Source organism: Chitinophaga sp. 10T418 (assembly GCF_056394125.1).
Genome location: NZ_JBFTHG010000006.1, coordinates 230,687 through 288,357, shown reverse-complemented (window position 1 = coordinate 288,357; position 57,671 = coordinate 230,687). Strand labels below are relative to the sequence as shown.

Annotated in this window: 51 protein-coding genes (2 of these 51 running past the window's edge); 24 read left to right on the top strand and 27 right to left on the bottom strand. The window is 45.7% G+C overall.

Features of this window, described 5'->3' with window-relative positions:
* From AC1DCV_RS19395 to AC1DCV_RS19385, 3 genes are all read right to left on the bottom strand, one after another.
* Positions 1-402, bottom strand: partial view of a c-type cytochrome gene (locus tag AC1DCV_RS19395; RefSeq protein WP_477024700.1) — the 5' end (the start) only. It extends 2,289 nt beyond the left edge of the window; the window shows 402 of its 2,691 coding nt (coding positions 1-402); its start codon is at positions 400-402; the stop codon falls past the left edge of the window.
* A gap of 101 nt (positions 403-503) precedes the next feature.
* Positions 504-1,985, bottom strand: a complete 1,482-nt coding sequence (locus tag AC1DCV_RS19390) for a RagB/SusD family nutrient uptake outer membrane protein (RefSeq protein ID WP_477024699.1) — start codon at positions 1,983-1,985, stop codon at positions 504-506.
* Positions 1,986-2,009: 24 nt separating this feature from the next.
* Positions 2,010-5,126 (bottom strand): SusC/RagA family TonB-linked outer membrane protein, encoded by a 3,117-nt coding sequence (locus tag AC1DCV_RS19385; protein WP_477024698.1) that lies wholly within the window; start codon positions 5,124-5,126, stop codon positions 2,010-2,012.
* Positions 5,127-5,378: 252 nt separating this feature from the next.
* Between AC1DCV_RS19385 and AC1DCV_RS19380 the strand changes: the two genes are divergently transcribed.
* Together AC1DCV_RS19380 and AC1DCV_RS19375 are read left to right on the top strand one after the other, a co-directional pair.
* Positions 5,379-6,122, top strand: a complete 744-nt coding sequence (locus tag AC1DCV_RS19380; RefSeq protein WP_477024697.1) for an SGNH/GDSL hydrolase family protein — start codon at positions 5,379-5,381, stop codon at positions 6,120-6,122.
* The gene (locus AC1DCV_RS19375; RefSeq protein ID WP_477024696.1) at positions 6,123-7,142 is read left to right on the top strand and encodes a serine hydrolase domain-containing protein; all 1,020 of its coding nucleotides are present in this window, start codon (positions 6,123-6,125) and stop codon (positions 7,140-7,142) included. It begins immediately after the preceding gene.
* A gap of 235 nt (positions 7,143-7,377) precedes the next feature.
* Here the strand turns inward: AC1DCV_RS19375 and AC1DCV_RS19370 are convergent, their stop codons facing one another.
* Positions 7,378-7,893, bottom strand: a complete 516-nt coding sequence (locus AC1DCV_RS19370) for a hypothetical protein (protein ID WP_477024695.1) — start codon at positions 7,891-7,893, stop codon at positions 7,378-7,380.
* A gap of 140 nt (positions 7,894-8,033) precedes the next feature.
* Here AC1DCV_RS19370 and AC1DCV_RS19365 point away from each other — a divergent pair, with 140 nt between their 5' ends.
* Complete coding sequence (locus AC1DCV_RS19365; protein WP_477024694.1) at positions 8,034-8,552, top strand: 3'-5' exoribonuclease domain-containing protein; 519 nt, start codon at positions 8,034-8,036, stop codon at positions 8,550-8,552.
* Between the two features lie 38 nt (positions 8,553-8,590).
* Here AC1DCV_RS19365 and AC1DCV_RS19360 read toward each other — a convergent pair whose 3' ends face one another.
* The 3 genes from AC1DCV_RS19360 to AC1DCV_RS19350 form a co-directional block, all read right to left on the bottom strand.
* Positions 8,591-10,945, bottom strand: coding sequence for an ABC transporter permease (locus tag AC1DCV_RS19360; protein WP_477024693.1), 2,355 nt, complete (start codon positions 10,943-10,945; stop codon positions 8,591-8,593).
* A 167-nt stretch (positions 10,946-11,112) separates the two neighbouring features.
* Positions 11,113-11,349, bottom strand: coding sequence for a VF530 family protein (locus tag AC1DCV_RS19355; RefSeq protein WP_331960378.1), 237 nt, complete (start codon positions 11,347-11,349; stop codon positions 11,113-11,115).
* A gap of 48 nt (positions 11,350-11,397) precedes the next feature.
* Positions 11,398-12,429, bottom strand: coding sequence for a winged helix-turn-helix domain-containing protein (locus tag AC1DCV_RS19350; protein WP_477024692.1), 1,032 nt, complete (start codon positions 12,427-12,429; stop codon positions 11,398-11,400).
* A gap of 182 nt (positions 12,430-12,611) precedes the next feature.
* On the opposite strand from AC1DCV_RS19350, the gene rhaT reads away from it, so the two are divergent.
* The 7 genes from rhaT (at position 12,612) to AC1DCV_RS19315 (ending at position 24,668) form a co-directional block, all read left to right on the top strand.
* The gene (gene rhaT / locus AC1DCV_RS19345) at positions 12,612-13,667 is read left to right on the top strand and encodes an L-rhamnose/proton symporter RhaT (protein ID WP_477024691.1); all 1,056 of its coding nucleotides are present in this window, start codon (positions 12,612-12,614) and stop codon (positions 13,665-13,667) included.
* Positions 13,668-13,710: 43 nt separating this feature from the next.
* Entirely contained in the window at positions 13,711-15,837 is a 2,127-nt protein-coding gene (locus AC1DCV_RS19340; RefSeq protein WP_477024690.1) for a bifunctional aldolase/short-chain dehydrogenase, read from the top strand.
* 36 nt (positions 15,838-15,873) lie between these two features.
* Positions 15,874-17,148, top strand: coding sequence for a sugar isomerase (locus tag AC1DCV_RS19335; protein ID WP_477024689.1), 1,275 nt, complete (start codon positions 15,874-15,876; stop codon positions 17,146-17,148).
* Positions 17,149-17,162: 14 nt separating this feature from the next.
* Positions 17,163-18,560, top strand: a complete 1,398-nt coding sequence (locus AC1DCV_RS19330; RefSeq protein ID WP_477024688.1) for an FGGY-family carbohydrate kinase — start codon at positions 17,163-17,165, stop codon at positions 18,558-18,560.
* 35 nt (positions 18,561-18,595) lie between these two features.
* Entirely contained in the window at positions 18,596-19,531 is a 936-nt protein-coding gene (locus tag AC1DCV_RS19325) for an alpha/beta hydrolase (RefSeq protein WP_477024687.1), read from the top strand.
* Positions 19,532-19,646: 115 nt separating this feature from the next.
* Positions 19,647-22,871 carry a glycosyl hydrolase gene (locus AC1DCV_RS19320; RefSeq protein WP_477024686.1) on the top strand — a complete coding sequence of 1,075 codons (3,225 nt, stop codon included), beginning with the start codon at positions 19,647-19,649 and terminating at the stop codon, positions 22,869-22,871.
* Between the two features lie 24 nt (positions 22,872-22,895).
* The gene (locus tag AC1DCV_RS19315; RefSeq protein WP_477024685.1) at positions 22,896-24,668 is read left to right on the top strand and encodes an alpha-L-rhamnosidase-related protein; all 1,773 of its coding nucleotides are present in this window, start codon (positions 22,896-22,898) and stop codon (positions 24,666-24,668) included.
* 95 nt (positions 24,669-24,763) lie between these two features.
* On the opposite strand, the gene AC1DCV_RS19310 is transcribed toward AC1DCV_RS19315, so the two are convergent.
* From AC1DCV_RS19310 to AC1DCV_RS19290, 5 genes are all read right to left on the bottom strand, one after another.
* A complete protein-coding gene (locus AC1DCV_RS19310; protein WP_477024684.1) occupies positions 24,764-25,438 on the bottom strand; it encodes a hypothetical protein in 675 nt (224 codons plus the stop codon).
* A gap of 59 nt (positions 25,439-25,497) precedes the next feature.
* A complete protein-coding gene (locus AC1DCV_RS19305; protein ID WP_477024683.1) occupies positions 25,498-25,950 on the bottom strand; it encodes a MarR family winged helix-turn-helix transcriptional regulator in 453 nt (150 codons plus the stop codon).
* A 22-nt stretch (positions 25,951-25,972) separates the two neighbouring features.
* Positions 25,973-26,392 carry an SRPBCC family protein gene (locus tag AC1DCV_RS19300; protein WP_477024682.1) on the bottom strand — a complete coding sequence of 140 codons (420 nt, stop codon included), beginning with the start codon at positions 26,390-26,392 and terminating at the stop codon, positions 25,973-25,975.
* 186 nt (positions 26,393-26,578) lie between these two features.
* Positions 26,579-27,937, bottom strand: a complete 1,359-nt coding sequence (locus AC1DCV_RS19295; RefSeq protein ID WP_477024681.1) for a Gfo/Idh/MocA family oxidoreductase — start codon at positions 27,935-27,937, stop codon at positions 26,579-26,581.
* A 77-nt stretch (positions 27,938-28,014) separates the two neighbouring features.
* Positions 28,015-28,620 carry an RNA polymerase sigma-70 factor gene (locus AC1DCV_RS19290; RefSeq protein ID WP_477024680.1) on the bottom strand — a complete coding sequence of 202 codons (606 nt, stop codon included), beginning with the start codon at positions 28,618-28,620 and terminating at the stop codon, positions 28,015-28,017.
* Positions 28,621-28,772: 152 nt separating this feature from the next.
* On the opposite strand from AC1DCV_RS19290, the gene AC1DCV_RS19285 reads away from it, so the two are divergent.
* The 3 genes from AC1DCV_RS19285 to AC1DCV_RS19275 all read left to right on the top strand — a co-directional run bounded on the left by AC1DCV_RS19285 (position 28,773) and on the right by AC1DCV_RS19275 (position 34,682).
* On the top strand, positions 28,773-29,738 hold the full coding sequence (locus tag AC1DCV_RS19285) for a FecR family protein (protein ID WP_477024679.1): 966 nt from the start codon (positions 28,773-28,775) through the stop codon (positions 29,736-29,738).
* Positions 29,739-29,960: 222 nt separating this feature from the next.
* Positions 29,961-33,221, top strand: coding sequence for a SusC/RagA family TonB-linked outer membrane protein (locus AC1DCV_RS19280; RefSeq protein WP_477024678.1), 3,261 nt, complete (start codon positions 29,961-29,963; stop codon positions 33,219-33,221).
* Between the two features lie 18 nt (positions 33,222-33,239).
* On the top strand, positions 33,240-34,682 hold the full coding sequence (locus tag AC1DCV_RS19275) for a RagB/SusD family nutrient uptake outer membrane protein (RefSeq protein WP_477024677.1): 1,443 nt from the start codon (positions 33,240-33,242) through the stop codon (positions 34,680-34,682).
* 129 nt (positions 34,683-34,811) lie between these two features.
* Here AC1DCV_RS19275 and AC1DCV_RS19270 read toward each other — a convergent pair whose 3' ends face one another.
* The 3 genes from AC1DCV_RS19270 to AC1DCV_RS19260 are packed head-to-tail and all read right to left on the bottom strand — an operon-like array spanning position 34,812 to position 36,379.
* Complete coding sequence (locus AC1DCV_RS19270) at positions 34,812-35,240, bottom strand: MarR family winged helix-turn-helix transcriptional regulator (RefSeq protein ID WP_477024676.1); 429 nt, start codon at positions 35,238-35,240, stop codon at positions 34,812-34,814.
* A 24-nt stretch (positions 35,241-35,264) separates the two neighbouring features.
* Positions 35,265-35,942 (bottom strand): type 1 glutamine amidotransferase domain-containing protein, encoded by a 678-nt coding sequence (locus AC1DCV_RS19265; protein ID WP_477024675.1) that lies wholly within the window; start codon positions 35,940-35,942, stop codon positions 35,265-35,267.
* 11 nt (positions 35,943-35,953) lie between these two features.
* Positions 35,954-36,379 carry an organic hydroperoxide resistance protein gene (locus tag AC1DCV_RS19260; protein WP_477024674.1) on the bottom strand — a complete coding sequence of 142 codons (426 nt, stop codon included), beginning with the start codon at positions 36,377-36,379 and terminating at the stop codon, positions 35,954-35,956.
* A 684-nt stretch (positions 36,380-37,063) separates the two neighbouring features.
* On the opposite strand from AC1DCV_RS19260, the gene AC1DCV_RS19255 reads away from it, so the two are divergent.
* From AC1DCV_RS19255 to map, 5 genes are all read left to right on the top strand, one after another.
* On the top strand, positions 37,064-37,927 hold the full coding sequence (locus AC1DCV_RS19255) for a TIGR02452 family protein (protein WP_477024673.1): 864 nt from the start codon (positions 37,064-37,066) through the stop codon (positions 37,925-37,927).
* Positions 37,917-38,462 carry an NADAR family protein gene (locus AC1DCV_RS19250; protein ID WP_477024672.1) on the top strand — a complete coding sequence of 182 codons (546 nt, stop codon included), beginning with the start codon at positions 37,917-37,919 and terminating at the stop codon, positions 38,460-38,462. Before AC1DCV_RS19255 ends, AC1DCV_RS19250 begins: the two co-directional genes overlap by 11 nt.
* A gap of 1 nt (position 38,463) precedes the next feature.
* On the top strand, positions 38,464-38,994 hold the full coding sequence (locus AC1DCV_RS19245) for an RNA 2'-phosphotransferase (RefSeq protein WP_477024671.1): 531 nt from the start codon (positions 38,464-38,466) through the stop codon (positions 38,992-38,994).
* 81 nt (positions 38,995-39,075) lie between these two features.
* Positions 39,076-39,507: a preQ(1) synthase gene (locus AC1DCV_RS19240; RefSeq protein WP_441574972.1), complete on the top strand. Its 432-nt coding sequence runs from the start codon at positions 39,076-39,078 to the stop codon at positions 39,505-39,507.
* A gap of 366 nt (positions 39,508-39,873) precedes the next feature.
* A complete protein-coding gene (gene map / locus AC1DCV_RS19235; RefSeq protein ID WP_477024670.1) occupies positions 39,874-40,638 on the top strand; it encodes a type I methionyl aminopeptidase in 765 nt (254 codons plus the stop codon).
* Positions 40,639-40,641: 3 nt separating this feature from the next.
* On the opposite strand, the gene AC1DCV_RS19230 is transcribed toward map, so the two are convergent.
* Positions 40,642-41,673, bottom strand: coding sequence for a sialidase family protein (locus AC1DCV_RS19230; protein ID WP_477024669.1), 1,032 nt, complete (start codon positions 41,671-41,673; stop codon positions 40,642-40,644).
* A 79-nt stretch (positions 41,674-41,752) separates the two neighbouring features.
* Here AC1DCV_RS19230 and AC1DCV_RS19225 point away from each other — a divergent pair, with 79 nt between their 5' ends.
* Entirely contained in the window at positions 41,753-42,934 is a 1,182-nt protein-coding gene (locus AC1DCV_RS19225; RefSeq protein WP_441574975.1) for a THUMP domain-containing class I SAM-dependent RNA methyltransferase, read from the top strand.
* A gap of 114 nt (positions 42,935-43,048) precedes the next feature.
* Here the strand turns inward: AC1DCV_RS19225 and AC1DCV_RS19220 are convergent, their stop codons facing one another.
* Complete coding sequence (locus tag AC1DCV_RS19220; protein ID WP_477024668.1) at positions 43,049-44,161, bottom strand: alpha/beta hydrolase family protein; 1,113 nt, start codon at positions 44,159-44,161, stop codon at positions 43,049-43,051.
* A gap of 159 nt (positions 44,162-44,320) precedes the next feature.
* On the bottom strand, positions 44,321-44,794 hold the full coding sequence (locus AC1DCV_RS19215) for an Lrp/AsnC ligand binding domain-containing protein (RefSeq protein ID WP_133809612.1): 474 nt from the start codon (positions 44,792-44,794) through the stop codon (positions 44,321-44,323).
* Positions 44,795-45,004: 210 nt separating this feature from the next.
* Between AC1DCV_RS19215 and AC1DCV_RS19210 the strand changes: the two genes are divergently transcribed.
* A complete protein-coding gene (locus AC1DCV_RS19210) occupies positions 45,005-45,886 on the top strand; it encodes a class I SAM-dependent methyltransferase (RefSeq protein ID WP_477024667.1) in 882 nt (293 codons plus the stop codon).
* Here the strand turns inward: AC1DCV_RS19210 and AC1DCV_RS19205 are convergent.
* On the bottom strand, positions 45,873-46,202 hold the full coding sequence (locus tag AC1DCV_RS19205) for a hypothetical protein (protein WP_477024666.1): 330 nt from the start codon (positions 46,200-46,202) through the stop codon (positions 45,873-45,875). The two genes, AC1DCV_RS19210 and AC1DCV_RS19205, sit on opposite strands and share 14 nt — an antisense overlap.
* A gap of 113 nt (positions 46,203-46,315) precedes the next feature.
* Positions 46,316-46,729, bottom strand: coding sequence for a response regulator (locus AC1DCV_RS19200; RefSeq protein WP_477024665.1), 414 nt, complete (start codon positions 46,727-46,729; stop codon positions 46,316-46,318).
* A gap of 140 nt (positions 46,730-46,869) precedes the next feature.
* Here AC1DCV_RS19200 and AC1DCV_RS19195 point away from each other — a divergent pair, with 140 nt between their 5' ends.
* Positions 46,870-47,514: a DUF4136 domain-containing protein gene (locus AC1DCV_RS19195; RefSeq protein WP_477024664.1), complete on the top strand. Its 645-nt coding sequence runs from the start codon at positions 46,870-46,872 to the stop codon at positions 47,512-47,514.
* Between the two features lie 4 nt (positions 47,515-47,518).
* On the opposite strand, the gene AC1DCV_RS19190 is transcribed toward AC1DCV_RS19195, so the two are convergent.
* Complete coding sequence (locus tag AC1DCV_RS19190; protein WP_477024663.1) at positions 47,519-47,956, bottom strand: nuclear transport factor 2 family protein; 438 nt, start codon at positions 47,954-47,956, stop codon at positions 47,519-47,521.
* A gap of 97 nt (positions 47,957-48,053) precedes the next feature.
* On the opposite strand from AC1DCV_RS19190, the gene AC1DCV_RS19185 reads away from it, so the two are divergent.
* Positions 48,054-48,287: a DUF3820 family protein gene (locus AC1DCV_RS19185; RefSeq protein WP_133809618.1), complete on the top strand. Its 234-nt coding sequence runs from the start codon at positions 48,054-48,056 to the stop codon at positions 48,285-48,287.
* A gap of 111 nt (positions 48,288-48,398) precedes the next feature.
* Here the strand turns inward: AC1DCV_RS19185 and AC1DCV_RS19180 are convergent, their stop codons facing one another.
* Both AC1DCV_RS19180 and AC1DCV_RS19175 read right to left on the bottom strand, forming a co-directional pair.
* Positions 48,399-48,863, bottom strand: coding sequence for a bactofilin family protein (locus AC1DCV_RS19180; protein WP_477024662.1), 465 nt, complete (start codon positions 48,861-48,863; stop codon positions 48,399-48,401).
* Between the two features lie 9 nt (positions 48,864-48,872).
* Positions 48,873-49,964 (bottom strand): ParM/StbA family protein, encoded by a 1,092-nt coding sequence (locus AC1DCV_RS19175; RefSeq protein WP_477024661.1) that lies wholly within the window; start codon positions 49,962-49,964, stop codon positions 48,873-48,875.
* Between the two features lie 166 nt (positions 49,965-50,130).
* Between AC1DCV_RS19175 and AC1DCV_RS19170 the strand changes: the two genes are divergently transcribed.
* Positions 50,131-50,565 (top strand): hypothetical protein, encoded by a 435-nt coding sequence (locus tag AC1DCV_RS19170; RefSeq protein ID WP_477024660.1) that lies wholly within the window; start codon positions 50,131-50,133, stop codon positions 50,563-50,565.
* Between the two features lie 81 nt (positions 50,566-50,646).
* A complete protein-coding gene (locus AC1DCV_RS19165; protein ID WP_477024659.1) occupies positions 50,647-52,506 on the top strand; it encodes a M1 family metallopeptidase in 1,860 nt (619 codons plus the stop codon).
* 89 nt (positions 52,507-52,595) lie between these two features.
* On the opposite strand, the gene AC1DCV_RS19160 is transcribed toward AC1DCV_RS19165, so the two are convergent.
* The 4 genes from AC1DCV_RS19160 to AC1DCV_RS19145 form a co-directional block, all read right to left on the bottom strand.
* A complete protein-coding gene (locus AC1DCV_RS19160; RefSeq protein WP_477024658.1) occupies positions 52,596-53,624 on the bottom strand; it encodes a DUF4249 family protein in 1,029 nt (342 codons plus the stop codon).
* Positions 53,625-53,626: 2 nt separating this feature from the next.
* Entirely contained in the window at positions 53,627-56,014 is a 2,388-nt protein-coding gene (locus AC1DCV_RS19155; protein WP_477024657.1) for a TonB-dependent receptor, read from the bottom strand.
* Between the two features lie 250 nt (positions 56,015-56,264).
* Positions 56,265-57,242, bottom strand: a complete 978-nt coding sequence (locus AC1DCV_RS19150; protein WP_477024656.1) for a FecR family protein — start codon at positions 57,240-57,242, stop codon at positions 56,265-56,267.
* A gap of 51 nt (positions 57,243-57,293) precedes the next feature.
* Positions 57,294-57,671, bottom strand: partial view of an RNA polymerase sigma-70 factor gene (locus AC1DCV_RS19145; protein ID WP_477024655.1) — the 3' portion only. 183 nt of this gene lie beyond the right edge of the window; 378 of the gene's 561 nt are visible here — the last part of the coding sequence; the start codon falls outside the window, past its right edge — the gene reads right to left on this strand; it ends in the stop codon at positions 57,294-57,296.

Genomic DNA, 57,671 nt, shown 5'->3' with positions numbered 1-57,671 from the left:
CAGGCTGTTGAATGCATAAAGCAATCCCTGCGCATAACCCATGGACACTTTTTGGGTAGACGTATCGTTGCCGATATTCAGCTTTTCAATTTTCAGGTTAGACGAATCTTCGCCTACAGCAGGCAATTGAAGCCGGTAAAGGAAGCCATACTGATCAGACACAATCATGCGGCCCTTGTTATCAAAGGTCATGGACACCCAGGACCCCTGCTTGTTGTCACCAGGACTGTACAACCGTTCTGCCTTAAAATTATCGGGTAATTTTAAAGCGTCAATTTTCGAATTTCCTGTTCCCTTGTCTTTTGACGTTGAGTCGTTTCCGTTATTGCAGGCCACCCCCGTTATCAAAACGGTGGAAATAAGCACTAGTAGCCTGAATGGTCTTTTTCTTAACGAGGTCATAATATAGTCTTGAATAAGTTCCTGAGATGATACTATTGATGTGGGTTGTTCAGTATAGCTGTAGTAATATAGTGAACGTTTCCCCTTTTTTTCTATTTTTTTTACCAGCCGGTATTTTGTTCAAATCCATTCAATCTTATTTCTCTTTCAGGAATCGGATATAATAACTGGTACGCCTGTATGTTATAAGAAGCAGGGCTGAGCCTGGTCAAACGCTTTTTCTCTTCAATACCATGCGCAGTCATTACAGACAAGGCTTTTCCGGTGCGAAGCAGCTGGTACCAGCGTTGATCTTCAAACGCCAGCTCTACACGCTGTTCGTGGAATACGGTATCACGGAAAGCTGATTGACCTAATGCAGGCACCGGATCTAATCCGGCGCGTTTACGTACGGGATTTATATACTGCAGCGGGTCGCCATTACCGGTTTCATTGATGGCTTCTGCCAGCATCAGCAGCACCTGTGAATAACGGTATACCGGCCAGTTCTCATTGGCGCGACCATCCAGTGCATAAGGCGGATGATAGAATTTACGAATGAGCGGTAGTTTACCCCCAAAGGCGATGGATTCTGCAAAAGCAGCATTGGTAGGACTATCATACATAAAGATAGACGCATCMTTTCTTTTATCCTTTGGTTCATACGCATTTACAATGCTGGGCGTAGGCATATTACAACCACCGAGATTGCCGTTGAAGCCGGTCAGGTCTTTTTTGCCGTTACGCGGACCAAAAACGAAAATGTAATTGCTGCTTTCTGTTTCCAGACCGGAGTTATACTGCACCGAGAAAATAGATTCCGTATTATTCTTTTTTGCGGGATCAAAATTATCCGCATAATTATCTACCAGCGAATAATTCAGTGCCACTACCTGTTGCAGGGTGGTCACTGCTTTCGGGTAATCTTTCATGGTCATATACACATCGCCAAGCAGTGTTAAAGCTGCTCCTTTTGTAGCTCTGCCGGTTTGGCTGCTGCTATAGCTGGCAGGTAAACCAGCGGCGGCATCAGTGGCATCTGCAATGATCTGTGCATATACTTCTGCTACGCTTGCTTTTTTAGGCGTGGAAGCCTGCTCCGGGCTGGCTACTTCTTTCACCAGCAGTGGCACACCGCCGAAAAGACGCACCAGGTGAAAGTAGTACAGGGCCCGGAGAAATTTAGCTTCACCGGTATATTGTTTTTTAGTTGCCTCGTTTGCAAATGGTACCGCATCGATGCGGGAAATAATGACATTGGATTGCTGTATGTTATAATACAATTGCGCCCAGGTATTATTCACATAGTTATTGCTGTTGGTGATCAGGAACTCATCAATTTCTTCCCGCTGTTGTGCACCGCGATCACTTTCATCATATTGGTAATTGGTATTGTCCGCTCTCATTTCGGACATGGCCCAGTAGTCACTGGTGTAAAAACCCTGTAATTGTCCATAACAGCCATTTACGGCGCGAAGTATCTGTGCTTCTGTTGTATAATAATTGGATCCGCTGGAAAAAGAGTTTGGTTTTACATCCAGCATACTGTTACATCCATTCAGTGCGATCGCTAAAAGTGCGATAAAAGGTATTTTCGTTTTCATGTTGCTATTCTTTTAGGAACTGAATTAAAAGGAGAGATTAGCGCCCAGTGAATAAATTCTTGGAACCGGATAACTGGAATAATCGATGCCCGGTACCAATGCGCCACTACCGCCTTTCCCCAGGTAATTGGTGACTTCCGGATTGCCACTGTATTTAGTGAACAGGATGGCATTTTGTACACTCAGATATACCCTGGCACTTTGTACAAATCCAAATTTCGGAAGACTGTAGCCCAGCGTAATATTTTTCACCCAGGCATAGTTGTTTTTTTCTACGGTCAGTGAGCTTACATCTCTGTACATCACCCTGCCACGGCCGGAACCATTGGTAGTAGGCACTTTGCCGTTACCAGGATTGGATTCAGATCTCCACCTGTTAGCTACATCTTTTCTTACGTTGAATACACCATCTATATTACCGTTGTAATCATTGGTAGCATGTAAACGGTCAGCTCCCATAGAACCCACCACTAATACACGGAGGTCAAATTTTTTGTAGTTCAGGATGTTGGTTAAACCCCAGTTGAAGTCCGGGTAAGGATTGCCGATGATGGCAAAGTCTTCCCGCGGATTAATCACGCCATTACCATTGATATCCTTGAAACGGATATTTCCGGGTATCGCGCCAGGAAATGCCGGTCCTTTATCTACTTCTGCCTGGTTCTGATAAATGCCGTCAAATACATATCCGTACAGCATCGCCAGTGGCTTGCCAACCACGCTTACGTTAGTAGGATTACCTTCACTGGAGTTACCTGAGTAAATAGGTGCATTATCTTTTCCTAACTGCAATACTTTGTTGCGATTGAAGGAAATGTTGAAGTTAGTAGTCCAGGTAAATGATTTGCTTTCCATGTTGCGGGAAGAGATACCAATTTCAAGTCCCTTGTTTTCCATGTCCCCCTTGTTCTGTGTTACGGTGGAGAAACCACTGGACTGAGGTACTTCCACGTTTAACAGCAGATCCTGGGTGTTTCTTTTATACGCGTCAATGGTCAGGTAAACGCGGTCTTTCCACAGTCCAACGTCAACGCCTATATTTAATTCACGCATTTTTTCCCAGCCCAATGCAGGATTGCCCAGGGAATTCATGACACGGCCACCTGCCAGTGCACCACCCAGTACATAATCACTGGTACCGATGTTGCTCATGTAAGAGTAGTTGCCAATATTGAAGTTACCGGAGAAACCATAAGATGCTCTTAATTTCAGGTCACTGAAAAGACGGGAGGTTTTCATGAAGTCTTCCTGTGAAATACGCCATCCCAGCGCTACAGAAGGGAAGGTACCCCAGCGGTTTTCTGGTCCGAACCGGGAAGAACCATCGCTTCTCACAGTAGCGGTAACCAGGTATTTATCTTTATAAGCGTAGTTGATCCTGGCGAGATAAGATAACAAGGCCCATTCTGTTTTGTCGGTACCACCGGTGATGGTGGCGGCTCCGTTTAATGTTTTAATGTCATCATCGGGATAGTTGGCGCCATTGAAACCGGCATATTGTTCTTTTTGTGATTGCACGCTATAGCCGAGTAACCCGGTGAAAGCATGACCATTGCTGGTATTATACTGATAGGTAAGTGTATTTTCGTTTAGCCAGTTCAGGTAGTTGCCACTGTTGTAGCCACCGGAAGGAATACTGGGCGGTGCCGTGTTGGTGCTGCCAATGGTAGAAGGAATGAAATATTCCCCGGAGCCTTCCTGGTAGTCTACGTTAAAAGTGGATTTGAATTTCAGGTTCTTTATAATTTCGTATTCTCCATAAGTATTAAAAAGGATACGGGTGCTTTTGGACTTATTAGTGACGTCATTGAGGAACATCACCGGGTTGGGAAGTCCAAAGGTACCTGGACTCTGGATATAAGCATTGTAGCTGCCATCTGGTTTGTAGATAGGTTCAATAGGGCTGGCAATACCGAAGTATCCGCCACGGCCTTCTCCGTTGGTGTTGCCTTTGCGGGTAGTATAAGAAGGAGCTATGTTAAAACCTACTTTTAACCTGTCTGAGAGATTGGCATCTACGTTAGCTCTTACAGAAAATCTTTTGTAACCGGAGTTGATCACCACACCATCCTGGTTATAATAGCCGGCAGAGATATAAGTCCTGATTTTTTCGGTACCACCACTTACGCTCAGGTTGATGTCTTGCATAGGCGCCACGCGGGTGATCGCATCAAACCAGTTGGTGCCTTCACCGATCAGTTCCGGATGACGATATATTTCCGGAATGTCTGCATCGGTAGGTTCGCGGTGTTCAGTAAACCGGATATTATCTTCTATCGCTTCTTTTCTGAACTGCGCGAATTCCTGTCCGTTCATCAGGTCAGGGCGTCCTTTCTTTGGAATCTGCTGCAGACCGTAGTTAGCGGAGAGTTGCACGGTTGGAATACCCGAGCTGCCTCTTTTGGTAGTGATGAGTACTACGCCGTTGGCGCCTCTGGATCCATAGATGGCCGTAGCGGATGCATCTTTCAAAACCGCCATAGACTCTATATCCTGTGGATTGATGGCATTCATCGGATCAGATACCTGGTCGGAAGAAGAAGCCAAAGGATAGCCATCCACTACATACAGGGGCTGGCTGCCGGCGCCTACTGCACCAATACCACGCACCTGTACCTGCGGGCCGCCCCCTGGGATACCATTGGAGGTACTTACCTGTATACCGGCAATCTGCCCGGCCAATGCCTGGTCAGGACCCGCTACCGGCATGTCTTTTACATTTTTCATAGATACAATACCCACGGATCCCGTTACATCCTTTTTTTGCTGGGTACCATAACCTACCACCACCACCTGGTTCAGCAATTTATTGCTGGACTCCAATTGTACACTGATTTTGGTACGGTTACCTACATGAATCGTTTTAGTAACATAGCCGATAAAACTAAAAACAAGTGAATCAGTGCTGCCGGCAGCAATCGTATATCTGCCATTGGCATCACTAAAAGCGCCCTGACTGCTTCCTTTTACGCCGATGGTAACACTGGGAAGGGCAGAACCGGCAGCTGCATCTGTTATTTGACCGGTGATAGTATTCTTTTGTGCGTAGCCAAGTGAACAAATGAACAGGAGTAAAAAAGTGGCCCCATAACGTGCTAGACGGGCATATCCTTTACGACAAAGGATGTAAACTTTAATCATAACGAGTGGAATTAGATTGGTGATGAAACGGCGATTCTTAACGGAAATAAATTTAGGTGAAGAATAATACATTCCTGTCCTGTTGCGTCCTGTACTGTCCTGCACTGTCCTGTTTGAAGACCGCTGATCCTTATCTGTTCATCTTTACTAATCTGCTATTAGTAATGGCAGGAAAAAAATGTTATTTTCCCACTGCATTTATCATTGGCACTCCGTCAATGCCTAAACGCTTTTAAAATCTGATCCATGAAAATGAAAAAATTAAGTTGGCCGTTAATGGCATTTTTTATGATGTTGGGCACTGCTGCTTTTGCACAGGATACTGCGGAAGCTGAGGCAAAACAGAAACAAAAAAATGAAGAGCTGATGAAACAGGACTGGGCCTGTCTGAAATGTTTCCAGGAAGAAAATGCTAAAGTAGCAGCACCTAAAACCGGTGAAAAAAGGGTAGTGTTCATGGGTAACTCTATTACGATCGGCTGGGGAAGTCTGAACCCGGAGTTCTTTACGGGCAAACCGTATATCAACAGGGGCATCAGCGGACAAACCACGCCCCAGATGCTGATCCGCTTTCGTCCTGATGTAATTGATCTGCATCCGAAAGTGGTAGTGATCCTGGCCGGCACCAATGACATAGCTTGTAATACAGGCTATACACCGATTGCCACCATTTTTGGGAACATTGTATCCATGGCGGAACTGGCCAAAGCCAATGGCATCAAAGTAGTACTCTCTTCGGTACTGCCTGTATATGACTACCCATGGCGCAAAGGACTGGACCCTGTCTCCAAAATTGCAGACCTGAACCAGCGGATTAAAGCATATGCCGCTAAAAATGGCTGTGTATATCTCGACTACTATACCGCTATGGCAGATGAACAAAAAGGATTACAAAAAGCGTTGACCTACGATGGTGTACATCCTAACAAGGAAGGCTATCTCGTAATGGGTCCACTGGCCGAAAAAGCAATCGCCACCGCCTTAAAAAAGAAATAATTGAAAACCTGTCAATTACTCCTCACCGGATTACTGGTGTTGGCAACCACCTGTGTGGCTGCACAGCAAAGCCTTTCCGCTCGCCTGGATTCATTATTGTCCACTAAAAATATACGCGAATTCAGCGGTGTCGTACTGATCACGCAAAATGGTAAACCCATTTACGCTAAAAGTAAAGGGTATGCCAACAGAGAAACGAAACTGCCCATCTCCCAGGATAGCCGCTTCACTGTGATGTCTATCAGCAAACAGATCACCGCTGTAATGGTATTACAGGAGGTCGAAAAAGGACATATACAGTTGCAGCAAACGCTGCATACTTATTTGCCTGCATTGAAAGAGAAATGGGCCGATAGCATTACCATTCATCAGCTGTTAAATCATACTGCCGGTGTAGTATGGTATGATCAGCCGCTGGCATTTACGCCGGGATCAAAGCTGGCGTATTCCAATTTCGGATACGTATTGCTGCAATCATTGCTGGAACATGTTACTGGTAAGGCTTATACTATATTGACAAAGGAGCTGTTTAAAAAGACAGGCATGCTGCATTCCGGCGTACCGCCACGGGTGCAGGCCATACAAGGCTATGCAGAAAATAAAGATGGAAACCCGGAGGCAAAGAAAGGCCCGCTGCCGGAATTATTGCTGGGCGCGGCAGGCGTGGTATCCACGGCTCCTGATCTGGCGCGCTGGAATGAACAATTGCATAGTGGTAAATTACTGCATGACAGTGCCTATCAGGCGATGATCACCGTATGGGCGCCAAGGGAACATCCCGTGGTAGGACAAACGGGTGGTGGTTATGGCCTGATGGTTAACGATAGCAAAGATGAAATAGGACATACCGGTTACTTACCGGATCTGGGATTCATCGGTATTAACTTTTACTATCCAGCCACACGTAGCAGCATTGTGGTGCTGGAGAATGTGGCGGGCAGTGCAACAGATATTGGAAGAGCTTATTATTTTGAGAAAGCGATCCGGGAACTGGCGTTACCAGTAGTGAAAAGAAAGTAGTACAGTTCATTACATAATTCCACTGCGACAATATGTTATTTTTTTGCTGTAGTGTTTTCTAATTTGAATATTTTCCCTTAATTTCATTACTCACCAAAGAAAAGGAGGTATTCATGCTATCTACAGAATATTCATGGACACCTAAGGTTAATTTAGTTTAACCCGGGCGGCTCCATAAAAGAATCTGTTAACGCTTTGGCGTTAAAGGCATCCTGGCATAGCCGGGATGCCTTTTTCATGGTAGTATTCGCCGACATTCAGCCGCTTCTTTCTGTAATATTTCAGTGGCATTCAGTGCATCATCTTCAAACCGGTTATGACCAGTAGACTCTTCATACACCCATGCTCCCTGCCGGAAGTAATACCAGCCCTGGAAATTGTTTTCATAGGTATGAGGCACCTTTTGGCCTGTTGAGTCGAAGTGAGGACCTGAAAATTCATTATACACACAGATGAGTGTATTGTTTTTATAGTAGTAAACAAACAACTCTTTGCCCTCTTCATCCTGCCCCTGCAGGGTCATTTTTATCAGGGAGCTATCCCGGTAAAATCCTGTCAGTTGCCTGTTGGAGCCATGTATGTATAAATGGGAAATATCCGCTTTCGCCGCTACTTTTTTCAGCGACTTGTCAGCATCTATCTGCCTGCATATTTTATTGATAGCAGCCGTTTTTTTATTTTCCGGCTGACAGCGGGCATCATGGGGGTTAAGCAGCCACAGAGAAAGCAGGAAGAAAAAGCAATATTTCATATCAGACTTTTGGAAAAGATAGGATTAATTTTTCGTAGCAGGAAAGCCGTTGCTGTGCTGTTTTTGCTGATATAGTAATTTTTTATATTTTTGTGAGACGAAAAACAAATTGATTAACCCAAAAAATCAGACTACCTCTCATGGCTTTTATTATGGTGGACGTGGAAAGTGACGGACCTATACCGGGCGATTTTTCTATGATCTCATTCGGCGCTGTACTCGTAAATGAACAGCTTAACCAAACTTTTTACGGTCAGCTGAAACCCGTTTCCGATAAGTATATTCCGGAAGCATTGGCAGTTTCGAATCACACCCGCGAAGAAACATTGACCTTTGATAATCCGGCAACGGTGATGTTGAATTTTAAGAACTGGATAACGGCGGTATCCAAAGACCGGCCTATTTTTATCAGCGATAACAACGGTTTCGACTGGATGTTTATCTGCTGGTACTTTCATCATTTTTTGGGTGAAAACCCTTTTGGATTCAGTTCTCAGAACCTGGGCAGTTTATACAAAGGAATGATGAAAGATACGTTTACAACGTTCAAGCATCTCCGGAAAACGAAGCATACCCATCATCCTGTTGATGATGCAAAAGGTAACGCAGAAGCGTTGCTGACGATGAAAAGAGAACTTGGACTAAAGATGAAGTTTTAGTGACCTGCAGCGACGTCATCGCTGCAGGTCTGTTATTGCTATCGCAAACTCCTGATAGGGTTCACCAGGCCGGCTTTTATGGCCTGGTAAGCAATGGTGATACCAGCAATAGCCACTGATACACTGATCGCAATCAGGAAGGTGCCACCGCCAATACTGGTCTGGTACGCGAAATTATCCAGCCATTTATGCATCACGAACCATGCAACAGGAGCGGCTACGCAGAAAGATAGCATGATCAGTATAATAAATTCTTTGGCAAAAAGTCCTACAATATCAAACAGAGAAGCTCCCAGTACCTTGCGGATACCTACTTCACGCGTACGTTGTACCGCTGCAAATGCTACCAGGCCATATAACCCCAGGCAACCAATCAGTATAGCGAGAGACGAAAACAGTTTGAAGGCGGTATATAGTTTTTGCTCCTGTTTGTATAAACCGGCAATACGATCGTCCAGGAATTCATACGAAAACTGATCCTCGGAAAAGAGCGCCGACCAGGTTTTGTCGATACCAGAAACGGTATTACGCATATTGCCCGGTTGTATCCTGATACAGGCGGTTCTAAAACCATTGGAGTTGTATTCCATTACACAAGGTCTTCTTTTCTTATAACGTGACTCACTCTGGAAGTCTTGTACCACACCGGTAATCAGCGCCGTGCGGCCATTGACAAGAAAGCTTCTGCCAATAGCTTTTTCGGGTATTTGTATGCCAATTTTATGGAGCAGCGTTTCGTTGACCAGTACCCTGCGTACGGTATCTGCATCTGTCAGTTTACGGAGATTTTCGCCTGCGAGCAGCCTGATGGAAAACATATCGAGGTATTGTTCATCAATAGCTTTCATCTCCGTTACATCGTCCTTGATAACACCTGCTTCGGGGCAGCTGAAGGGCGCGAATCCACTACCGCCTACCGGAGGTCCGGAGGCAAAGCTCAGTTGCTTTACGCCGGGATTGGATAATAATTGTTCCCGTAAAATATCACGTTTTTTGCTATCTGGTACCCGGAAAGACACAACAGCTTCTTTATTAAAGCCGAGGTCCTGGTTTTGCAGAAAATCCATCTGGTAGCCGACAATGAGGGTACCGGCAATCAGTAGTTGCGAAATCCCGAATTGGGTAGATACTAATATTTTACGTAAGCCTAATCCTTTAATGGTGATACCTGTATTGCTTTTGAGCGAGGTGGCAGGTTGAAAGGCCGATTGCACAAAGGCAGGATAAAGACCAGCTAAAAGTATAACCGTTACTGTTAGTCCTGCCAATGTCAGCAGTATTTGCGGCTGTAATAATTGTGCCCCGCCGATCTTAATACTCATCCAGGAGGCCATTACCGGCAAAAAGAGGGCGGCGGCAATGGTGCCCAGCACAACAGCGGTTAGCACCAGCAGGGTGGTTTCTGCAAGAAATTGCCGGATCAGTTGTCCGCGGTAGGCACCCAGTACTTTGCGTACACCTACCTCTTTGGCACGGCGTATAGCCTGCGCCGTAGCCATATTGATGAAGTTAATGCAGGCGGTGATAATGATGAAAAATGCTACCATTCCCAGCCCCCAGTAAGTTTCTTTGCTTACAGTAGGACTGGCAGGATTTTCCAGGTAGCGCTGATCAAAATGAATTTCTTTTAACGGCTGCAATAGTAATGTTGCTTCACGCCCGATATCTGCCCCCCAGTTTTTGGTGATAAACCCCGGTATCCTGCGTTGCAACTGTTGCGCATCATAATTTTCCGGGAGCACAATATACGTGCTGCCGCCACTGATCGAATAAAATTCTGATCGCTTCAGCACATCGGCTTTAATCGTTTCATAGGAAACAAGGAATATAAAAGGCACACTGCTATTAGTGGGAGGATCTTTCACGATACCGGTTACTTTCAGATTTTCTTCGTTGTCCAGGTTGATCACCTGACCCATTGGGTCCTTATTGCCAAAGTATTTTTTGGCAATTGTTTCTGTCAGCACTACTTCGTTCGGCTCTGATAAGGCGGTGCGTGGATCTCCTGCCACCCAGGTGTAATCAAAAATCTTCAGGAAGGCCGCATCCGCGAACGCATATCCTTTTTCATTATACCGCTCATTGCCGGTTTTTACAAGCCCATCTCCCTGGTACCAGTACTGGGAAACCTGCTCCAGTTCCGGGAAGTCGTTACGCAAAGCTGGCACCACTACCAGCGATACACTGGAATTATAATCCAGCGCATGCAGGGTAACGCGGTAGGTACGATCCGTTTTTTTGGAAAAGCTGTCATAGCTTAACTCATTCCGCACAATTAAAAATATAACCAGGCAGGCGGCAATACTTAACGTTAATCCGAATACATTCAGAAATGTATAGCTGAGATTCCGCCGGATCGTTCTGAAGGCTGTTTTTAAATAACTGGTGAACATGGAATGTGTTTTATGGGCCGGAGAGCAGGGCGCCAATGAAATGCCATTTTGTTAAATAGCTGATTTTCAGTAGATAGGAAAGGGGGAAGTTAACTAAAATGTCCGCTTTTGGAGGCCGGGTGTTCAATACTGAACAACCGGCAGCAGATTAATATGGGTAGCAATTATTATTTGAGCTTATTCTTTCTGAGAGAGTATTTATAAAAGTCTTCCACTTTTTTCCTTGCCCATGGCGTTTTCCGCAGGAACTTTAAACTACTTTGTACAGAAGGGTTACTGGTGAAGCAGTTAATTCTGATTTCTTCTCCCAGCACTTCCCAGCCATAACTCTCATAGAGATGTGTTACTATTTTCTCAAGTGTAAGCCCGTGCAGCGGATCATTGGATTTTTCTGGTGTTTGCATTTTTTTCCGTTTAATGCTCCAAAGGTACAGAACCTTGACCGAAATAAATTACAGGGAAGCCCGCATGGTTACATAAAACGGTACTTCAATCTGTGCCCTCGAATGGTCCAGGATCAGCTGTGCTGCCATTTCTCCCATACACTTGAAATCAGTGGAAATAGTAGTAATGCCATTCAGGATGAATTTCTTCAAGGGCGTTTCGTTATAGGAAATCACGCCTACATCTTTTCCTATCTGTAAATTCAATGATATGATTCTTTCTATCAGCAGCACCAGGTCATTTTCCCGCAGGTTAATATATACATCTCCCGGTTGTATATCTTCTTCTTCAATCTCATTTACTTTCTTACTGTTGAATGCGTAGTTCTGGCAAAACTGTGCAAAGCCTTCATATATTTCTTCCGGGTAATAAGTGTTTTCCGGGTAGATGATTTTGAGGGTATGATACTGCTGTAGCTTATCCCTGGCCTGTTCCAGCGCACCATAAATATCTTCCTGGAAGTTTTCATACACTGCTCCGTATTCACCGGTGACCCCTTTCAGTTTTTTATCCAGCAGGATTAATTTCTCTTTGGGAATAGCATTGATCACTTCATCCACATGTTCCCAGCGCTCCCTGAAGTGGGGGAGGATCACTATATGTGTATATTCATTGATGTTTTGCGACAGCAGTTTCTTAAACAAACTGAAGTCGCTGTTGTAAATATAAAAGTCGATGTTCGCCTGTTCGCCTAATTTATCAGCAAAAGAATCATAAATGATTTTTTTGTGTTCGCTCAGTTTGTTGAACAGGAGTAGTATCTTAAACTGCTGATCAAGGTTGGTATGCTGTACATAATAACCTTTGCCCGGAACGGAACCCAGTATCCCCAGGCCTTTCAGGTATTTATAGGCTTTTTCGGCGGTGTCTCTCGATATTTCAAATGCATAGCTGACTTCATTGATAGAAGGCAGGATATCGTCCTGCTGAACTTTCTGGTCTACTATTGCTTTAATAATAGAGTTGGCCAGCTGAAAATATTTAGGCGTGGCAGAGAAGTCATCTATAAACAGGTATTTGAAAATCGGATGTTGTTTCATGGCGCGGTTGATTATTAGTCACGTGGAATTAGCTGTCAGCAACTTTTCCCGACAATGATAGTAATTTAAATTTACAATTGGCGCAGGATATTGGAAGCATGACAGTCCATGACAGTTTAAAATTATACATGCTTTATTTTTATGAAACATTAGTTTTCCACGTTACAAATTTCAACGTCATTATGCAGGCTTTACTGGGAGTTTTATTCCACTTCATTGGAGGGTTTGCCTCCGGCAGTTTTTATATCCCTTACAAAAAAGTGAAGGGGTGGAGCTGGGAAAGTTACTGGATTGTAGGAGGCGTGTTTTCCTGGCTGGTTGTCCCTTTAGTGGCTGCCTGGCTCACTGTTCCCGGTTTTATCGACATCATTGCAAGCACCGGGGGGCACGTACTTTTCTGGACTTATTTCCTGGGCGTGTTATGGGGTATTGGTGGTTTAACCTTTGGATTGTCTATGCGTTACCTGGGCATGTCGCTGGGGATGGCGGTGGCTTTGGGCTTCTGTTCTGCTTTTGGCGCCCTTATACCACCCGTTTACCGTGGTCTGTTTACCGATGATCCCAATACACTGGGCACCATGTTACATACCAGTAAAGGGATGTTTGTGCTGCTGGGGGTAGTGGCATGCCTTGCAGGCATTGCGATATGCGGGAGAGCGGGCATGTTGAAGGAAAAGGAACTCTCGGAAGCACAGAAGACGGAAAGCATACAGGAATTTAATCTTCGCAAAGGATTAGTGGTAGCCATTGTTTCCGGCATCCTGAGTGCCTGCATGAGCTTCGCTATCACTGCGGGCAACAGCATGGGCAAAGCGGCCGTGGCTAACAATGCCAACCCGCTGTTCAAGAACAATGTTATTTTTGTAATTATCATGTTAGGCGGATTGACCACCAACTTTATCTGGTGCATGATCCTGAATAAGCGGAATCAGTCTTTCAACGATTATACGAACAAAGAAACGCCGTTGGTAAAGAATTACCTGTTTGCGGCGATTGCCGGCACCACCTGGTTCCTGCAGTTCTTTTTCTATGGCATGGGAGAAAGTAAGCTGGGCAATGATGCCAGCTCCTGGATCCTGCATATGGCTTTTATTATCCTGATTTCCGGCATGTGGGGCTTTGTGTTGAAGGAGTGGAAAAATGCCAGTAAAAAAACATTCGCTACCATTTCCCTGGGTATATTCACCATTATTCTTTCTGTAGTCCTGGTGGGATATGGTAATTCATTAGACAATTAACCCGCAGCATTATCGCAATTAAAAAACGTTAAAATTATATCGTATGTCTTTAGATGGAACTACCACGCAATTCAGGCATGTCAGTTATTTATGGGATGAAACAACAGCGGCCGGGATGGCTGGTGATGAAGTAGCCTTGCTGATTTATCGTTCCAATTTACTGGGCGCCGACCTGCGGCTGACCAATTATGGTGGAGGAAATACCTCCTGCAAGGCCATGGCTAAAGATCCGTTAACAGGTGAACAGGTAGAAGTGATGTGGGTAAAAGGTTCCGGTGGGGACCTGGGTACACTTAAAAAAAGTGGGCTGGCAGCCTTATATGTAGATCGCCTTCGCAGTCTGCAACATATTTACAAAGGGATTGCGTATGAAGATGAAATGGTGGAACTGTTTAATCATTGTATTTACGATCTGAGTTCCAAAGCTCCTTCTATTGATACCCCCCTGCATGGATTTCTTCCTTTCAAACATATCGATCACCTGCATCCGGATGCTGCCATCGCGATAGCTGCTGCAAAAGATGGTAAAAAGATTACGCAGGAATTATTCAATGGTACCATCGGTTGGGTGCCCTGGCAAAAACCGGGATTCGACCTTGGCCTGCAATTGAAACAATGCCTGGACGAAAACCCAGGTATCCGCGGCATTATGCTGGGATCACACGGACTCTTTACCTGGGGCGATACCGCCTACGAGAGCTATATCAATACCCTCGAAGTAATAGAACGTTGCGCAGCATACCTGGAAGAAAATACGGGTCGTCATAAACCGGTATTTGGAGGCGCTAAAATCGCCTCTTTGTCAGAGGAAGCACGCAAGGCCCAGGCGGCGGCGTTGGCGCCAATTTTAAGGGGATATTGCTCATCTCAGCAGAAAATGGTGGGACACTTCACAGACGATGCCCGGGTCCTGGAATTTATTAATTCCAACGATCTTGACCGGCTGGCTCCACTCGGCACCAGCTGCCCGGATCACTTTTTACGCACTAAAATCAGCCCCCTGGTGCTGAACATTGCAGCAGATGAAAGTCTGGCGGATGTTGATGCCATAAAAGCCGGCTTGTTGCCTTTGTTTGAAACATACCGGGAGATGTATGCCAGTTACTATAATACCTGTAAACATTCCAACAGCCCGGCGATGCGCGATCCTAACCCCGTGGTGATCCTATACCCCGGCGTAGGCATGTTCACCTTCGCAAAAGATAAGCAAACCGCCAGGGTAGCCGCAGAATTCTATATCAACGCGATCAACGTGATGAAAGGAGCGGAAGCTATTTCCGAATATACTTCCCTGCCAAGACAGGAAGCTTTCAATATTGAATACTGGCTGCTGGAAGAAGCGAAGCTGCAACGCATGCCTAAACCCAAAGCACTGACTGGCAGAATTGCTTTGGTTACCGGCAGTGCCGGTGGTATCGGCAAAGCCATCGCTAAAAAGTTTGCCGAAGAAGGGGCGGTAGTGGTCATCAATGATAACGATGCACAACGACTGGCCAGTGCTACTGCCGAGTTTAATAAATTATACGGGAAAGATGTATTCGCAGCAGACCTGCTGGATGTAACAGATGCAGCATCTATCCATCAGACTTACAATACTGCCGTACTGGCGTTTGGTGGCGTAGACATTATCGTCAATTGCGCAGGACTCTCCATTTCCAAACCGCTGGAAGATCATACAGAAAAAGACTGGGACCTGTTATATGATGTACTGGTAAAAGGACAGTTCCTGGTAACACAAGCGGGTGTAGAAATCATGCGCAAACAGGCTACCGGTGGTGATGTGCTGAATATCGTCAGTAAAAACGCCCTGGTATCCGGTCCCAATAATGCGGCGTATGGTTCCGCCAAAGCAGCACAGCTACATCTGAGCAGACTCAATGCTGCTGAGCTGGGAAAAGATCGTATACGCGTAAACGTTGTAAACCCTGATGCGGTAATTTCCGACAGCAAAATATGGGCAGGCGCGTGGGCAGAAGGTCGCGCCAAAGCATATGGTGTTAAGGTGGAAGAACTACCGGCATTCTACGCCAAACGTACCCTGCTCAATGAAATTATTGTACCCGAAGATATTGCCAATGCCTGTTATGCTTTTGTAAGCGGCCTGCTGAATAAAGCCACCGGCAATGTGCTGAACGTAGATGGAGGTGTAGCCATGGCTTTTGTGAGATAAAAACGGTATTTTATCTGTTGTTAAAAATAGAGAACTATGCAAATAGAAAAATATAAAATAGACGAACATAATGATTCATTGCTGGCAGGCCATCAACGTGCATTTGATTACCTCTCCGGAGAAATTAAAAATGTGCCGGAGGTCCTGCAGCAGTTAGCTGCTTTCCAGGTCGGCATCCCCAGTTGGGCACTCGGCACGGGCGGCACCCGCTTTGGCCGTTTCCCCGGTGGTGGCGAACCCCGCAACCTGGAAGAAAAAATAAGCGACGTTGGACTATTACATCAGCTGAACCAATCCAGCGGCTCCATCTCCCTGCATATTCCCTGGGATGTACCGGATAACCCGGCACACATAAAAGCGGTGGCTGCGCAACATGGTCTCCGCTTCGATGCCATGAATTCCAATACCTTCCAGGATCAGCCGGGGCAGCAGCATAGCTATAAATTTGGTTCACTGCAGCATGTCAATAAAGATGTCCGCAAACAAGCAATTGAACATAACATCGAAGTGATTCAGCACGGCGTGGCACTGGGCTCTGATGCCTTGTCCATCTGGCTTTCTGATGGCTCCTGTTTTCCCGGGCAGCTGAATTTCCGCCATGCTTTCGAGAACACCCTCGAAGGACTGCAGGAAATTTATGCCGCCTTACCAGACAACTGGAAAGTGTTTGTAGAATACAAAGCAGCAGAACCTAACTTCTATTCCACTACAGTGGGCGACTGGGGGCAGTCGCTCCTGTATGCCAGTAAACTGGGCCCTAAAGCCTATTCCCTGGTAGATCTGGGACATCACCTGCCTAATGCGAACATCGAACAGATCGTTTCCCTGTTGCTGATGGAAGGTAAACTGGGTGGCTTCCATTTCAATGATTCCAAATTTGGTGATGATGATCTCACCGTAGGCAGCATCAAACCGTATCAGCTGTTTCTTATCTTTAATGAGCTGGTGGAAGGAATGGATGCAAGAGGGATGAACCACAATACAGATCTGGCGTGGATGATAGATGCTTCTCACAATTTGAAAGATCCGCTGGAAGACCTGTTGCAATCAGTAGAAGCTATTATGATCAGTTATGCGCAGGCACTGCTGGTAGACCGAAAAAAATTATATGCAGCACAACAAAATAATGATGTGGTAACTGCACAGGAAATATTGCAACAGGCATTCCGTACCGATGTCCGTGCCCTGGTGGCTGCCGCCAGAATGCAGACAGGTGGTGCGTTGAATCCATTAGCCTTGTATCGTTCAGAGAAAGCGAGAGATCAGTTGATCCGCGAAAGAGGATTAAGAACAATGGCGACCGGACTGTAATTTTAAAAATGTTTATGAGCGAAATTCCCGTTATAGCCATCTTTGATGTTGGTAAAACCAATAAGAAACTGTTTCTCTTTGATGAACAGTATCGTATCATCTTTGAGCGGACAGCACGTTTTACGGAAACTGTGGATGAAGATGGAGCGCCCTGTGAAAACCTGGAAAGCCTTCGCCTCTCTGTGTTTGATTCTTTGAGAGAAGTATTCCGCAGAAAGGAGGTGGTGATCAAAGCCATTAATTTTTCTACCTATGGCGCCAGTTTGGTGTATATAGATGAAGAAGGGCGCCCATTAACTCCTTTGTACAACTACCTGAAAGAATATCCTGCTGCACTGCAGGAACAGTTTTATAATACTTATGGTGGAGAGAAAACCTTCTCTGTACAAACTGCTTCGCCCGTGCTGGGCAGCCTCAATTCCGGTATGCAGTTGTACCGGCTGAAGTATACGCAGCCGGATATTTACCGGCAGGTAAAGTACGCGCTGCATTTGCCGCAGTATATGAGCTACCTGCTCTCCGGCGTTGCCTGCTCAGATATTACCAGCATCGGCTGCCACACTAATTTCTGGGATTTTCAACAGCATAACTATCATATGTGGGTAATAAAGGAAGGGGTGCTGGAAAAGCTGGCGCCCTTATTACCTTCCAACGAAGTAATGCCCGCTGCATTTCCCGGTAATAACTACGCAATAGGTACCGGTTTGCACGACAGCTCTGCTGCGTTGATTCCTTACCTGGTTAACTTTTACGAACCTTTTATTTTAATCTCCACCGGCACCTGGTGCATCAGCTTCAACCCGTTTAATGATACACCGCTTACCGATGAAGAACTGGCTGCCGACTGTTTATGCTATATGACCTTCCAGGGTAAGCCCGTAAAGGCTTCCCGCCTGTTTGCCGGCTATGAACATGAGCAACAGGTAAAGCGTATTGCAACACATTTCAATCAGCATACCGGTCATTACCGCAATATTGATTTTGATAGCCGCATCATCCGCCTGCTGAAAGAACGGAACAAACAGGACCATGCGCTGCTACCACCTGATCCAAAACTACTGCAGGCTTCTGTATTTGGACAAAGAGACCTGCATACATTTTCATCTGATACCGAGGCCTATCATCAGCTGATGTTAGACATTGCCCGGCAGCAATATATAGCCACTCAAAGAGTATTAAACGGCTCTTCCGTAAAACGTATATTCGTTGACGGTGGGTTCAGTAAAAATGCCATTTACATGAATCTACTGGCTGCGCTTTTCCCGGAGATAGAGATCTTTGCTGCGTCTATGGCGCAGGCTACTGCCATGGGAGCTGCACTCGCTATCCACTCATCATGGAATAGTAAACCATTGCCCAACGATCTGATAGAATTGAAGTATTATTCGGTGACGCATGATGTATCTTTATAAAGATTTGCTTATTATTACTATCAAGAAATAATACTATGCGTGCCCTCTTTATTTTCCTCCTCAGCTTTGTTGCCATACCAGCCTATGCACAAAATGTAATGCCTTTGTACACCGGACTTCCACCGGGTGGTATTGCTTCCCCTGATGAAGAAATAACAGATAAAGAGAATAACCGTGCACTTACCAGCATAGCTACGCTTACTGCTTACCTACCTCCCAAAGAAAAAGCCACCGGTACAGCCGTATTGATTTGTCCGGGTGGCGCCTATGCATGGGTAGTGCTGCAAAAAGAAGGATTGAATATTGCAGAATTTTTTGTGAAGCAAGGTATTGCGGCCTTCGTATTAAAATACCGTTTGCCGTCTGATAAGATCATGACGGACAAAAGCAGCGGGCCTTTGCAGGATGCGCAGGAAGCCCTGAAAATGATCCGGTCACATGCAAAAGAATGGAATATCGACAATAGCAGGGTGGGTATTATGGGCTTTTCTGCCGGAGGCCACCTGGCATCTACAGTAGGAACGCATTTTGATCGCCCCGTGTTGGCTGCTAATGCAGGGCTCAATCTTCGCCCGGATTTTATGATCCTGGTATACCCGGTGATCAGCATGGAAAAGAACCTCACTCATGCTGGCTCCCGCAAGCGTTTATTAGGCGATTTTCCGGACGAGTTAACCGTTAAATATTATTCCAATGACCGGCAGGTAACGCCACAAACGCCACCCACCTTGTTGTTTCATACCAGCGATGACAAGGTAGTAGACGTAGACAACACGCTGTTGTTTTACCAGACATTGCGCCACCAGCATGTGCCAGCTGAAATGCATATTTACCCCGAAGGGGATCATGGGTTTGTACTCAAACTGCCGGTAGAAGTATGGATGCAGACCGTGATGAAATGGCTTGGCCGCAGCGGTATGCTGAATACCGATAATCCTTTGTTACAGGGAGGTACAGGACAGTTATACTAATACAGTTTTCTATTTTGAGTTTGTTTAGCTATCGCCTGTTATAAACAGGGAGGGTGCCGTTGTGTATAACGGACAACACTAAACGGAATTTCACGGACTATACATGAATCATTTTATGCTACGAAAAATACCTGGATATCCAGCTGCGCTATTCTTACTACTTTCAGTAGCATCCACTGCCAGTGCGCAGAAAGCTGCTTTGCAGCAAGGATTTGTTACGCCTCCGGATAGCATTAAGCCAAGCGTGTACTGGTATTGGATGAGTGATAATATTTCGCAGGAAGGTGTGAGGAAAGATATTGAAGCCATGGCGAAAGTAGGCATAGGCCGTGCTTTCATCGGGAATATCGGTTATCCGAAAGAAGAAGTGCCTTATGGAAAAGTAAAATTGTTTTCAGACGAATGGTGGAAGGTGACCCGTACAGCCATCAGCGCTGCCTCCAAAAACGGGATAGACATTGGCTTATTCAACAGCCCCGGCTGGAGCCAGAGTGGCGGTCCCTGGATCAAACCCTCACAGTCGATGCGTTACCTTACTGCCGGTGATGAAATAAACGTACAGGGGCCCCGTCAACTTTCACAGCCAGCGCCCAACATCGCAGATTTTCAGACCGTAGCGGTGTTGGCTTTTCCCGTACCCGCAGGAGATGGGGATGATATTGGCCAACATGCACCGGTACTCAGCTCCAATGCCGGCTTTGCACACATCGAAAACCTGGTGGACGGTAATACCACCGAAGAAGTAGTGGTGTCAGCACCAGTGAGCCGACCTGGCCCTGCTACCATAGACATTGCCGTGAAAGCGGATTTCACCGCGAGAAGCCTGATCATTTATCCTGCTGCCCGTCCTTTCAAAGCACAGTTTGAGTTACAGGTAAAAGAAGGTGACACCTGGCATAGCGTAAAAGTATTTGAACTGGATCGTAGCAACCCTGCACCCAATGTAGGTTTTAAGCCCTATGCTCCGGTAGCTGTTTCTTTTAAAGCCATCACCGGCAGGCAATTCAGGCTGCTGATCAGTGACGGACATCCGGCATTGGCGGAGATAAGGTTGCTGGCCGCCCCACGTATAGAACGTTTCGAAGAAAAACAGTTAGCTAAAATGTTCCAGACACCTTTGCCTTTATGGAACGAATACCAGTGGCCGCAACAGCCGTCTGTAGATGGTCAGGGGGGAATCATCGATCCTGCTAAAGTCATTAATCTCACTAAAGACTTATTGTCCAACGGCACCCTTAACTGGAATGTTCCTGCAGGTAACTGGATCGTAGTGCGCTATGGCATGCTGCCCACCGGTGTTACCAATGGTCCGGCTTCTAAAGAAGGCATAGGGCTGGAAATAGATAAGATCAGCGATACCTGGTCACAATATCACTATGATTCTTTTGTGGGAAAAATCCGCAACAGCATACCGGCAGCGGAACGTACCGCCCTGAAATGGGTAGTGGCAGATAGCTACGAAACGGGGTCGCAGAACTGGACAGATGATATGGCCACAGACTTTGCACAACAATATGGTTATGATCCTTTGCCCTGGCTGCCGGTATTATCAGGCAGGGTAGTGGGGGCGGCAGATCAGTCGGACCGTTTCCTATGGGATCTGCGCCGCCTGATTGCAGATCGCGTAGCTTATAAATATGTGGCCGGTTTACGTAAGGCAAGTCATAAAGACGGATTGAAGCTGTGGCTGGAAAACTATGGCCATTGGGGTTTCCCTTCTGAATTCCTGAAGTATGGTGGGCAGTCGGACGAAATTGGTGGTGAATTCTGGAATGAAGGTACTTTGGGAGATATTGAATGCCGCGCCGCTTCTTCCGCTGCGCATATCTACGGTAAAACAAAGGTGGCTGCGGAATCTTTCACCGCCGGAGGCCAGGCATTTGTGCGCTATCCGGCGTTGCTGAAACGCCGTGGTGACTGGTCTTTCACGGAAGGTATTAATCATACGCTGTTACATGTATTCATCACGCAACCATACGAAGACCTGAATCCCGGTGTGAACGCCGGCTTCGGAACAGAGTTTAACCGCAAGAATACCTGGTTTTACCAGGGCAAAGCTTTTGTAGATTATATCAGGAGATGTAACTACCTCCTGCAACAAGGCCGGGCCGTTAATGATGTGGCGTATTTCATCGGAGAAGATGCCCCTAAAATGACCGGCATCAGGAATCCGGAATTGCCCAAAGGCTATTCTTATGATTACATCAATGCAGAGGTAATCATGAACCGGGTGCAGGTAAAAGAAGGTAAGCTGGTATTGCCGGATGGCATGAGCTATCGCTTATTGGTACTGCCACAACTGGAAACGATGCGGCCGGAGCTGCTGCAAAAAATCGCGCAACTGGTAAAGCAGGGCGCCACCATTCTCGGCCCTGTGCCGCAACGCTCGCCCAGCTTACAGCATTACCCGGAAGCAGATGAAGAGGTGCGCCAACTGGCAGCCACTTTATGGGGCAACGACCAGCTACGGCAGCGCAAATACGGCAATGGGCAGGTGCTCAGCGGTATGGGCATGGAAGAGGCTTTACATATCCTAAAGTTGCAGGCAGATGTAGCGGACTTACCAGCACAGGTGCTTTATACCCATCGCTCCACACCGGAAGGAGAATTGTATTTCATTACTAATCAGTCAGCCACTGATATTAGCTTGTCGCCCGCTTTCCGCGTAACGGGTAAACAGCCGGAATGGTGGGATGCTGTTACCGGCGACATCCGTGACTTGCCGGCATTTAAAGAGAAAGATAAAAATACCGTAGTGCCGTTAGCGTTAGCACCTTACCAAAGTGGTTTTGTGATGTTTCGTAAAAAAGCTACCGCGTCCAACAGCAGTAAGACTAATTTCCCTGCACCTACTTTATTACAGGAGTTAAACGCACCCTGGCAGGTACGCTTTGATACTGCTCAACGAGGCCCCGCCCAACCGGTGGTCTTCGATCAGCTGACCGACTGGAGTAAGAGTTCGAATGAACAGATCCGTAATTATTCCGGTACAGCAGTATATGAAACTACTTTTATGGCAGATGAATTACCGGTGGGAGCCACGCTATACCTCGATATTGGTAACGTGAGTGTGATGGCCACCGTGAAGTTGAATGGGGTGGAACTCGGTACAGTATGGACACCACCTTATCGTGTCAGCTTAAAAAATGTGCTTAAAAAAGGAGCTAACAAACTGGAAATAGCGGTCGTCAATACCTGGGTAAATCGTCTGATAGGAGATAGTAAACTACCTGCTGCGTCACGCAAAACGTGGAGTAACGTAAATCCCTATACGCCGGAATCTGCGTACCAACCGGCCGGATTATCAGGGCCTGTAAAACTGATAGGGGTAACCTATTAATTTCACCAACATGAATGATATCACATGAAAATATATACCTGGTTCCTGCTTGCAAATATTTTCCTGTTGGATGATATATCCGCCCAGGCTCAGTTGCCACCGGTGTTTGACAGCATACGTTTGGCCATGGTTCAAACAACGCCTACTGTGCGGCGATACTTATCTCCCGAAAAAATTATATGGCAAACAGCCAATACCGGTAGCAGCATAACCAATGCTGCACGTTTCCTGCTACCCGGCAACGGACAAGCCGACCTGGCGAATCAAAATATGTGTGTGCTGAAAAGCAGTGCCACCGAACATCCTGGCATTCTGTTCGACTTTGGCAAAGAGCTGCACGGCGGCCTGCAACTGGTCACCGGCATGTATAAAAGTGGTAAGCCGGTGAAACTGCGGGTACGCTTCGGAGAATCCGTGAGTGAAGCCATGAGCGATATTGAACCCGGCAAGAATGCCACCAACGACCACGCTATACGCGATATGATCGTGGAAGTACCCTGGCTGGGCAAACTGGAGGTGGGCAATACTGGTTTCCGTTTTGTTCGGATCGATTTGCTGGATGATAATGCAGAACTGCAACTCAAAGAAGTAAGGGCCATTTTCGTTTACAGAGATCTCCCTTATCTCGGCTCCTTCAAATGCAGTGATACCTTGCTCAACCAGATCTGGCTGACTGGCGCCTATACCGTTCACCTCAATATGCAGGACTATTTATGGGACGGTATTAAGCGCGACCGCCTCGTATGGATTGGCGACATGCACCCCGAAACGTCTACCATCAGCGCTGTATTCGGATATAATGAAGTGGTGACTAAGAGCCTGGACTTGTCGCGGGATATTACCCCACTGCCCCAATACATGAACGGCATGGTGTCGTATTCTATGTGGTGGGTGCTTATTCAGCGGGATTGGTATCAACACACCGGCAACCTGGTTTATCTGCAACAACAGGCCGCCTATCTGAAAGGCTTGCTGGATCATTTATCTGAAAAAATTGATAGTAATAACAGTGAGGACTTGCAGGACGGCACCCGCTTCCTGGACTGGCCTTCCAGCGAAAATAAACCCGGCATACATGCCGGGTTGCAGGCTATGATGATCATGACACTGGATGCTGGTGCGGCGCTGAGCAAGGTGTTAGACGATATGGCCACTGTGAAAAAATGTGAAGCTGCCATTGCCCGCCTGAAAAAGAATGTGCCCGATGCGAATGGTTCCAAACAGGCCGCTGCCTTGCTGGCTTTATCAGGTCTGGTGCCTGCAGAAAAAATCAACCAGGATATTTTATCCGTTGGCGGTGTAAAGGATTATTCTACTTTTTACGGTTATTATATGCTGCAGGCAAAAGCCAAAGCAGGAGACTACCAGGGAGGGCTAAACGATATTCGCGCCTATTGGGGAGCGATGCTAAAACTGGGAGCTACTACTTTCTGGGAAGATTTTAACATGGACTGGCTTCCCAATGCTTCCCGCATTGATGCCTTGGTGCAACCCGGGCAAAAAGATATTCATGGGGATTATGGTGCTTACTGCTATAAGGGGTTCCGCCATAGCTTATGCCATGGATGGGCCTCCGGGCCTACTCCCTGGCTAACCGAACATGTACTGGGCATCTCTGTAATTGCACCCGGTTGTAAAGTGATTAAGGTAGCACCACATCTGGGTGATCTTCAATATGCCGAAGGCACGTTTCCTACACCATATGGTATTGTAACGGTGAAGCATACACGTCTGGCTAGTGGGAAAATAAAATCAGATATCAAAGCACCTGCGCAGGTGAAAATTATAAGGGAGTAAATTTTTTTTCTTAACGTGGTCTATAGCAGCTCCAGGTTACCGGAGCTGCTTTTTTATGATTGCCGCAAGCGGATATTTGTACTGGAAAAATTTAATCAGGCGTGTATAAACTCGCTCAGGTCCACATCCGGTATATCAAAATCTTTCTTATGCCGGATAATATCCGGATGGAGATATAATTTATAATCTTTGATCACAAAAGGATTGTCGGGATCTGTTTCATCCGGATTGGCATCACTGATCTTCAGCGTTTGTTTGATTTCTTTCAGCGCATTCTGTAACCTTACGGCATTGAGTTGGGCCAGGGGCAACTGCCATTGAAATTGATGGGTATGATCAATAGAGATAGGGACCCATACGCTTTTGGCGGTAGACACGTTGAGATCTCTGTCAAAAAAAAGTACATCTTCTATGGTGATCAAATCGGCCTGTATGCCGGCTTCCTCATCAGGTAGCAATACTTTGCCATAACCGCCGATGCTGAAAATGCTCAGTGGTCTTTTATCAGCCAGTATTTTTTTCAGTTGGATCATGAATTCCGGCAGGGAGCTGAAAGGTATTTCTATAATATCATCCAGGCGTATATACGTAGGCGTTAGTAGTTCGTGACGGATCGTAATCGCCAATACCCGCTCAAGGTCTTCAAATACAGTATCGGGTATTGGCGCACCTTTTTGGAGGGCTTGTATTGTTGGATATCCTTCCGGGGCATCTTCATAAAAGTACCAGGTATTATGATAGCCACTGTCCGGGAAATCAACATGTTTCATGATGAGGTAKTTTGGTAAGGTGCAAGAGAACAAATATAGCGCTTTTGCAGCTCGACACCTCATTGTGATAACAATAACCGCAGGTTCCTGTTAAGCTCACCCACTTTGGATCCCAGGGGTTCAAAGAAATCCCTGTCAAATTTCTCTACCACTTTGATGGCCTGCCTGGCCATCTTTTCGCCGGCTTCTGTTAAAGCCACGGTTTTAGCCCGGGTGTCTGTAGGATGCTCCTTTCTTTGCAGTAATCCTTTCGTTTGGAGGGTACGAAGTACCGTGGAAGTAGTCATCGGATCTATTTTGGAATGAGCCGAGAGCAGGATCTGGGTCACCGGTTCGTTTTGCTGCATCAGCCACATGGTACTGGCCAGCAGCACAAACTGTGAATGTGTGAGATCATATTTCTCCAGGGCTTTCCTGATCTCTCTTTGCCACAAACTGGTGACCTGCCACAACAGGAAGCCCGGACTTTCCTCCGCCGACTCTACGCTAAAAGCATTATCGTCTTTTTTCATCTTGCTTTTTTTGCAAAAATAATTATAGTTTGCTGGCTACCCGCACCTGGTTCTGCATTTCTTCGGGTAAATGATTTACGATATCCTGCGCTACTATTTTCTTCCACAAAAAGCCCAGTACACCGGATACTTTCATGGTTACGGTCAACTTCAATCCTTCTGGAGTATCCTCAAAAGTATGCTCCCCGTACATTTTGGCTAAAGGGAAGTGGGTGAGGTCCACAAACTTTCTGTTGGGAACGGTTTCATATAATTCGATTTTAATTTTTGGACCTTTCTTAGGCTTCAGCAGAAAATGATTTCCCTTTTCAAATTTGCCGTCCAGTTTGGCATATTCAATACCGTTATCCCAGGTATGCCAGTTGTTAACGTCTGCAAACAGCTTCCACATTTGTTCTTTGGTAGCTTCTTTAGTAACGAGGGTGTGAGATTGTGACCACATAAAATTTGTTTTTAGAATTAATAATGATTTTATAAGTGCAAATATAATAAGTGTGCTTAGTATAGCAAAATAAATTATTACAAGATAAGAATGTGATTCTTTCTTGCCCCTTATTGTCTTACTGATGGCTCTTGTTGCTGCTGTATTTGCTGCTGAAACCCGCCCATGGCCTGGATCAGGTAATAGCTATACCTGCGGATGCTCCCATGGCCCCCGGTAGGGTCGCTGTAAAAGTGCGGTGGCAGCAGGATCATTGGTAATAATCCTTTTATGTGGGTCATAAACCACTGGTCGGCCGGTTTGCAGGGAAATATTAGCGAGAATGCAGCTGGCAGTGGATATATGTCCTTCTTCAATATCCGCCACTGGCCGGCCGCCATTTTTGATGGCACCCAGGAAATTGAGCATATGCAGTCGCGTGGCAGGAGCGGCGTTCAGCTCTATGGCTGGTTCTGTAACGTCTTCAGGATATTTCTCTTTTTCATATACCACATCTTTATGTATAGGTGTACCATTACCTTCTGGTATAAAGTCGTAAGACATGGTGCTGGCAGCGAGGGTACCTTTTTCTCCGTACAACTTAAAAGACCACGGATATTTAGGATCTGCCGGCGTGCCCCAGCTGCGGTGCTGCCATACACAGTTGAGTCCCTCGTACTCGAAAATGGCGGACTGCGTATCTGTTATATTTGATTTGCCTTCCTTTTGTACATAAATGCCGCCGGTAGAACTGATACGTCTGGGCCAGCCCAGTTGCAGCATCCAGCGTACCGTGTCGAACATATGCACGCACATATCGCCCATAATACCATTGCCATATTCCATGAAGGTGCGCCACCAGCGAACATGCGGTAATCCATCGTAAGGCCGCAGGGGAGCGGGCCCCGTCCACATATCGTAGTCAAAATACGCTGGCACTGCCTGCAATGGCGGGTTGCCGTTGTTACGCATATGATAGTAGCAACACATTTCTACATGTGATACTTTACCCAGCAAGCCGGCATCTACAATATTCTTTTTTGCTTCGATCAGGTGAGGAGTACTTTTTCGTTGTGTACCTACCTGTACTACCCGGTTGTATTTGCGCGCAGCCGCTACCATGGCTTCTCCCTCTATCACATCTACACTGATGGGCTTTTGGACATACACATGTGCGCCGGCCTGAAGGGCCGCGATGGTTTGTAAAGCATGCCAGTGATCCGGTGTACCTATTAACACAATGTCCAGCTCATTTTCGGACAACAGTTTGCGATAATCTGTATATAGCCGGGGCGTTGCACCGGAAGCCTGCCTTTTACGTACCATTTCACCAGCCTCCTGCAGCATGTTTTTATCAGCATCGCATAGGGCTACTACTTTTACCGGTGCTACCTGTATCAGCCGGAATAAATCGCTTTTGCCGTACCAGCCGGTGCCTATCAGGGCTACCCGAAATGGTTTGTCTGGATTGATGAAATCGAGTGCGCTGGCGCCTATCGCAGAAAGAGCGAGGGTGGCCGTGGCCCCTTTCAGAAAGCGGCGACGGTTAATGTTAAAGTGGTCCATATCGTGGAATTAATTAAAACGGAAAATGGGTTCCCTGTTCAACAGGAAAATGGTTTAACCGAAAGAAAGATAATAATTCAGGCGAAGAAATTATAGCCCACAGATAATATTAATAATACCAGCTCCTGCCCGTTGAACTCCTTTCTAAGGATGGCCAGTGCCTTACCCATATGTTTTTCTACGGTATTAACGGAGATGCCTAATCGTTCTGCAATTCCTTTATTGGTCAGCAATTCAAAACGACTCAGTTCAAATACTTCCCGGCATTTTTCCGGCATCTGTCCCAAGGTTTGACGGAAGCGTAATTCAAGTGCTTTACCATCGATCGTAGGCTGTATAGTATGATGAGTGAGCTGTGTAGCGGCAATGTTGGCATGATGCGCTTCATGTATCAGCCGGTTGCGGAATTCGTTGAGGATGCGGTTTTTGAGACTGGTAAGCAGGTATGCTTTTACAGACTGATGGGGATCTAACAGTTGCCGGCGTTCATAGAAGCGGACAAACACCTCCTGCACCGCATCATCTGCCGCAGCCCTTGACAGTAGCCTTTTATGAGCAGTGCGATACATCACATCTATATAACGTTGGTACAGCGTTTTGAAAGCAGCTTCATCATCCTGCTTCATCGCTGCCAGCAGTTGCTCATCAGGTAAGTCAGCATATATCACATTGAAATCAGTCATTATTCACATCGATGTTACAGGTTCACGCATGAAAAGTATTTAAAAAAAATGAGAAATCGAATTATTGCCGGTATTCACGGCCTGAAAAATATTTCGAGTTAGGATGGCGGTAAAGTCATTCTGATGTGTTTACATAGAAAGACATCCACCTTATGAACGCAAAAAAATTGGCCGACCTCCTGAAAAAGTACCAGGACGGCCAGTGTACGGAAGAGGAGCGTTACCTCGTAGAGAAGTTCTATCAGGGCTTCGATGCTGATGAGGATCAGTTGCCTGGCAGCAATAACATGCAGCCGGCCTACGATGCGCTGTATGAGCAGGTTTTAAATAAGATAAAAGAAACGCCGGTCATCCGGAAACGTGTATTTACATTCCGACGGCTGGCCGCCGCAGCTGCTGTATTGGTGCTGTGTGTGGGCGCTGCATGCTATTTTTTACTGCCAGATAAGATAGTAGAGGAAAAGACGGTTGCAGGACAAACAGAAAAAGTAAAAAAGCACTTTATCAAACTGCCGGATGGAAGCTCTGTATTACTGAATGCTCACAGTGAACTAAAGTATCCGTCGGTATTTCCCGGTGATACCCGTGAAGTATACCTTATCGGAGAAGCGTATTTCGATGTTACTGCCAATAGCCGCCAGCCTTTTATTGTACATACCGGCAACGTAGCCACCACCGTGCTGGGTACAGTGTTTAATGTAAAAGCATTGCCCGGCGATAAATCAGTAACCGTGACCGTAGAAAAAGGAAAGGTAAAGGTAGAAGCAGACGGCAAACCGTTGGGCATAATAGGGTCCAATCAGCAGATTGCTGTTGACCAGGCCGCCGCGGGATATGAGAAAAATGATATGGTAAATGTAGTACCGGTAGTCAACTGGGTGAAAGAAGATCTCGTATTTAACAACGTTACCTACGAAGAAGCCGCCAAAGTATTGATGGAACAATATGGTATCACCATTGTCTTCCACCAGTCTCATTTGCAGCATTGCCGCTTCACGACCTCTTTTAAAAACCAGTCATCGCTGGAAGATATTCTTGCCGTACTCTGTGCATTCAATCAGTCAACCTATAGTATCAGGGATAGTATTGTCACCATCAGCGGCGGAAATTGTCAATAATATTAAAAGAACAGGTATGCCACCATAATCACCTATACATTAAAAAAGCAACCCTGGCTGCTACCAGGATTGCTTAACAGGTCTTAAATACTTATGTAGAACACTTAAAACCAATTGCAATTTATGCAAAAATTTACTCTTTTGCCTGGTGCAAAAGCACAGGGTCATGCCCCGTGCCTGCATAGGAAAGTGGTTATCAACCAACGAATACTGAAGCTTTTTATGAGATTAAATGTAATTGCTGCGGTCATTACTTTTACCAGCACACAATTGCTGATGGCAGCTCCGGGCAAGGGGCAAACCATGGCTAAGACGATGGTTACACTGAGTGTGGAGCATGAGTCGCTCAAAACGGCCCTGTCACGCATAGAACGCCTGGCAGAAGTACGTTTTATCTATACCCAGGAGCAGGTGGCTGTGTTCAATAACATCAGCATACCTAAAGGTACCCGTACCATAGCAGAACAGCTGGATCTGCTGCTGTCGGGAACGCCACTGCATTACCGGGTAGTGAACGACCACTTTATTATTTATAACGCGTTAAGCGAAACACCTGCCACCGGCACTGAAACAACGATAAAGGAAGAAGGTGTTATCCGTGGTAAGATAACGGATGCTAAAGGTGAGCCTGTTGTTGGAGCTACGGTACATTTGTCCGGTACTTCTCATGGCGCTACTACCAACACAGAAGGCATATTTGTGATCAAAGGACTGAAAGAAGGTAGTTACACTGTTACTGCATCTTCTATTGGTTTTGAAAAAGCCGCTAAAACAGTTACCCTCAGCGGTAAGGAAGCAGTAGTGAACCTTTCGCTGCCTGATGGCCTGAACCCACTCAACGAAGTAGTAGTGGTGGCCTATGGTACCCAGAAGCGTTCCAGCTTCACCGGTTCTGCCGCAACGCTGAAGGCAGACGCGTTTCAGGGCTCCCCGAGGGCTTCTGTGCAGGAAAATCTGCAGGGAAATGTAGCGGGCGTGATGGCGACCAGTGGTACCGGTCAGCCAGGCGCAGCGCCGGATATCCGTGTAAGGGGAGTAGGCTCCGTGAACGCCGGTAGCTCTCCGCTGTATGTGGTAGATGGTATTCCATTGGCCGCTACCAGCGTTAGCAGCCTGAATAGCGCCGATATCGAAAGCTTTACTGTGTTGAAAGATGCGGCGGCCGCCTCCATTTATGGCTCCCGCGCAGCAAATGGTGTAGTAGTTATCACCACTAAAAAAGGGAAAAGCGGTAAAACAAAATTCAATGCTTCTTCCCAGTTTGGATTCAATAAAGTAACTCTAAATAAAGATCTCTATCCACTGAACACCACAGAGATGATAGAATTGTTGAGAGAAGGAGTGAAGAATGCAGGCAAAGACGAAAACTATTTCCAGTCTGAACTTAAAACAGCCGGTATTGATACCACCGTAAATACAGACTGGTTTGATGTGCTGACCCGCAACGGCCAGTTCCAGCAATACGATCTCTCTGCCAGCGGCGGAACAGATAAAACCACTTTCTATGGTTCCGGCAGTTACTATACCAGCAAGGCGGCATTGGAAGGCAGTGAATTTAAACGTGCCACCGGTAACTTTAAACTCAGCAATAAGGCCACCGATAAATTATCCTTCAAATTAGGTGTACAGCTGAGTTACCGCCAGCGTCGTGAGCAATCTGATGCAGGATCCAATGGTAACCCGGTACGCATGTACAAACGCTATATGCCCTGGCTGCGCGTGTTTGGTACAGATGGAACTTACGACCTCAGCTACCTGAATAAATATAATCCGTTGGCCATAGTTAAAGAAAACTGGAATATGCGGTCCGACTACGGTGCTGTAGGAAACGCCAGCGCAAAATATGATTTCACAAAATCGCTCAGCCTGGAAAACCAGTCCAGCATCGATTTCAATTATAATGATGTACAGGTATTTTATAAAGGCGGCATTGGCACTGCACGTAGCAATGGCGGCGAAGCCTCTTATTCTACCTATAAAACATTCAATTGGGTAAACACCAGTATTCTCCGCTTTAATAAAGACTTTGGCGAACATGGTGTAAACGCTTACCTGGGTTATGAAGCACAGAAAGTAAGTGCAGGTGGTAACAATGCTGGAGCACAGAATTTCCTGCCAGGCACCTATACCATGGACAATGCCGCTATTGCTACAGCAGCAGGATCCAACGTAACGGCTAATTCCCTCAATTCATTTTTTGCCAACGCCGGTTATAACTTTAAATCCCGCTACTACCTGAGTGCTTCCATGCGCCGCGATGGCTCCTCCCGTTTCGGCAGTGCAAAAAGATTTGGTAATTTCTGGTCAGTAGGTGCCTCCTGGAATATAGCAGATGAAGCATTTATGAAATCCATACGTGCCGTATCAGAACTGCGCATCCGCACCAGCTATGGTGTAAATGGTAACCAGGATATCGGTGATTTTGTTTCCCGTGCATTGTATAGCAGCACAGATTATAATCAAAGCCCCGGCTACTATTTTTCAAGATACGGCAACAGCAACCTGACCTGGGAAAAAAACAAACCATTTAACGTGGGGCTCGACTTTGGCTTGTTGGCAAATCGTATAACCGGTACCGTAGAATACTACACCCGTAAAACAACCGACCTTTTGCTGGATATGCCGATTTCTGCGACCAATGGTCTCAGCAGCCTGTATGCGAATGTGGGTGAGATGAAAAACAGTGGATGGGAATTCCAGGTAAATTCACAGAACATTGTATCCCATAACCAGGGCTTCACCTGGAATACCAGCTTTAATATCTCTACTTTAAAGAACGAAGTAACCGCATTGAATAGTCCTATCCTTTCTGATATCTACGATCGCCATGTAGGCGGTGATTTTTACCAGATCTATGTGAAAGGATATGCCGGTGTAGATCCTAAAACCGGAGAATCCCTCTGGTATACGGATGCCACTAAAACCAAGACCACTAACGTATATGGTAATGCAGTACAATATGATCAGGGTAGTGCTTTGCCTAAGTTCTTCGGAGGCTTAACCAACACCTTCAGTTATAAAGGCATCTCTTTAAGCTGCCTGGTATTCTTTAATTATGGTAACAAAGTATATGACAACTGGGGATCTAATGCGAATGGCGATGGGGCCTCTCCATTGAATGGTGCTTCCAGTTTACCAAGGTATACGTATCTGCACCGTTGGCAGAAAGAAGGTGATATCACCGATGTACCCAAGGTAGTATATAAAGGCACGCAATCTGGTGGCTATAGCTCTACCCGTTTCCTTTACAGTGGTAACTATATCCGTTTACGCGATGTATCTCTCTCTTACGACCTGCCTGCATACATGATGAAAGCCGCGCACATGGGCGGTATAAGAGTATATGCCAAAGCAAGTAACCTGTTCACTTATGTAGAAGATAAACGCATGAATTTCGATCCGGAAGTAGGTATAGATGGTCAGGCGGATCAGAATGCGCCGATTTATAAAACAGTGGTGCTGGGAATCGATATCAGGTTTTAATCTTCAAATTCAACTAACATGAAAAAGTCAATATACATATATGCCATAGCGGGTTTGCTGATATCGGCATCCTGCAAAAAAAGTTTCCTGGAAATAGATCCACAGCAGCAAACGGATGCTGACCTGGCGATTAAAGACCTGCCCGGAACACGCGCCGCCATCACTGGCACCTACTCCCTGATGCAGGCAGTTACTTATTATGGCCGCCATTCTGTAGTGCTGCCGGACCTGTTAAGTGATAACGTGTTTGTGAGCAGTGTAAACCAGAAACGTTACCTGAGTTACGATCAATACATTGTTACCGTGACCGATGGCGTAGCCAGTGATTTGTGGAAACAGCTGTACCGTGTTGTAGTAAATGCTAATCTGCTCATCAGCAAAGCAGAGGCAAATGATTATCCGGATCTGGATAAAGCAGAAGCACAGTTTATTATCGGCGAGGCTTACGCGCTGCGTGCCCTGGCTTATTTTGACCTGATGCGCTTTTATGCCATGCCTTATAATTACACCGCCGATGGTTCTCACCTGGGTGTGCCGCTGGTGATAAAAAGTGGTATCGACAACACACAGATCATCGCTCCTAAAAGGAATACTGCTAAAGAAGTATATGCGCAGATCATTGCAGACTTGAATAAGTCGATGACGCTGATGACAAAATCCCCTGTTGGTTTTAAATCATCCATGCGTGGCAGGATGAGCTACTATGGCGCGGAAGCACTGTTGTCCAGGGTGCAGCTGTATAAGGGCGATTGGGTAGCTGCCGATTCACTGGCAACAGATGTGATTCAAAAAGGAGGATACTCCCTGCTGCCGCGTGCAACTATGGCCGATGATTCCAGGAAGCAGAACAGCACGGAATCTATCTTCGAAATCCAGTACAACATTCTGGATAACCTGGACAGTGATGCCCTGGTGAATTTCTACTGGCAGTCCGGCAGCTATGGCGATGGACTGGCAACAGAAGATTTGTATAAAATGTATACTGCTACAGATGCAAGACGTGCTTTCGTTACTAAAGGTTCCCGCAAGAACGGTGAGAACCCCGCTTACCTGATCACGAAGTATACAAATAATACCAGTTATGAGGAGCCGGTAAGAGTGATCCGCCTCGCAGAAGTATACCTGATACGTGCCGAAGCGCGTGCTAACCAGGGTATGGATGGACTGGCAGCAGCAGATGTTGACGTGGTTGCTGGTCGTGCAGATGCCAACTGGACAGCTACTACCGCCACCGGTGATGTGCTGAAAACCATAGTGCTTAATGAACGCCGCAAGGAGCTTGCTTTTGAAGGCCATCGTTTATTTGACCTTACCCGTAATAAACTGAGTTTTACCAAATATCTTTCCGGCAGAAGTATTGCCATTGATAAAACAGATAATAGAACGATCCTGCCTATTCCGCAGTCAGAAATGAATGCGAATAAGAACATGGAGCAGAATGATGCTTATAAGGTGCAGTAAACAATCAAAAAGCAACAGAAAAGAGGTCATCCGCTTGTTGCGGATGGCCTCTTTCATTTATATCAGATGATAGCAAAAAAGTATGATTTATAGATTGGAGATCATCCCCATCAAAACGGGAGGAATGATTTATTGCTCTTCATTTCTCTTCAATATCTCACTAATCATCGGCTTCAGGGTATCATATTCTTTCGTGGTAAAACCCATGCTGCAACTGATTTTCTCCGGAATATCTGCTGCCTGCCTTTTCAGTTGTGCACCGGTTTCTGTTAAGTGGATATTTACAATGCGCTCATCTTCTTTGCTGCGCACACGTTTAATTAACTTTTTACTTTCCAGTCTTTTTAACAACGGTGTTAAGGTACCGGAATCCAGCATCAACAGTTTGCCCAGTGCTTTTACGGACAKCACCTCATGTTCCCACAGCGACAGCATCACGAGATACTGGGGGTAGGTGAGGTCTATCGCATTTAAAAAAGGCTGGTAATGTGAAGTTACCAGCCTTGATAATGCGTATAACGAAAAGCAGAGCTGATTTGATAATTTCAGTTGTTTCAATATCGATAATTTAACAACGCAAAACTAAGCTAATGTTTCGATTAATATTTTTGCAACTTCTGAAGAGGAAGCAGGGTTCTGGCCTGTGATCAGTAAGCCATCCTTTAAAGCGTAAGGGTGCCAGTCGTTGCCCTTACTGTAAATGCCACCGAGTTTCTTCAATTCATCTTCTAACAGGAACGGTACTACGTTGGTGAGTTGCACTGCCTCTTCTTCTGTATTACTAAAGCCAGTTACTTCTTTACCTTTTACCAATGGTTCACCATCGGGCCCTTTTACTTTCACCAGTGCTCCTGGTGCATGACAAACAAATGCTACGGGTTTATGCTGTTTGTAAAATGCCTCAATGAGGGCTATGGAGCTGGGATCGCCGGCTAAGTCCCATAAGGGACCATGACCACCGGGGTAAAACACCGCGTCATAGTCTTCCGCATTTACTTCATTCAGTTTCACGGTATGTGCTAACTTTTTCTGGAGGGCCTCATCCTGTTTAAAGCGATTGGTGTCTGCCGTCTGAAATTCAGCCAGCTCACTTTTCGGATCAATGGGTGGCTGTCCGCCTTTAGGGGAGGCCAACGTTATTTCTGCGCCAGCATCTGCCAGCACATAATAGGGTGCGGCAAATTCTTCTACCCAGAACCCGGTTTTGTGACCGGTGTTACCAAGCTCGCTGTGCGATGTCAGTACAATTAATACTTGCATGTTATGAAGGTTTAAATCAGTGCTAACTCAACTTCTATATTGCCTCGGGTGGCATTGGAATAAGGACATACCTGGTGTGCCTTTTCAATGAGTTCTTTTCCTACTTCCTGGTCTACACCTGGTATTGCTACCTGTAATTTTACCGCTAATCCAAATCCACCATTATCGTTCTTACCCAAACTAACGTTGGCAATAACAGTAGTAGTACCGGTGGTTACTTTTTGTGTTCTGATAACCAGGTTGAGAGCGCTGTCGAAACAAGCGGCATAACCAGCAGCAAAAAGCTGCTCCGGGTTGCTATAAGCGCCACCACTGCCGCCCAATTCCTTTGGCATTCTCACATCGAGGTCTAATACGCCGTCTGAAGATTTAACATGTCCGTTTCTGCCGCCTGTTGCGGTGGCCTGTGCCGTGTATAATTTTTCAATTGTCGCCATGTGATATTTATATTTATTGTGTAAAATTAGATTGTACACAATTGAATACCAAATTTATTTTTCAGTCTCGTATTGTTAACAAAAAAAAGACCACTGATGTTTACCAATGGTCTTTAATATAATATAGCAACACCTCACCAGGCCAAGTCTGTTCAGTTAATACTTCTCACAGAAATTATACGACATCCAGCCAGGGAACGCGCTTAATTCCGTTTTCACAATGCTGATGGGAATTCCCCAGGCTTCAAAGAATGGCGTATTTCGCCAGGTTATCTCAGAAGATGTTTTTGCCCACAGGTCGCATTGCTGCTCATCCGTTTTGATATAATTGCCTTCCTGGTTTTTCTGGCCAGCTCCTGGTATCGGCGAAAGAATGTTTCCCAGCCAACGGCTTCCTGTAACTGCGGGAACATGATCAGTTCAAGAAATGGATCCTGTAGCCCAGCGGCATGTGTTTCTATCTTTCCAGATACTCCTGCTTACTACAAGCATCCCCCTGTAAAGCTTCCTACGCCTTCATTACCGTCCTGCATCCCCATCTCCCTGAAAAAAAATATGGCAGATAAATAATTATTTCTTTACTTTGCGTCATATTGACGTAAACAAATATTGAACCCTATCAGGCAAGATGGAATGGTTAACCCCGCCGGAAATTCCCGATACCCTGATGTAAACAGAAACGACATGAACAGAAATAGACGAATAGAGATTGCATACAACACCCTGAATATAATGGAGGCGGGTAGCTATCAGAACAGCCGCAACGAATCAGTAGATATCAGTGCTGTGTTACAGAAGGCAATCACTAACACGATCCATTATCGCCCGGAAGACTTTACCACTGTATTTGCACAAAGAGATCAGCAGCTGAAAGCCGCTACGCCATATAATACCAACATCACAGTTACCGCTGAAACTACGTTTGCAGCCGCACACCGCCTGATTGTGGACGAAGGAATGACTGATGTTTGTTGTCTGAACTTTGCCTCTGCAAAAAATCCAGGTGGCGGTTTTCTGGGAGGAGCACAGGCCCAGGAAGAAGCACTCTCAAGAGCCAGCGGATTATACGCCTGTCTGAAATCCAAACAGGCCATGTATGATATCAACCGTGCTTATCATACTTGTTTGTATACAGATAATATGATCTATTCCCCGTTGGTGCCCGTTTTCCGGGATGATCAGGATGCCTTGCTGGATCAGCCTTACTGCGTATCTGTGATCACTGCACCAGCGGCTAATGCAGGTGCTATCAGGAATAACGAACCCGAACGGCTAAACGAAATTGCGGCAGTAATGCTTGGAAGAATAGAGAAGTTGCTCTCTGTAGCCGTGGTACAAAAACAAACGACCCTGATCCTGGGCGCCTGGGGTTGCGGCGTTTTCCGGAATAGCGCCGAAGAAGTAGCGCAATGGTTTGCGCATCACCTTCAGCAGAATGAAGTCTTTAAAAACGCATTTGCTAACGTGGTATTCGCCGTGTATGATGCTTCAGCGAAAGCACCAAACCGGTATGCCTTTAATCATAAATTTCAATACAGTGAAATATAATAACGAATGGCTGATCACTAAGTATGAAGCCAAAGAAAAAATAAAATTCCTGTTTTTCTGGGGCCATCGTGCAGCAGCCGATGGAAGTGTTACCCAGAGCTGTTTCAGTCAGTGGTGGCCGGCTGCTTTTAAAGTAAACGACCTCACCTACAAAACAGCTGAACACTGGATGATGGCCGGTAAAGCACAACTTTTCGGAGACCAGGATATCCTGGAAAAAGTGCTGGAGGCTGGTTCTCCCGATCAGGCCAAGAAGCTGGGCCGGCAAGTGAAAAATTTTGATGCCGCCATCTGGGATGCTCATAAATTTGACCTGGTAGTAACCGGCAATTATCATAAATTTTCACAACACCCGGCATTGAAAACTTTTTTAATAAGCACACAGGATCGCATACTGGTGGAAGCCAGTCCTATGGACCGTATCTGGGGTATAGGCATGGCTGCCGGTAACGAACACGTGGAAAATCCCCTAAAATGGCGTGGACATAACCTCCTGGGTTATGCACTCATGGTAGTAAGGGATCAACTTAAATAACATGAACATTAAATCGATCAGTAAATTTCTGAGTCTTATTCTCCGGCATAGCCCGGAAAAAATACAGCTAACGCTGGACGCCCATGGCTGGGCAGATGTAGCCACCTTGCTTAAACAATGCCAGGTACATGGACAACGTCTTACTTTTGTGGAACTGGAAACTGTGGTGGCAGAAAATGATAAGCAACGATTTTCATTTAATGAAGATAAAACACGGATAAGAGCTAACCAGGGACATTCCCTGGAAGTAGCACTGGACCTGCCGATGGCCACACCGCCGGAATTTTTATATCACGGCACCGTTCCTAAATTCATGCAGGAAATCAGGACCCGTGGTCTGCAAAAGATGAACCGGCATCATGTGCACCTTTCCGAAAACCTGGATACCGCAACAAGTGTAGGCAACAGGAGAGGAGCGGCCAAAATACTCACGATCCTCAGCGGACAAATGCATCGGGATGGTATTCCGTTTTATTTATCCGTCAACGGGGTTTGGCTGACAGATGAGGTGCCTCCAGAATATATTCAATAAATCTTATCTTGTGTAGATTGTAACGGCAATTGAGTCAGAGAGATATTACTTTTGCCGCCACCTATCAATCACAAATCAATTATGACTAAAAAGCTCTACCAGCAAATTGATAAAACAATCCTGAAAGGATTGCCCAATCCCTCAAAGGAAAAGTATGAGATGAAGATAAAGGTGCCGGAGTTTACTTTTCTGGGTATGCATGAACAGCCGGATTTTGCCAAATTGTACATCACCTTCTATCCAAAGGGCAGGATCATAGAATTGAAATCGCTTAAGCTATATGTATATCACCTGCGTGATATCATTGTATCCTATGAGCGTCTCATCAATATCATCTATGATCATATGATGGAAGTGTATGAGGCAGATCGCCTGCGGATTACGCTGATCTGTAATCCCAGAGGCGGTATCAGCTCCAAACTGGTGATTGATTCCGACTGGAAAGACAGAGGCGGCGACGAACGCTTTAAAGATTACCCTGAACGTGACGATGAATGGGGAATATTGATGTGAGCTGTTAGCTATTAGCTTTTAGCTGTTAGATTATTATTTGTTAGTCTTCGCTGTATTTACCAGCATATGATAATCTAATAGCTGTTAGCTATTAGCTTTTAGCTGTTAGATTGTCATTTGTTAGTCTTCGCTGTATTTACCAGCATATGATAATCTAATAGCTGTTAGCTATTAGCTTTTAGCTGTTAGATTATTATTTGTTAGTCTTCGCTGTATTTACCAGCATATGATAATCTAATAGCTGTTAGCTATTAGCTTTTAGCTGTTAGATTATCATTTGTTAGTCTTCGCTGTATTTACCAGCATATGATTAATCTAATAGCTAACTACTAAAAGCTATTTTTCGCTACTTTTAAAGAAAAAAATATGTCAATAACTACAGAAGCAGAACTCGCTGGCATGAAAAGGGTGAGCGAAGCAGTAGCTATCACGCTGAAAGAAATGAGGCATTATGCTAAACCGGGCATGACAGCCAGAGAGGTGGATGAATTCGGTGGAGAGATCTTAAATAAATTAGGTGCTAAATCAGCGCCTAAGCTGACTTATGGCTTTCCGGGCTGGACTTGTATCAGCGTGAATAATGAAATTGCACATGGTATTCCTTCTGAGAAGAAAATCCTGCAGGATGGCGATCTCGTGAACATCGATGTATCTGCAGAACTGGATGGTTACTGGTCGGATAATGGTGGTTCCTTTGTTCTCGGACAGGATATCCATCAGCACCAGGCCCTGGTAGATGCTTCCAAAGCTATTCTGTACAAAGCGATTCAGTATATCAAAGGCGGTACCCGCGTGGCAGATGTAGGCAAACTCATTGAAACCGAAGCACGCAAATCAGGATATACCGTTATCCGCAACCTCGCCGGTCATGGTGTGGGCAGAAGTTTACACGAGGCGCCGGATGATATTCTCAATTGCTATGTACGTTTCAATAAAACCCGCTTTAAAAAGAATGCAGTAGTGGCCATAGAAACCTTTATATCTACTGCCTCTTCCTTTGCTAACCAGTCCAATGATGGCTGGACGCTGGTGGGGAACAAAGGCGGTTTTGTAGCCCAGCATGAACATACCATTGTAGTTACCGACCAGGCACCCGTGATACTGACTGCAGCCAACGAAATATGGAACTGATCTTTATTTCAGTTGCAAAGTAACTGCACGGATATTCTTCCGGTCATCCGTATAGGTGATATGCACCAAATCATTTGTGGCGGCGATTATAGCAGGATAGCTGTACTCGCCGCCTTTATGTTTCTCCAGCACATATACATCCTGCCATTGCGTACCGTCGTTTGAGACCGCCACTCGCAGCTCATTGCGGCCGTTGGACCAGTCTTTACCACTGGGCGCCGGATTGTATACCAGCACCTGTAAGCCATCCGGCCGGGTAACGGCATCAATACCGGAGTTAGGATTTAATAAGGATAAACCGGTCACCGGTGTCCACGTAGAGCCGTTATCGTTAGACCAGCTGCTGGCAATCACATTCTGCCTGCTTCTGAAAAGCGCCTGTAACCTGCCCCCGGCGAGGGTGATGATGGTGGGTTGTATTACGCCGAAAGTATCGCAGGGAATATTTATTTTCTGCCACTGATGCCCCGTGCTGTCACTGATTTCCATATGTGATATCCATAGATTGCCTTTTACACTTTCTGTACTGGAAGGATGTAACAGGCGTCCATCGGGCAATTGAATACATTTGTTTTTAATGGGTCCCAGTATGCCGTCCGGCAGTTTTTCGGGAGATGACCAGCTAACGCCGTTATCACGGCTGTACCGCGCCATGCCCCACCACTCCCGTGGGTTAGGACCTACCTTATAAAACAGGCAGAGCAAGCCAGCCCTGGTCCGGAACAATACGGGGTTCCAGCAGGGATAGCGAAGCGTATCGTTTATAATACCATCCGCCAGCTTCACCGGTGCCTGCCATTTGTTTTTTTTATAGAGAGAAGCCCATATTACCACATCTTTACTACCTTCTTCCCGGCCACCAAACCAGGCACTCATCAACTGGCCATCCGGGAGGGCGGTGATGGTAGAAGCATGACTGGAGCGTGTTACAGGTACCGGCATGATGAGGGTATTACTTACCAGCTTCGCCTTTACCTGGGCTTGCAGTGGCAGATAAATGATCATCATCCATAACAGAGAAATATAATATCGCATATGTGCAGGAATATAAATGAGTTGGTTAAATTAAGGAATGCAAGGGGATTATCATAAAGATTGGTAAATTTGCCGCCTTATGTCATTATATACAACAAAGGGAACCGTTACCATCACCTGTAACAAACGCCTGACACCCTTCCTGGAGCAGGAAGTGAAAGATCTGGGATTTACTGTGGAAGAAACATTCGTGACCGGTGTACGGTTGAATGCCTCCCTCAATGAATGTATCCGCCTTAATTTGAACCTGCGCTGCGCCAGCCAGGTATTATACAGCCTGAAACAATTCGAGGCACTGGATGCAGATGAAATATACAGCCACCTGCATACCTATCCATGGGAAACAGTGCTTCCGGAAAACGGCTATTTCTCTATCACCAGCAATGTGCAGAATGAATCCATCAATAACGGCATGTTCGCCAACCTGCGCGTGAAAGATGCTGTAGTAGACCGTATGCGGGAAAAAACCGGTAAGCGTCCATCTACCGGTGCGGAACTGACCGGCGCCGTTATTCACCTGTTCTGGAAAAATGAAAATGCAGAAATATTTGTAGACACCACCGGCGATTCTCTGGCCCGCCATGGTTATCGTAAAATACCTGGCCGCGCCCCTATGCTGGAAGCGCTGGCTGCCTCCACCATCCTGGCCAGCAAATGGGATCGTAAGTCGCCTTTCGTTAATCCCATGTGTGGTTCCGGAACCGTAGCTATTGAAGCTGCGCTGATCGCTACCAACAGCCGTCCCGGACTTTTCCGTGAAAACTATGCGTTCATGCACCTGCAGGGTTTCGATGAGGCCATCTACCTGGCAGAAAGAGGCTTGCTGGAAAAACAGATCGTGGAAGTACCGGAGCTGCGCATCATTGCTACAGATCTGAGTGACATGGCCATCGTCAACGCCCGCAAAAATGCGAAAGCCGCCGGTGTGGAAGATATGATTGAGTTCCGTGTATGCGACTTCGCCAGCACAGAAGTGCCGGAAGGCGCTGCCGGCGTAGTATACATGAACCCTGAATATGGCTTGCGCCTCGGGGAAATTGAAGACCTGGAAGAAACGTATGGCCGTATCGGCGATTTCATGAAGCAGAAATGTGGTGGTTATCACGGCTACGTTTTTACCGGTAACCTCGAGCTGGCCAAGAAAATAGGACTGAAAGCGAAACGCAGAATAGAATTCTATAACAGTACCATCGACTGTCGCCTGCTGGAATACGAACTGTATGCCGGTACCCGCGATGTCAGGAAACTGGCTGCAGAATAAGGAGCAACGCTTCAGGCTATTTCCCGTCTGAAGCGTTTTTTTTAGCGCAGTGCCTTCCGCGCATAAATCCTGGCCCACCATATCAATGTCAGCTGCAAGGTGGCAATATACTGGTTAGTATCCCTTACTATACTCCGCCGGGTAACCGCTGATCAGAGAGTCAATATGTTTACCAAAATGCAACTGTGTATTGCCTTTTAGGTATTCATCGAAAAACATCCCGGTAATGTTCCGGATTACCTGTTGCCTTTTGTTATGTACATCTCCCAACGCAGGCTGCACCTGTTCCGCAATGCTAATCATGGAAGAGAAGTCTTCATGCCTTGCTTGTTTAAATTGCATAAAATATTTAGGAGAGGCAGCGCTGTATTTTTGTATATCATAGATAGAATCTACTTTATAAGGATGCGCTCCACTCAGGTAACAATAGGGAACTTTAATTTTTTCAGGACGTACAGAGGGAACACGCATCATCTCGTTGTAAACCTTGTTCCATTCCGCATCTTCACCGTAGCGGTGTATTTCTGTGCCATCAAAAGATAGCAGGCATTTGAAATCAGGAGACTGCATCGCCGCTTTGGTGATGGCACTGCCTCCCATGCTCCAGCTGAGTAAGCCTATGCGGGAGGTATCAGCCAGCGGTAGCTGCAATAGTTGCTGCCGGGTAAACAGGATATCTTTTACTTGTTCGTCGAGATCAACAGCCGCGCTCATATAGCCGGGGTAAAGTCCTACGGAACTGATAGCGGCTACGATGTAGCCCTGCTGCACCAGCTGATGGAACAAACTGATGTTTTCATAGCTACTGCCATTCATGCCGGCAGCATAAATGATCACCGGATATTTTCGTTTATCCCTGGCCGGTAGCGGTGCCGGGTATATCTCTGTATTATAAAGAAATACGCGGCTGGCGCTGTCCAGCTTGAATTCCTGCGTAATCGCATCTGCAATTTGCTGGCTTTCCAGGTGGCAGCTGTCTTTAGGTAAACTATAATCCAGTCGCAGTGCCGCCATATCCAGGATGTCGCCATAACTAAGCGGAACAGCACCGGATATTTTAGCTGCCGGATAAAAAAGATCAATTTTTACCGGGCGTAATTTTTTATCAAATGAACGGGTGCTGTCGTAAGCCTTGATGCTGTAAAGCCCCGTGTAGTAAGACTTCGGTGGTACCGGTTTGCAGGAGAAAAAAAATAGTACTGCTACAGGAAGTAGGTAGTGCTTCATATGGTAGTAAGTTATTTAACCGGAAGCTAGCACTAAATTTTACGTAAAGTTGATACCCTTACTACTTTAACTTTTCATTGATGGGATTACTTATCTTGATGTACGGCAATAAAAAGGCGCTGCTATAAGGAGCAGCGCTGGTAAACAAGGAATTCCGTTTTATATGACTTCACTCACATTTATCGGCCTGGAAAAACTTTCTTCCAGCGAAATGATCGTTTCTGTGCGTTCTATGCCTTTGATGTGCTGCAGGTCATCCTGCAGAATTTTACGTAACTCTCCGCTGTCTTTACAAATGATTTCCGCAAACATACTGTAGGAGCCCGTAGTATAGTTTAGCCGGACAATCTGCGGGATCTTCAATAATTGTTTTGCTACATTTTCATACAGGGAACTCTTCTCCAGGTAAATGCCGATGAAGGCCAGCACATCGTATCCGATGGCACGCAGATTTACCTGTAAACGGGTGCCCTTGATGACGCCCATTTCATGCAGCTTTTTGATACGGACATGAATAGTACCGCCGGAAACGAACAGCTTTTTTCCTAATTCCGCATAAGAGATCCCGGCATCGGTTGACATTTCCGAGATGATTTGTAGGTCTAATTTGTCAATATTTAACGAGTGGCTCATTTTCGCAACGCAATTTAGAATATTTTCTAAAAATAGGTATTTTTTTGAAATAATCGCAAAATTGATCTGTTTGGGCCATTTTTTCTTTTTAACTCCGGAGAGACGACTCCCTTTATAGAGCCAGGTGTTGGTCTTATGAGGAATATAAGTAATCATAATTTTTAACTAAATTGATGACCAGATACTATTATCCCTTGTAAATTATAATCCATGAAAGCTAATGTGACGAGTAGAACAGCCCAATACATGGCCCTGTTCAGGGCATTAGAAACTACCCGCCCCAAAGACCAACGACTTTTTACAGACCCATTTGCCGCCTGGTTTCTGGATGGCGGTTTGAGAACAGGGGTTTGGCTATGCCGCATTCCAGGCTGGAGAGCTATTGCAGAAAGCATTATCAGGAGAAAGATTCCCGGAGCATTATCCTCAGGTATTGCACGTACGAAATATATTGATGACCTGCTGCAGCGGGCGGTGACAGATGGAGCACAACAGGTATTTATCCTGGGGGCTGGTTTTGATACCCGCGGATTACGCCTGCCATTCCTCGAACACGTTAAGGTAGTAGAGATTGATCATCCCAATACTGCCGCTTATAAGCTGGCTAAACTACGCGCGCATAAAATCCCGGCCAGGGTATTTTATTACCAGATAGATTTCAACAAGCAAAGCCTGGATCAGCTGGGAGCATTAAATAACTTCGATTTTACGTTGCCCACCGCTATCATCTGGGAAGGGGTAACGAACTACCTCCATAAAGAAGCGATAGACAGCACCTTTGCTTTTTTACGGCGTTTTGCGCCCGGTTCGGCCGTAATTTTTACCTATGTTCATCAGCAGGTACTGGATGCGCCAGCGGCCTTTTATGGGGGTGAGAAATTGTTGCAGGATGTAGCCGGCCTGGAAGAGCAGTGGACGTTTGGTTTTGATCCGGCAGCTTTGCCGGCTTACCTGGAGTCGTTCGATTTTAAACTGGAAGAAGATCTGGGAGCGGCGGAATACCGGGAGCGGTACTTACCGGAACGGGTGGAGCAGGGGTATGAATTTTACAGGGTAGCTTATGCCCGTCGCATGGCTGTTAAGGACGAATAGTTAATTGTGCTGTCTTTCTCCATGCTTTCTCCGTATTCGATACATACAGTTCCTGCCAGGTACGCCATTCTTCTGCGGCGGAAAGACCGGTTAAAAAGGTGGTAACGGCTGGCCATAAACGACTGTGCAGCAGTATAGAAGGCAGTGGTAGAAAGAGCAACAGAAATGACACTACCAGTTCTCCGAACCGCTCCTGCAGGGCAGAATGGCTGGCATGGTTAAAAGGAAAGAGGGTAGTTCTGCTGGTAGCATAATGATAAATCATATGCAGTATGGTGAGGTAAATGGAAGTCAATGAAAGGATAGCCGTGAACATCTGTATCGTATTTTATACAAATGTAGAAGGGGCCAAAGAGGGTGGAAATAGCCCGGGGGTGGACAGCCCGCATTTTCCGGTAAACGCGGGATAATTTCCGGTAAAAATGATGCTCAGGCATTCGCGTGTAAAGCCAGCTTTTCGTGTAGCAGCTGGCAAAGCTCCGCAAACTTAGTAGGTTTGGTAATGAAATCAATAGCGCCCATAGACCTGGCCATACTTATTTCATGGGGTTCATCGCTGGTAGAATAAATGATAACAGGAATGTGTTTGAGGGTAGCGGAGGCCTTTATTTTCTGCAAAAAGGCGAGCCCGTTCATTAAAGGCATATTCATATCGAGGAATATCAGATCAGGTGTGCAGATCTCTGCTGTCAGCTGATCCAATGCGTCCTGTCCGTTACCCGCTGCCGCAAAGGATATCTTCTCCCTTACAGCCTGAAGGGCAAGCTTGAAAAATTCCTGATCATCCGGATCGTCATCCACAAGCAACAGGGTAGTTATATCCCGGTTATTGTTAGGGGCCATATATCATGATGCAAGACTACTAATGTACGTTTTATTCCTGTGATATGGCAGAGGAGGTTACAAGTAGCCGTAGTTAAACCTTTTGCCGCACAGGCTTGTTGTTCTGGAGCAACCGGGTAGGTTCCGATAAAACAAATTCTATGAAAGCAATCATCACTGCGGCGCTATTGGGCGCTATCTTATTATTGGGCGCATGTGGTACAACGGTGCATATGACGGGCACCTGGAAAGCACCGGAGGCGCCGGCGGGAGGATATCATAATATGCTGGTGGCAGCACTAACCTCTAATGTAGCCGCTCAACAAATGGTAGAGGCTAAAATGACCGAAGCCCTGCAAAAGCGCGGCGTATCAGCCGGCCGCGGTCTGGATATTTTTCCACCCAAATTCAATCCTGAAAGCGATGCCGACAAAACCGCTGCCGCAGAAAAAATGAAAGCGGCCGGGTATACTTCCGTATTAACCGTTTCTGTAGTGAACAAGGAATCACAGTCGAGATATGTGCCTGGCACCATGTCCTATGCGCCTTATCCCGCCTATGGCTGGTATGGCCGCTTCTGGGGATATTACGGATATATGTATGGAGCCGTTTACTCTCCTGGTTATTACACCACAGATAAAGTGTATTTCCTGGAAAGCAACCTCTATGATTTATCACAGGACGGCAAACTGGTATGGTCCGGGCAATCGGAAACCTATAATCCCAATAGCCTGGAATCTTTTGCCAAATCCTTTGCAGTGCAGGTATCTACTGCCTTAGGCAATGCAGGATTACTAAAGAAATAATTAATTAGTGGCTGTTGTCGTAGTAGGTATTGTCGGTTACTATTTTACCATCATCTACAGTAAAGACAGTACATATTGGAAGATGCCATTTTTTGCCATCAGGGCCGGTACCGGATGATACAAATTCAACGGTGATATGATTTTTATCGCCATACATATTCACGACTTCATCATGCACATCCGGAAACATTTGCTGTAGTTCCTGGTATTTTTTGATCGTCTGAGCGCGGGTATGTTGCACCGGTTCCAGGCCTAAGGAGGGATCGAGGAAGGTAGCGGTATCCTTGTAACAGCGGGCCAGCCGGGGCCAGTCGTGTGCATTAAATGCCTCAAAAAGATCTTTTACTACTACGGTATTGGCGTTGGCAAGACTGATTTTACCACCAGGTTGCACACATCCTGCAAAGGAAATGACAAGTAGCAGAAACAGGTAATTTTTCATGCGGGATTTATTTTGAGCATTTACAAAATACGAAGAAGCCCGCGAAAACAGATTTATAATTTAAATTTGTACCTTAATTATAAATCCTGATTTTTTTATGGAGATGTCACAGCCCGATCCGGAGTTGCTGCAACAGTTAGTAGTGATGAAGATGCCATTTGGTAAATATAAAGACGTAATCCTTTGCGACCTTCCTGTAAGCTACCTGGAATGGTTCCAGCGTAAAGGCTTTCCACAGGGCAAGTTAGGCATGCTCCTGGAAACGATGCTGGTGATTAAAATGAATGGTTTGGCCCAGTTACTGGATCCGCTGAAAAAGAAGAGATACTGACACTTATGATAGCCCTATAACGGGCATGGTGCTACGAAGCTGAAAATGTAAAAGGGCTGTTTCTTATTAAGAAACAGCCCTTTTAATAAAGTTCCTTTGTTGGCAGGCAGGTCAGAACCAGCTGGTATTTTGTTCTTCCTCCTCATGAGGACCGGCAACGTCTGCCGGTGCAGATATTTTTAACTCTTCCGCTTCAGTGGCGTGTTCGGTTTTTTGTACCGGCTGCACATTTTTGCGGATAGCTCCTTCTACGACAGCACCTTCCTCTATTTCAAGCACCATGGCATTTACATCGCCCTTTACCAGGGCTTTATTGCTGATATGCGCTTTATTACTGATGTAAACATCGCCATACACTTTTCCATGTACTACCAGGTCGGCAGCATAAATGTGGCCGCGTATACTTGCCGTTTCACTCACTACCAGCTTACCACTGGTCTTTACATCGCCCCGCACATTGCCATCTATCCGACCAGAAACGGAAGCATCAATGCTGCCATTCACGGATACTGTTTTAGGGATACGGAAAGCTCCGGGAACAATTATATTTCGGAAAATATGTCTGACGTTGATCACACGTAAAAATTAGAGGGTGATGGGATTAGGATTAGTATTTGGATTCGGTGTTGTGCCGGGTGTATGTTGTGCCTGATCGTCAAAAGTAGAAACAATAGAGCTGGAGTTACCAAGATCCAGACCTACACTTCGCTGTGGTTTGTTATCTGAAATTCTTAATGAGTTATAAAGATAGCCGATACTCATGAGTTTTTCAGGCTCAGGTGCTACTTCTACCGGAATAAAATCACGGAACTCTTCTACAAAAGCATCGGTGAGCTCACGATAGTGGGCGCCGCCACCCATCAGGTATATTTTTTCGCAGGTTTCAAAATCCAGATCTGTAAAGTAACTACGCATCAGGGGAGAAACCACCTCTTTGTAATATTGGGTCAGCACACCTTTACGCATATCCCGTAGATCAATACGTTTGCGGTTAGTGAAGATGGAGCCTTTCATAAAGGCGTCATCCACCTGGTGTTCATTTTTCATTTCCAGGTAATGCTTCTGGTTCAGCTCACGGGTAAGATTATTAATCGCATAGCGGATACCATGGGAGCTGAAGCAGGTGCGGTGAATCAAACCATCGCCGGTAGCCATACCACCTTCGATAGTGCCGAATCCAAAGCTGATGGCGATGAAGTTATCCAGCTGAGGCTCATTGATGGTTTTCTTTAAACCAATGATGCCACCTACAATTTCAGGGATGACTTCATACTTTTCAATATCAAACATGGCCTTTTTGAAAGAACCTTTGGTATTGTAAGTTTGTGTATCGTAGTCTATCAGGAAATGTCTTTTACTTAAAAACTGTTCCGCAGCTGTTTTGTAAATGTTATAGGTAGAGAAGGGAAAGCCAACTGTCAGTGCGATGGGTTGTTGTACTTTATCAATAGTATTCAACAAAGCAGCTTTAAACAGTATTTCATAATCTTCTTCACTGGGCGCCGCATTGGTAACCCTGCCCGGATTGATACCACCTCTTCTGGCAAGATTGCCCACCAGGTACCATGTATCATCCTTTTTAATTTTTAACCCATTGAGCAAGTCCTTACTTGAGTTTTCTGTGTTTCCGAATGCGGTCTCAAAAACGCTTGGGAAGCTGGTTGTAGATACTTTCATAGTGCTTTGTTATAAATAACGAATGTGGCCGTGACTCTCCTGCGGGAGGGTTTTCATCGGGATTGAAATAGCGGTTAAAGATATAAAATATTAGAACAAGGGGATGACAACCAATGAATTTACGCTAAATTTAATACAGTGGTCTTGAATTAACAACAACTAATCGATGGAAAGGGAAAATAAAATGACCGTTTTTTCGTTAGATACCCGTCCCCGTCCCTTATCTATACTCACGCTCATACTTATTTACATGAAGTACCTGGTACTGATTGCTATCATATTGCTCTTTGCGTGTCATTCATCTCAGAAAGTATACACGGCACCCGCAGTAGGGGCAGAAGCACAATTTGACCGGGGACTAAGACCGGAAAAGCATCCTAAATATCTCTTTGATAAAAAAACAATGAAGGATATGCAAAGGCAGGGAGCTGCCAGCAACTATTCCTCCAAACGCCGTAGTAATAAACCCACTATTCCTTTACCTTCCAAAAACGGTGCAGGTAAAGATAGTACAGCAACTCCGGCAGACAGCCTCCACATGGCTGCTGATTCTTTAAAGGCGCCCATTGTCCCTGCAGATACCACTCACACTCCATTTTGACCGGATTCATATTAAGCGCTTGTCTGCGGTACATTTTCCCGGTAATTCCCTACATTTGAAGCCACCGCTTTTAATTAGCTTATGAGGAAATATTGTATTTTTTTGCTGCTGCTGATGGTCGCGCAGCAAGGCATCGCCCAGACCCCATTATATATGCCGCTCAGCATCCGCAAGGCATATGATCAGCAAACCCGCACCTACACCGGAGCTCCGGGGAGTAAATATTGGCAGAACAAAGCAGTCTATGATATCCGGGTAACTTTTGACCCCGCTACCAATCTTGTATCCGGTACAGAACAAATCAGCTACGTCAACAACAGTCCTGATACCCTGAGTATGGTAAACTTTAAACTGTTTCCCAATCTCTATCAGAAGGGCGCCATCAGAAGCATGGGCATTGCCCCGGATGATCTGACAGATGGGGTACTCATCAAAAATATGAAGGTAAACGGTACAGACAGACCAATGTCCGTACGCCCCCGGGGAACTAATATGCCGGTAAGCATACCAGCGTTGTATCCTGGTCAGACAGCCCGCTTTGACCTGGACTTCTCCTACACCCTCAATGAAAACACACATATCAGAACAGGAGCCGTTGATACCGGTGCTTATTTTATCGCTTACTTCTTTCCACGTATTGCCGTTTACGATGATGTCAACGGCTGGGATATGATCCCGTACGTTGGTACGCAGGAGTTCTATAACGACTTCAGCGATTTTCGTGTAGCCATTACAGTTCCGGGCAGCTACCAGGTATGGGCTACAGGCGACCTGAAGAATACCAGTGAGGTATACAACGACAAATATGTACAACGCATTGCGGCAGCAGAAAAAAGCAATGATATCATTGCCGTGATAGACAGTAACGATGTCCGCGCCGGTAATATCTCGCGGAGTAAAGGCTCGCAAACCTGGCATTACGAAGCAAATAACGTGACCGACTTTGCGATAGGACTCAGTAATCATTACTTATGGAATGCTACCAGCGTGGAAGTAGATGCAGCAACAAAAAGACGTACCCGCGTTGACGTAGCCTTTAATGCCGCTCATGCCGATTTCTTTGATGTGGTACGTTACGCCCGCATCACTGTTGATAAAATAAGCCACTACTTTCCGAAATGGCCATTCCCATATCATCACGAAACCGTGTTCGATGGATTGGATCAGATGGAATATCCTATGATGGTGAATGATAATCCCCTGGCGGATAAAGCGCAGGCGATTGAACTCACTGACCATGAAATATTTCATACCATTTTTCCTTTTTATATGGGAACCAACGAAACTCTCTATGCCTGGATGGATGAAGGCTGGGCTACTATCGGGGAATGGATTATTTCACCTTGTATAGACAGTACCATCATCGATGACTATGGTATGGCACCTTATAATTATGTTGCAGGTAAAGCCGCTGATCTGCCTATCATGACGCCTTCCAATCAAACAACAGATGCCTATGTCACCAATTCCTATCCCAAACCAGCGCTGGGATATCTGTACGTAAAAGATATGCTGGGCGACAGTCTTTTTCTTAAAGCCTTGCATCATTATATGTCTCAATGGAATGGCAAACATCCACAACCCTATGATTTCTTTTACTGCATGAATACCGGCGCAGGAAGAAATATGGACTGGTTCTGGAAAAGCTGGTTCTTCGATAATGGTTATCCGGATCTGGGTATCCGCAGCGTCACCCAAAAAGGGAAACAAGGGGTAGTGGAGATTATTTCCAAGGGCAACAAACCGGTACCTGTAGATATTACTGTGTTATTTGAAGATAATAGCACCGCGAAAATACACAGGAGTATTGCCTGCTGGGAAAAGGGCAACAAAACGGTATCACTCGCGTTTCCATCTCCCAAAAAAATAAAAAAAGTAACCCTGGGCAGTACCTGGGCAGCAGATATTGATAAAGGTGATAACGTGTATGAAAGGCGGTAAGCAGAAAGCGGTAAGCTGAAAGCAAAAAGCTATTGTAGCGAATATCCAATAATCATCCACTTCAATAGCTTTTTGCTTTATGCTCATCATTAGAGTTTATCATAGTATAAATAGTACAACTTCTGATAGCTGCCCCCTACAATGCCTAATCCTCCGGAAGTATTGCTTTTGAGTTGAATGGCCTGTATAAGGCTGTTCAGCCCGGGATTGCGCTTCACTTTTTCGTAGGTGAGCAGGAAATCATAATACTCTCTGGAAACAGATTTTACATATACCAGCACCCTTCCTACAGGAGGAATCGCGTCTTCCGGATTGGTACTGAGTGCCGTAGCATTGATGTAGAAATAAGTAGTTAATGGTTTGCCTGCCTGGGTAAACAGGATGCTGTTATAGTTTTCGTTTAGGCCACCCACCTGGTTATTGTCTGCATTTTCATCCTGCGTATAGCAGGGAATACGGAGATAGTCGTTCAGGAAAAAACTGTCTTTCCTGGCATTTGCGCCGGGGGAATTTTTCACCTGCTCGTACAAATCTTCCTGTTCGCTTTTACGGTATCTCACACCCTGGTACATAAACGTAGTATCTACATCTACACTCTGTTTCAGCGCCTCCATGACGATATATTGTTTTACTCCCGGTAACGGATATACGGTGAAATGAAAACGTAAAACCGGGCGGCCATTCAGCAGTGACCGCAGCGTATCCAGTAATTCCACCCTGAATGGAGGTGGGATAGTAGCCATGGCGGTAATGGATTTGAGCGATGGAACATCTACCTGTAGTTTATAGTTTCTGGCTGCATCGAGCTTTGTTTTACCCCGGTAAACGCTCATGGGATTAGAAGAGTCATTTACATATGTGAGGGTTTCCAGCAGTGTTCCGTTCTTATCCATCAGCTGAACATTGGCGTTTTCTACCAGCTGAAATCCATTATCAAGATAAGGGCCGGATACGGGTTTGCTCTTGCCTACACGCACCTCAGGAATGCCATTGGCAACCAGCTCACTGTAAACCACCGCCCTGGGAGTACCGTTTGTACGAGGAAGCGGTAATTCCTGCTCACATCCCAGCAGCAATATCATACACACAATTGGCAATAATGTAAACCCGTATTTCATGACTAAAATTTGAAAGTATAACTGAGATAAGGTAATGCTCTGAATAGACTGTACTGATACAATTGCAGTGAAGACACCTCGTCATATTCAAAGAAAGAGAACTGGTCAAAGCTTACAATAAACGGGTTGCTGCGATTGTAAATATTATACACTCCCGCCGAAATCACATGCTTGAAACGCCTTTCATTACCGAGGTTAAGTGTAGCACCTACATCCAGGTGATGCACCGGATTTAAGCGGTAATTATTCAACCTGGCTATATAAGGCAGATAATTGACCTGATAGGTGGAGAAGGGCGAATAGCGCTCATCCAGGTAGCCTTTGATATTACGGCTCCAGTCAAAATCGGGGAATATTTGTACAGGTAAAGTAAATGGCGCTCCGGAGGCGAATTTATAGGTAGCAGAAACATTCCATTTCGGATTGAACCGGTACTTAAGTGCCAGGGAAAGATTATGCCGGCGGTCTTCTTTATAAGGAAACATTTTACCGCCGTTCAGCCGGTCAAACTGCCGCCAGGCCCAGGAAAGCGTATAAGAAAAAATACCTGTCAGCTTGCCTTGTGTTTTTTCCAGTTGTAACTCACTGCCATAATTATAACCATTGCCGGCAATGACTTTTTTCTCCCATAGATCGGAGTTATCGAATATATTCAATACGGTATTGGTGGTAACAATATTTTTAAGCTGTTTGTAATAAACGTTTACATTAAATCGCCATGTGTTGTTCCACAGCCGTTGGTAGGAGAGGCCGTATGAAAAGGCCTGCTCCGGTTTAATGTTTTCTGTACTGGGTACCCACAGATCAGTGGGCAGATTGATCACTGGTGTGGTCAACTGGTGCACGAACTGGGTCATTTTGGCAAAGGACAACTGGATGTATTGCGACTTGGGTAGCTGCCAGCGTACCATGAGGCGTGGTTGCAGACTGGTGTAAAACGAAGTTTTCTGGGCAAGGGCGCCAAAATGCAGTCCGGGCCTGACTATCAGGCGATCGTTCAACAGGCTGAGTTCATCTTCCCCATAAACAGAGAACTCGGACATATAATAAATAGGCGCCTTCCGCTGCGTAGCTTCTCCCGCAGAAATATTGTTATGATATGCAGTGGGTGCAAAGTTGTGGTAGGTATAACCACCACCGAAAGAGATATGTTGCCAGTTGCTGACATTGTATTCTGTTTCGTTTTTGATCGCAATATCTCTGACCCTGGAAACGCCTTTACCCTTTACTGTCGAGGAGTCATCAAAGGAAAGGGGGACGATCGTATTCTGGGTGAATACATTATAAAAACGACTGTAGGTAGCAATGGTGTTGGTGAATATTTTTGGATTGATTACCCTGGTCCACTTTACGGCCGCGGTGATATTACTCCAGTCAAAATTGTAATCATCAAACAGCACTGTAATAGGCCGGATGCTTTGGATAAACATTTTATCCTGTCCCTTATAAAAGCTGACGTAAAGCCTGTTTTTATTATCAATAACCTGGTTTAGTTTGAAGTTTACATCGTATAAGTAATACTTGCCGTAGTCGCTCAGATACCTGGCTCCATACAATACATCTACCAGGGATCTTCGTATCGAAAGAGAAACTGAGCTTTTATCTTTTACAATCGGACCTTCCAGTAATACATTGCCGGAAACGGGGCTTAGCGTCAAACTCCCATGCCATTCCTTCATATTACCGTCTTTGGTACGAATATCCACCACAGAAGAAAGACGGCCGCCGTAACGGGCAGGGAAAGCGTCTTTATACAATGACACGTCTTTTACCGCATCACCATTAAAAATAGAAAAGAGACCAAAAAGGTGACCAGTATGATAAAGTGGAACGCCATCCAGCAGGTAGAGATTCTGATCAGCTCCACCGCCTCTGATCAGCAGGTTGCTGCTGCTTTCCAGGGAACTGCTGGTACCAGTGTACAGCTGCAGGGACTTCAACACATCTTTTTCTCCCAGGAGGGAGGGAAAACTGGATACATAAGTCACTGGCATATTGATGTATCCGGATTGGGAAGTTATCGCTTCTTTTTCACCATTTACCACCACGGTTTGTAACATACTACGGACTTCCATATGTATGTCCAGCTGGCCTTCGTCAGGAGGGGGGAGGTGCTGGAAAACCGGTTTATAGCCTATATGCGAAAATACGATTCCCTGGCAGGTGTCAGGCACCTGAAGACTGTAAAAGCCGAAGGCATTGGTTTCTGTACCTTTCCTGGTAATAGGATCATATACAGATGCCCCGATAATGAGCTCATTGCTGTTAATTTCTTTTACAAAGCCGCTGATGGTATAATACTGGGGCTGGGAGTTTTCCCGGAGCAGGAATATTTTTCCATTCAGCGCAGCCGCCTGTATGCCGGTTCCCTGTAAGATGGTACTTAACACTTCCCCCGTTGTATGCTCGGTTCCTGTTAGCTGAACCTTTTTATTCAGGTGCAGGAAACTGGAGCTATAGGATATATTGATCCCGGTTGACTTTTGTATATGCTGTATGAAAAAGAGAATGGTCCCCTGCCTGGAGGGAGGAATATATGATTGCTGTAATAAATCATTCTCCCTGTTCTGCGCCTGTAGTGGAATAATCGGCGAGAGAAACAGGAAGATACTGAATATGTATAAAAATCGATTTAAGAGGCTACTGACTGATGACGATGGTGTCGCCGTCTTGACGGTATTTAAACCCAAGCAATAGTTGTAATTCATGCAAAACATCATCACAGGACTGATTCCGGAACGTGATCGTAGCTTTCTGCTGCGATGCTGTTTCACGGTATTGATCATCAATCCTGATTTCTTTTGCGTAAAAGTCGGCTAATTGTGGCAATATTTCAAGAAGAGACTCATCATTAAATTGCAAAATCCCTGTTTTCCAGGCAATAAAGTTCAGATTGTTGTTATTACGGGCGTATAACTGTCCATTTCCCCAGGTACCTCTTTGTCCGCTGCCCAGAATTACAGCGGCGGTATCACCTTCCACGCCTAATTTTACCTTGCCGGAAGCTACTGTAACGGCGGTGCTGTCCTTTCCCGTTTGTACGGTAAAGGAAGTTCCCAGTACTTCTACTACCGACTGGTTGGGCGTTTTCACCAGGAAAGGGTGTCCGGGATCGTTGGCGATCTCAAAAAAAGCTTCCCCTTCCAGTTCTACAATACGTTGTTCATGATGATAGCCATTGAGATACCTGATCCGCGCACCCTGGCGTAGGGTGACCACAGATTTATCAGGGAGTTCAAAACTCTTTATTTTGCCATCATTGGCGGCCAGTTCATGTTTCTTCAGAGAAGAGCGGCTCTCCAGCCACCAGGCGCCTGCAGTTAGCAGGAGTAATATAGCCGCAGCTGCGGCATATTTTGTATAGAGTGATTTTATCCGGGAAGCGGGAGGCCGTATTGCCTGCGCTGTTTTGTCCCATGCGGCGGCGGTATTGTATTGGCGTGTTGGGCCAACAGCAGCAGGAGTGTCCTGCCATAACTTAGACAGAATCTTGTATTCCTCCTTATTTTCAGGGGAGGCATCCAGCCATTGCTGTAATGCCGCAGATTCTGCTTCAGTACATTGACCGGATAGCTTTTTAGCTATAAGTTCATGCAGGTAGGTGTCAAAATGCTCCATAGTTACAGTGTGCTCTACTTAGATAACGCTCGTTAGTGTGACTACCCTCTATCAGGGTGTAAATAATTTCAATAAAAACAGGATGCTCATTGGTAATCCATATTGATGGAGGTACTTTCGTAACAGTTTAAGTGCCCGTCCCATATAATTTTCAACAGTTTTGGCTGACAGCCCCAGTTTAACCGCCGTTTGCTGATGTGTCATTCCATTTATCCTGCAACAGGTAAATACTTCCCTGCATTGCGGAGGTAAGTTGGCGATGGCTTCATAAATAAGTTGCTCGTAGTACGGCCTGGCATTTTCTATCTCTTTGGCATTAGGATCTTCTGCAATATCTGCTATCCATTCAAAGCCTTTATTCCCTGCTTCTTCCGTGTTCAGTTTGCGTAATGCAGATATAGAGTTATTACGGACCGCACGGAACAGATA

Excerpts from the sequence above, each read along its gene's own strand:
- AC1DCV_RS19385 (WP_477024698.1), bottom strand. The coding sequence starts at position 5,126 with ATGATTAAAGTTTACATCCTTTGTCGTAAAGGATATGCCCGTCTAGCA.
- AC1DCV_RS19380 (WP_477024697.1), top strand. The coding sequence starts at position 5,379 with ATGAAAAAATTAAGTTGGCCGTTAATGGCATTTTTTATGATGTTGGGC.
- AC1DCV_RS19370 (WP_477024695.1), bottom strand. The coding sequence starts at position 7,893 with ATGAAATATTGCTTTTTCTTCCTGCTTTCTCTGTGGCTGCTTAACCCC.
- AC1DCV_RS19365 (WP_477024694.1), top strand. The coding sequence starts at position 8,034 with ATGGCTTTTATTATGGTGGACGTGGAAAGTGACGGACCTATACCGGGC.
- AC1DCV_RS19360 (WP_477024693.1), bottom strand. The coding sequence starts at position 10,945 with ATGTTCACCAGTTATTTAAAAACAGCCTTCAGAACGATCCGGCGGAAT.
- AC1DCV_RS19355 (WP_331960378.1), bottom strand. The coding sequence starts at position 11,349 with ATGCAAACACCAGAAAAATCCAATGATCCGCTGCACGGGCTTACACTT.
- AC1DCV_RS19350 (WP_477024692.1), bottom strand. The coding sequence starts at position 12,429 with ATGAAACAACATCCGATTTTCAAATACCTGTTTATAGATGACTTCTCT.
- rhaT (WP_477024691.1), top strand. The coding sequence starts at position 12,612 with ATGCAGGCTTTACTGGGAGTTTTATTCCACTTCATTGGAGGGTTTGCC.
- AC1DCV_RS19340 (WP_477024690.1), top strand. The coding sequence starts at position 13,711 with ATGTCTTTAGATGGAACTACCACGCAATTCAGGCATGTCAGTTATTTA.
- AC1DCV_RS19335 (WP_477024689.1), top strand. The coding sequence starts at position 15,874 with ATGCAAATAGAAAAATATAAAATAGACGAACATAATGATTCATTGCTG.
- AC1DCV_RS19330 (WP_477024688.1), top strand. The coding sequence starts at position 17,163 with ATGAGCGAAATTCCCGTTATAGCCATCTTTGATGTTGGTAAAACCAAT.
- AC1DCV_RS19325 (WP_477024687.1), top strand. The coding sequence starts at position 18,596 with ATGCGTGCCCTCTTTATTTTCCTCCTCAGCTTTGTTGCCATACCAGCC.
- AC1DCV_RS19320 (WP_477024686.1), top strand. The coding sequence starts at position 19,647 with ATGCTACGAAAAATACCTGGATATCCAGCTGCGCTATTCTTACTACTT.
- AC1DCV_RS19315 (WP_477024685.1), top strand. The coding sequence starts at position 22,896 with ATGAAAATATATACCTGGTTCCTGCTTGCAAATATTTTCCTGTTGGAT.
- AC1DCV_RS19310 (WP_477024684.1), bottom strand. The coding sequence starts at position 25,438 with ATGAAACATGTTGATTTCCCGGACAGTGGCTATCATAATACCTGGTAC.
- AC1DCV_RS19305 (WP_477024683.1), bottom strand. The coding sequence starts at position 25,950 with ATGAAAAAAGACGATAATGCTTTTAGCGTAGAGTCGGCGGAGGAAAGT.
- AC1DCV_RS19300 (WP_477024682.1), bottom strand. The coding sequence starts at position 26,392 with ATGTGGTCACAATCTCACACCCTCGTTACTAAAGAAGCTACCAAAGAA.
- AC1DCV_RS19295 (WP_477024681.1), bottom strand. The coding sequence starts at position 27,937 with ATGGACCACTTTAACATTAACCGTCGCCGCTTTCTGAAAGGGGCCACG.
- AC1DCV_RS19290 (WP_477024680.1), bottom strand. The coding sequence starts at position 28,620 with ATGACTGATTTCAATGTGATATATGCTGACTTACCTGATGAGCAACTG.
- AC1DCV_RS19285 (WP_477024679.1), top strand. The coding sequence starts at position 28,773 with ATGAACGCAAAAAAATTGGCCGACCTCCTGAAAAAGTACCAGGACGGC.
- AC1DCV_RS19280 (WP_477024678.1), top strand. The coding sequence starts at position 29,961 with ATGAGATTAAATGTAATTGCTGCGGTCATTACTTTTACCAGCACACAA.
- AC1DCV_RS19275 (WP_477024677.1), top strand. The coding sequence starts at position 33,240 with ATGAAAAAGTCAATATACATATATGCCATAGCGGGTTTGCTGATATCG.
- AC1DCV_RS19265 (WP_477024675.1), bottom strand. The coding sequence starts at position 35,942 with ATGCAAGTATTAATTGTACTGACATCGCACAGCGAGCTTGGTAACACC.
- AC1DCV_RS19260 (WP_477024674.1), bottom strand. The coding sequence starts at position 36,379 with ATGGCGACAATTGAAAAATTATACACGGCACAGGCCACCGCAACAGGC.
- AC1DCV_RS19255 (WP_477024673.1), top strand. The coding sequence starts at position 37,064 with ATGAACAGAAATAGACGAATAGAGATTGCATACAACACCCTGAATATA.
- AC1DCV_RS19245 (WP_477024671.1), top strand. The coding sequence starts at position 38,464 with ATGAACATTAAATCGATCAGTAAATTTCTGAGTCTTATTCTCCGGCAT.
- AC1DCV_RS19240 (WP_441574972.1), top strand. The coding sequence starts at position 39,076 with ATGACTAAAAAGCTCTACCAGCAAATTGATAAAACAATCCTGAAAGGA.
- map (WP_477024670.1), top strand. The coding sequence starts at position 39,874 with ATGTCAATAACTACAGAAGCAGAACTCGCTGGCATGAAAAGGGTGAGC.
- AC1DCV_RS19230 (WP_477024669.1), bottom strand. The coding sequence starts at position 41,673 with ATGCGATATTATATTTCTCTGTTATGGATGATGATCATTTATCTGCCA.
- AC1DCV_RS19225 (WP_441574975.1), top strand. The coding sequence starts at position 41,753 with ATGTCATTATATACAACAAAGGGAACCGTTACCATCACCTGTAACAAA.
- AC1DCV_RS19220 (WP_477024668.1), bottom strand. The coding sequence starts at position 44,161 with ATGAAGCACTACCTACTTCCTGTAGCAGTACTATTTTTTTTCTCCTGC.
- AC1DCV_RS19215 (WP_133809612.1), bottom strand. The coding sequence starts at position 44,794 with ATGAGCCACTCGTTAAATATTGACAAATTAGACCTACAAATCATCTCG.
- AC1DCV_RS19210 (WP_477024667.1), top strand. The coding sequence starts at position 45,005 with ATGAAAGCTAATGTGACGAGTAGAACAGCCCAATACATGGCCCTGTTC.
- AC1DCV_RS19205 (WP_477024666.1), bottom strand. The coding sequence starts at position 46,202 with ATGTTCACGGCTATCCTTTCATTGACTTCCATTTACCTCACCATACTG.
- AC1DCV_RS19200 (WP_477024665.1), bottom strand. The coding sequence starts at position 46,729 with ATGGCCCCTAACAATAACCGGGATATAACTACCCTGTTGCTTGTGGAT.
- AC1DCV_RS19195 (WP_477024664.1), top strand. The coding sequence starts at position 46,870 with ATGAAAGCAATCATCACTGCGGCGCTATTGGGCGCTATCTTATTATTG.
- AC1DCV_RS19190 (WP_477024663.1), bottom strand. The coding sequence starts at position 47,956 with ATGAAAAATTACCTGTTTCTGCTACTTGTCATTTCCTTTGCAGGATGT.
- AC1DCV_RS19185 (WP_133809618.1), top strand. The coding sequence starts at position 48,054 with ATGGAGATGTCACAGCCCGATCCGGAGTTGCTGCAACAGTTAGTAGTG.
- AC1DCV_RS19175 (WP_477024661.1), bottom strand. The coding sequence starts at position 49,964 with ATGAAAGTATCTACAACCAGCTTCCCAAGCGTTTTTGAGACCGCATTC.
- AC1DCV_RS19170 (WP_477024660.1), top strand. The coding sequence starts at position 50,131 with ATGGAAAGGGAAAATAAAATGACCGTTTTTTCGTTAGATACCCGTCCC.
- AC1DCV_RS19165 (WP_477024659.1), top strand. The coding sequence starts at position 50,647 with ATGAGGAAATATTGTATTTTTTTGCTGCTGCTGATGGTCGCGCAGCAA.
- AC1DCV_RS19160 (WP_477024658.1), bottom strand. The coding sequence starts at position 53,624 with ATGAAATACGGGTTTACATTATTGCCAATTGTGTGTATGATATTGCTG.
- AC1DCV_RS19150 (WP_477024656.1), bottom strand. The coding sequence starts at position 57,242 with ATGGAGCATTTTGACACCTACCTGCATGAACTTATAGCTAAAAAGCTA.